This window comes from Burkholderia lata, assembly GCF_902499335.1.
In the GTDB taxonomy this organism is placed as follows: domain Bacteria; phylum Pseudomonadota; class Gammaproteobacteria; order Burkholderiales; family Burkholderiaceae; genus Burkholderia; species Burkholderia lata_B.
The window spans coordinates 225,666-282,307 of sequence record NZ_CABVQK010000012.1; the positions used below are offsets into that span (position 1 = coordinate 225,666).

At 66.4% G+C, this 56,642-nt stretch carries 51 protein-coding genes, 1 tRNA gene and 1 pseudogene (2 of these 53 cut by a window edge); 21 read left to right on the forward strand and 32 right to left on the reverse strand.

Going from position 1 to position 56,642, the window contains the following annotated elements; all coding sequences use genetic code 11:
* Positions 1–1,152: the 5' portion of an amidase gene (locus BCO18175_RS28220; protein ID WP_174986000.1), read on the reverse strand. 327 nt of this gene lie to the left of the window's left edge; only the first 1,152 of its 1,479 coding nucleotides appear in the window; its start codon is at positions 1,150–1,152; the stop codon falls past the left edge of the window.
* A gap of 81 nt (positions 1,153–1,233) precedes the next feature.
* Complete coding sequence (locus BCO18175_RS28225) at positions 1,234–1,926, reverse strand: dienelactone hydrolase family protein (protein WP_174985922.1); 693 nt, start codon at positions 1,924–1,926, stop codon at positions 1,234–1,236.
* Positions 1,927–2,148: 222 nt separating this feature from the next.
* On the opposite strand from BCO18175_RS28225, the gene BCO18175_RS28230 reads away from it, so the two are divergent.
* Complete coding sequence (locus tag BCO18175_RS28230) at positions 2,149–3,228, forward strand: NAD(P)H-dependent flavin oxidoreductase (protein ID WP_174985924.1); 1,080 nt, start codon at positions 2,149–2,151, stop codon at positions 3,226–3,228.
* Positions 3,229–3,644: 416 nt separating this feature from the next.
* Complete coding sequence (locus tag BCO18175_RS28235; protein ID WP_174918400.1) at positions 3,645–4,787, forward strand: branched-chain amino acid ABC transporter substrate-binding protein; 1,143 nt, start codon at positions 3,645–3,647, stop codon at positions 4,785–4,787.
* Positions 4,788–4,876: 89 nt separating this feature from the next.
* On the opposite strand, the gene BCO18175_RS28240 is transcribed toward BCO18175_RS28235, so the two are convergent.
* A complete protein-coding gene (locus BCO18175_RS28240; RefSeq protein ID WP_174985926.1) occupies positions 4,877–6,094 on the reverse strand; it encodes an MFS transporter in 1,218 nt (405 codons plus the stop codon).
* 249 nt (positions 6,095–6,343) lie between these two features.
* On the opposite strand from BCO18175_RS28240, the gene BCO18175_RS28245 reads away from it, so the two are divergent.
* The 3 genes from BCO18175_RS28245 (at position 6,344) to BCO18175_RS28255 (ending at position 9,062) form a co-directional block, all read left to right on the forward strand.
* Positions 6,344–7,003 carry a HugZ family protein gene (locus BCO18175_RS28245; protein WP_174985928.1) on the forward strand — a complete coding sequence of 220 codons (660 nt, stop codon included), beginning with the start codon at positions 6,344–6,346 and terminating at the stop codon, positions 7,001–7,003.
* A gap of 366 nt (positions 7,004–7,369) precedes the next feature.
* Entirely contained in the window at positions 7,370–7,663 is a 294-nt protein-coding gene (locus BCO18175_RS28250; protein ID WP_006491875.1) for an H-NS histone family protein, read from the forward strand.
* A 241-nt stretch (positions 7,664–7,904) separates the two neighbouring features.
* Positions 7,905–9,062: a cation diffusion facilitator family transporter gene (locus BCO18175_RS28255; protein ID WP_174985930.1), complete on the forward strand. Its 1,158-nt coding sequence runs from the start codon at positions 7,905–7,907 to the stop codon at positions 9,060–9,062.
* Positions 9,063–9,109: 47 nt separating this feature from the next.
* Here the strand turns inward: BCO18175_RS28255 and BCO18175_RS28260 are convergent, their stop codons facing one another.
* The 3 genes from BCO18175_RS28260 to BCO18175_RS28270 form a co-directional block, all read right to left on the reverse strand.
* Positions 9,110–9,580, reverse strand: coding sequence for an Lrp/AsnC family transcriptional regulator (locus BCO18175_RS28260; protein ID WP_011882933.1), 471 nt, complete (start codon positions 9,578–9,580; stop codon positions 9,110–9,112).
* 79 nt (positions 9,581–9,659) lie between these two features.
* Positions 9,660–10,319: an exonuclease gene (locus BCO18175_RS28265; RefSeq protein WP_174985931.1), complete on the reverse strand. Its 660-nt coding sequence runs from the start codon at positions 10,317–10,319 to the stop codon at positions 9,660–9,662.
* Entirely contained in the window at positions 10,316–10,960 is a 645-nt protein-coding gene (locus tag BCO18175_RS28270; protein WP_174985933.1) for an MBL fold metallo-hydrolase, read from the reverse strand. The genes BCO18175_RS28265 and BCO18175_RS28270 overlap by 4 nt, the downstream gene beginning before the upstream one ends.
* A gap of 656 nt (positions 10,961–11,616) precedes the next feature.
* On the opposite strand from BCO18175_RS28270, the gene BCO18175_RS28275 reads away from it, so the two are divergent.
* Positions 11,617–12,225, forward strand: a complete 609-nt coding sequence (locus BCO18175_RS28275) for a septal ring lytic transglycosylase RlpA family protein (protein WP_122944150.1) — start codon at positions 11,617–11,619, stop codon at positions 12,223–12,225.
* 108 nt (positions 12,226–12,333) lie between these two features.
* Here BCO18175_RS28275 and rsmI read toward each other — a convergent pair whose 3' ends face one another.
* Positions 12,334–13,215: a 16S rRNA (cytidine(1402)-2'-O)-methyltransferase gene (gene rsmI, locus BCO18175_RS28280; protein WP_174985935.1), complete on the reverse strand. Its 882-nt coding sequence runs from the start codon at positions 13,213–13,215 to the stop codon at positions 12,334–12,336.
* A gap of 46 nt (positions 13,216–13,261) precedes the next feature.
* On the opposite strand from rsmI, the gene BCO18175_RS28285 reads away from it, so the two are divergent.
* From BCO18175_RS28285 to BCO18175_RS28305, 5 genes are all read left to right on the forward strand, one after another.
* Entirely contained in the window at positions 13,262–13,690 is a 429-nt protein-coding gene (locus BCO18175_RS28285) for a YraN family protein (protein WP_174986002.1), read from the forward strand.
* A 126-nt stretch (positions 13,691–13,816) separates the two neighbouring features.
* Positions 13,817–14,401 (forward strand): SIS domain-containing protein, encoded by a 585-nt coding sequence (locus BCO18175_RS28290; RefSeq protein ID WP_069246887.1) that lies wholly within the window; start codon positions 13,817–13,819, stop codon positions 14,399–14,401.
* A gap of 17 nt (positions 14,402–14,418) precedes the next feature.
* A complete protein-coding gene (locus BCO18175_RS28295) occupies positions 14,419–15,219 on the forward strand; it encodes a BON domain-containing protein (protein WP_174973744.1) in 801 nt (266 codons plus the stop codon).
* A complete protein-coding gene (locus BCO18175_RS28300; protein WP_174985937.1) occupies positions 15,216–15,578 on the forward strand; it encodes a c-type cytochrome in 363 nt (120 codons plus the stop codon). The genes BCO18175_RS28295 and BCO18175_RS28300 overlap by 4 nt, the downstream gene beginning before the upstream one ends.
* 65 nt (positions 15,579–15,643) lie before the next feature.
* Positions 15,644–15,719 (forward strand) — tRNA-Ala (locus tag BCO18175_RS28305).
* A gap of 654 nt (positions 15,720–16,373) precedes the next feature.
* Here BCO18175_RS28305 and BCO18175_RS28310 read toward each other — a convergent pair.
* The 4 genes and pseudogenes from BCO18175_RS28310 to BCO18175_RS28325 all read right to left on the reverse strand — a co-directional run bounded on the left by BCO18175_RS28310 (position 16,374) and on the right by BCO18175_RS28325 (position 22,381).
* Positions 16,374–16,661, reverse strand: a complete 288-nt coding sequence (locus BCO18175_RS28310; protein WP_174985939.1) for a PAAR domain-containing protein — start codon at positions 16,659–16,661, stop codon at positions 16,374–16,376.
* 13 nt (positions 16,662–16,674) lie between these two features.
* Positions 16,675–17,634: a T6SS immunity protein Tli4 family protein gene (locus BCO18175_RS28315; protein ID WP_174985941.1), complete on the reverse strand. Its 960-nt coding sequence runs from the start codon at positions 17,632–17,634 to the stop codon at positions 16,675–16,677.
* Positions 17,635–17,711: 77 nt separating this feature from the next.
* Positions 17,712–19,658 (reverse strand): esterase/lipase family protein, encoded by a 1,947-nt coding sequence (locus BCO18175_RS28320; RefSeq protein WP_174985943.1) that lies wholly within the window; start codon positions 19,656–19,658, stop codon positions 17,712–17,714.
* Between the two features lie 32 nt (positions 19,659–19,690).
* Positions 19,691–22,381, reverse strand: a pseudogene (locus BCO18175_RS28325) (type VI secretion system Vgr family protein).
* A gap of 221 nt (positions 22,382–22,602) precedes the next feature.
* Here BCO18175_RS28325 and BCO18175_RS40895 point away from each other — a divergent pair.
* Complete coding sequence (locus tag BCO18175_RS40895) at positions 22,603–22,725, forward strand: hypothetical protein (protein ID WP_302480659.1); 123 nt, start codon at positions 22,603–22,605, stop codon at positions 22,723–22,725.
* Positions 22,726–23,052: 327 nt separating this feature from the next.
* On the opposite strand, the gene BCO18175_RS28330 is transcribed toward BCO18175_RS40895, so the two are convergent.
* From BCO18175_RS28330 to BCO18175_RS28340, 3 genes are all read right to left on the reverse strand, one after another.
* Positions 23,053–23,364 carry a hypothetical protein gene (locus BCO18175_RS28330; protein WP_174985945.1) on the reverse strand — a complete coding sequence of 104 codons (312 nt, stop codon included), beginning with the start codon at positions 23,362–23,364 and terminating at the stop codon, positions 23,053–23,055.
* 116 nt (positions 23,365–23,480) lie between these two features.
* Positions 23,481–24,878 (reverse strand): enolase C-terminal domain-like protein, encoded by a 1,398-nt coding sequence (locus tag BCO18175_RS28335; RefSeq protein WP_174985946.1) that lies wholly within the window; start codon positions 24,876–24,878, stop codon positions 23,481–23,483.
* A 62-nt stretch (positions 24,879–24,940) separates the two neighbouring features.
* Positions 24,941–26,281, reverse strand: coding sequence for an MFS transporter (locus BCO18175_RS28340; protein ID WP_174985948.1), 1,341 nt, complete (start codon positions 26,279–26,281; stop codon positions 24,941–24,943).
* A gap of 285 nt (positions 26,282–26,566) precedes the next feature.
* Here BCO18175_RS28340 and BCO18175_RS28345 point away from each other — a divergent pair, with 285 nt between their 5' ends.
* Positions 26,567–27,193, forward strand: a complete 627-nt coding sequence (locus tag BCO18175_RS28345; protein ID WP_174985950.1) for a DUF2239 family protein — start codon at positions 26,567–26,569, stop codon at positions 27,191–27,193.
* A gap of 17 nt (positions 27,194–27,210) precedes the next feature.
* Positions 27,211–28,542: a carotenoid oxygenase family protein gene (locus BCO18175_RS28350; protein ID WP_174985952.1), complete on the forward strand. Its 1,332-nt coding sequence runs from the start codon at positions 27,211–27,213 to the stop codon at positions 28,540–28,542.
* A 16-nt stretch (positions 28,543–28,558) separates the two neighbouring features.
* On the opposite strand, the gene BCO18175_RS28355 is transcribed toward BCO18175_RS28350, so the two are convergent.
* Genes BCO18175_RS28355 through BCO18175_RS28370 form a run of 4 tightly spaced genes read right to left on the reverse strand, consistent with a single transcriptional unit; the run spans position 28,559 to position 32,821 of the window.
* Positions 28,559–29,725 carry an ABC transporter permease gene (locus BCO18175_RS28355; RefSeq protein ID WP_174985953.1) on the reverse strand — a complete coding sequence of 389 codons (1,167 nt, stop codon included), beginning with the start codon at positions 29,723–29,725 and terminating at the stop codon, positions 28,559–28,561.
* A gap of 8 nt (positions 29,726–29,733) precedes the next feature.
* Entirely contained in the window at positions 29,734–30,888 is a 1,155-nt protein-coding gene (locus tag BCO18175_RS28360) for an ABC transporter permease (RefSeq protein WP_174985955.1), read from the reverse strand.
* A gap of 21 nt (positions 30,889–30,909) precedes the next feature.
* The gene (locus tag BCO18175_RS28365) at positions 30,910–31,608 is read right to left on the reverse strand and encodes an ABC transporter ATP-binding protein (RefSeq protein WP_027788609.1); all 699 of its coding nucleotides are present in this window, start codon (positions 31,606–31,608) and stop codon (positions 30,910–30,912) included.
* 7 nt (positions 31,609–31,615) lie between these two features.
* Positions 31,616–32,821: an efflux RND transporter periplasmic adaptor subunit gene (locus BCO18175_RS28370; RefSeq protein WP_174985957.1), complete on the reverse strand. Its 1,206-nt coding sequence runs from the start codon at positions 32,819–32,821 to the stop codon at positions 31,616–31,618.
* Positions 32,822–33,169: 348 nt separating this feature from the next.
* On the opposite strand from BCO18175_RS28370, the gene BCO18175_RS28375 reads away from it, so the two are divergent.
* A complete protein-coding gene (locus BCO18175_RS28375; RefSeq protein ID WP_085043413.1) occupies positions 33,170–33,403 on the forward strand; it encodes a hypothetical protein in 234 nt (77 codons plus the stop codon).
* Positions 33,404–33,480: 77 nt separating this feature from the next.
* On the opposite strand, the gene BCO18175_RS28380 is transcribed toward BCO18175_RS28375, so the two are convergent.
* Positions 33,481–34,245: a Mut7-C RNAse domain-containing protein gene (locus BCO18175_RS28380; protein WP_174985959.1), complete on the reverse strand. Its 765-nt coding sequence runs from the start codon at positions 34,243–34,245 to the stop codon at positions 33,481–33,483.
* A 96-nt stretch (positions 34,246–34,341) separates the two neighbouring features.
* On the opposite strand from BCO18175_RS28380, the gene BCO18175_RS28385 reads away from it, so the two are divergent.
* Positions 34,342–35,211, forward strand: a complete 870-nt coding sequence (locus tag BCO18175_RS28385; protein ID WP_039366834.1) for an NAD(P)-dependent oxidoreductase — start codon at positions 34,342–34,344, stop codon at positions 35,209–35,211.
* A 76-nt stretch (positions 35,212–35,287) separates the two neighbouring features.
* Positions 35,288–35,929: a LysE family translocator gene (locus BCO18175_RS28390; protein WP_174918420.1), complete on the forward strand. Its 642-nt coding sequence runs from the start codon at positions 35,288–35,290 to the stop codon at positions 35,927–35,929.
* An 86-nt stretch (positions 35,930–36,015) separates the two neighbouring features.
* On the opposite strand, the gene BCO18175_RS28395 is transcribed toward BCO18175_RS28390, so the two are convergent.
* The gene (locus BCO18175_RS28395) at positions 36,016–37,299 is read right to left on the reverse strand and encodes an MFS transporter (RefSeq protein ID WP_174985961.1); all 1,284 of its coding nucleotides are present in this window, start codon (positions 37,297–37,299) and stop codon (positions 36,016–36,018) included.
* 97 nt (positions 37,300–37,396) lie between these two features.
* Here BCO18175_RS28395 and BCO18175_RS28400 point away from each other — a divergent pair, with 97 nt between their 5' ends.
* On the forward strand, positions 37,397–38,326 hold the full coding sequence (locus tag BCO18175_RS28400; protein WP_174985963.1) for a LysR family transcriptional regulator: 930 nt from the start codon (positions 37,397–37,399) through the stop codon (positions 38,324–38,326).
* A gap of 184 nt (positions 38,327–38,510) precedes the next feature.
* Here the strand turns inward: BCO18175_RS28400 and BCO18175_RS28405 are convergent, their stop codons facing one another.
* From BCO18175_RS28405 to BCO18175_RS28435, 7 genes are all read right to left on the reverse strand, one after another.
* Positions 38,511–39,344: an OmpW/AlkL family protein gene (locus BCO18175_RS28405; RefSeq protein ID WP_174985965.1), complete on the reverse strand. Its 834-nt coding sequence runs from the start codon at positions 39,342–39,344 to the stop codon at positions 38,511–38,513.
* An 18-nt stretch (positions 39,345–39,362) separates the two neighbouring features.
* Positions 39,363–40,604 carry a DUF2957 domain-containing protein gene (locus BCO18175_RS28410; RefSeq protein ID WP_174985967.1) on the reverse strand — a complete coding sequence of 414 codons (1,242 nt, stop codon included), beginning with the start codon at positions 40,602–40,604 and terminating at the stop codon, positions 39,363–39,365.
* A gap of 142 nt (positions 40,605–40,746) precedes the next feature.
* Positions 40,747–42,177: a DUF2957 domain-containing protein gene (locus BCO18175_RS28415; RefSeq protein ID WP_174985969.1), complete on the reverse strand. Its 1,431-nt coding sequence runs from the start codon at positions 42,175–42,177 to the stop codon at positions 40,747–40,749.
* Positions 42,178–42,612: 435 nt separating this feature from the next.
* On the reverse strand, positions 42,613–43,563 hold the full coding sequence (gene argC / locus BCO18175_RS28420) for an N-acetyl-gamma-glutamyl-phosphate reductase (RefSeq protein ID WP_174985971.1): 951 nt from the start codon (positions 43,561–43,563) through the stop codon (positions 42,613–42,615).
* 152 nt (positions 43,564–43,715) lie between these two features.
* Positions 43,716–44,288 carry a flavodoxin family protein gene (locus BCO18175_RS28425; RefSeq protein WP_174985973.1) on the reverse strand — a complete coding sequence of 191 codons (573 nt, stop codon included), beginning with the start codon at positions 44,286–44,288 and terminating at the stop codon, positions 43,716–43,718.
* Between the two features lie 215 nt (positions 44,289–44,503).
* Complete coding sequence (locus BCO18175_RS28430; protein WP_174985975.1) at positions 44,504–45,097, reverse strand: YbhB/YbcL family Raf kinase inhibitor-like protein; 594 nt, start codon at positions 45,095–45,097, stop codon at positions 44,504–44,506.
* Positions 45,098–45,338: 241 nt separating this feature from the next.
* Positions 45,339–46,025 (reverse strand): orotate phosphoribosyltransferase, encoded by a 687-nt coding sequence (locus tag BCO18175_RS28435; RefSeq protein WP_011350651.1) that lies wholly within the window; start codon positions 46,023–46,025, stop codon positions 45,339–45,341.
* 460 nt (positions 46,026–46,485) lie between these two features.
* On the opposite strand from BCO18175_RS28435, the gene BCO18175_RS28440 reads away from it, so the two are divergent.
* Positions 46,486–48,756, forward strand: a complete 2,271-nt coding sequence (locus BCO18175_RS28440; RefSeq protein WP_174918429.1) for an NADP-dependent malic enzyme — start codon at positions 46,486–46,488, stop codon at positions 48,754–48,756.
* A 144-nt stretch (positions 48,757–48,900) separates the two neighbouring features.
* On the opposite strand, the gene BCO18175_RS28445 is transcribed toward BCO18175_RS28440, so the two are convergent.
* The gene (locus BCO18175_RS28445) at positions 48,901–52,491 is read right to left on the reverse strand and encodes an indolepyruvate ferredoxin oxidoreductase family protein (protein ID WP_174985977.1); all 3,591 of its coding nucleotides are present in this window, start codon (positions 52,489–52,491) and stop codon (positions 48,901–48,903) included.
* Between the two features lie 329 nt (positions 52,492–52,820).
* Between BCO18175_RS28445 and BCO18175_RS28450 the strand changes: the two genes are divergently transcribed.
* Complete coding sequence (locus tag BCO18175_RS28450; RefSeq protein ID WP_046547411.1) at positions 52,821–53,015, forward strand: hypothetical protein; 195 nt, start codon at positions 52,821–52,823, stop codon at positions 53,013–53,015.
* 130 nt (positions 53,016–53,145) lie between these two features.
* Here the strand turns inward: BCO18175_RS28450 and hppD are convergent, their stop codons facing one another.
* A complete protein-coding gene (gene hppD / locus BCO18175_RS28455; protein WP_085043426.1) occupies positions 53,146–54,243 on the reverse strand; it encodes a 4-hydroxyphenylpyruvate dioxygenase in 1,098 nt (365 codons plus the stop codon).
* A 212-nt stretch (positions 54,244–54,455) separates the two neighbouring features.
* Between hppD and BCO18175_RS28460 the strand changes: the two genes are divergently transcribed.
* Entirely contained in the window at positions 54,456–54,980 is a 525-nt protein-coding gene (locus tag BCO18175_RS28460) for an Lrp/AsnC family transcriptional regulator (RefSeq protein WP_011350656.1), read from the forward strand.
* 68 nt (positions 54,981–55,048) lie between these two features.
* Here BCO18175_RS28460 and BCO18175_RS28465 read toward each other — a convergent pair whose 3' ends face one another.
* The 3 genes from BCO18175_RS28465 to BCO18175_RS28475 all read right to left on the reverse strand — a co-directional run.
* A complete protein-coding gene (locus BCO18175_RS28465; protein ID WP_174973703.1) occupies positions 55,049–55,696 on the reverse strand; it encodes a GNAT family N-acetyltransferase in 648 nt (215 codons plus the stop codon).
* Positions 55,697–55,938: 242 nt separating this feature from the next.
* Entirely contained in the window at positions 55,939–56,544 is a 606-nt protein-coding gene (locus BCO18175_RS28470) for a TetR/AcrR family transcriptional regulator (protein ID WP_006482923.1), read from the reverse strand.
* A 16-nt stretch (positions 56,545–56,560) separates the two neighbouring features.
* A protein-coding gene (locus tag BCO18175_RS28475; RefSeq protein ID WP_174985979.1) for a DUF1835 domain-containing protein crosses the window boundary here: on the reverse strand, positions 56,561–56,642 show its 3' end. Its footprint extends 743 nt past the window's final position; the window shows 82 of its 825 coding nt (coding positions 744–825); its start codon lies off the right edge, out of view; its stop codon occupies positions 56,561–56,563.

Sequence of the window (56,642 nt, forward strand, 5' to 3'; positions counted from 1 at the left end):
CACCGGCGGGCCCGCGAGCGACGCGCACAGGATCGCGTCGTAGCGCGACACGAGGCCGGCCACCTGCACGGTGATCTGGCGCTGCCATTCGAGCACGTCCGGCAGGCGCGTGCGTGCGAGGCGCCGGCCGACCACGGCCATCGCCCACGTCGCGGCTTCGAATTCGCCGCGCTTCGGCGTGCGGCCGGTCAGCGCGCGCGCACCGAGCACCATCTCCTCGGCGATCGTCGCCCATAGCGTGAGGAAGGTTTCGGCCGCGCGCGCGTAGTTGACGTGCAGCGTCGCCGGCTCGACATGGTGGCCGAGCGATTCGAGCAGCGCGGCCGCATCGTCGAGCGCCGCGCGCGTGTCGTCGGCGAGTGCCGGCGCGAGCATCGGGTCGAGCACGAGGCCGATCCGCAGCGGGCCGGGTGGTGTGTCGAGCTCGCCGAGGAATGTGCCGGGTGCGCCGGCCGGCAAGGTCTGGCCGGTCGTCACGTCGAGCAGCAGCGCGCTGTCGCGTACACTGCGCGTGACCGCATGCTGGACGACCAGCTCGCCGTTCGACGGCAGGTCGACGAGTACCGGGTTGCGGCTCGGCTTCAGGCCGAACAGCCCGCAGCACGACGCCGGAATGCGGATCGAGCCGCCGCCGTCGGACGCATGCGCGATCGGTACGATGCCGGCCGCGACGGCCGCCGCTGCACCGCCGCTCGAACCGCCAGGCGTGTGGTCGAGATTCCACGGGTTGCGGCACGCGCCGAACAGTTCGGGTTCCGTGTACGGCATCTGGCCGATCTCCGACGTGTTGGTCTTGCCGAACACGTTGAGACCGGCTGCGCGGCTTCGCGCGATCACCGGCGAATCGTCGGTGGGCACGAAATACCGGTAGTGCCGGCTGCCCATCGACAGCGGCAGCCCGGCGACCGCCGCGCCGAGATCCTTCACGAGATAGGGAACGCCGGCGAACGGCGCGTCGGCACCGCTGTCGGGCATGGCGGCCGCACGCTGGCGGGCGGCTTCGTAGTCCTGCAGCACGATCGCGTTGATCGCGCTGTTGACCGCTTCGGCCTGGCCGATCGCGGCGTCGAGCAGTTCGCGCGGGCTCGCCTTGCGTTCACGCACCAGTGCGGCGAGGCCGATCGCGTCGTGCGCGAGATAGTCCGAGTGCATCGCAGTCACCCCCGTTGTGACTCGTGGCGATGACAGCAGCATAACGCGGGCCCGGTGCGCGGGGCCCGCGACCGGCCGATTTTAGAGGTGCTCGGCGAGGAAGGTCAGCGTGCGGCCGTGCGCGAGCGCCGATGCGCGCTGGTTGTACGACGCGCGGTCCGTGCAGTTGAAGCCGTGCTCGGCGCCCGGATACACGTGGAACGACGCATGGCCGTGGCCGGCGAACGCGGCCTTCACCTGGTCGACGGCCGTGAGCGGGATCCCGTGGTCGTTTTCCGCGTAGTGGAACAGGATCGGCTGCGTGACCTTGCCGGCGAGGTCGAGCGCGTTCTGGATGCCGCCGCCGTAGTAGGCCACTGCCGCGTCGATCTTGCCGGTCGCGGCTGCGCGGTACGCGAGCTGGCCGCCGAAGCAGTAGCCGATCGCGGCGATCTTGCCGGCCACTTCGGGGCGCGCCCGCAGTGCATCGGCTGCCGCGCCGATGTCCGCGACCGCGAGACCCACGTCGGTCTTTTTCATCAACTCGATGCCTTTGTCGCGATCCGCGCCTTCGTAGGTCAGCTCGACGCGCGGCTGCGTGCGCCAGAACACGTCCGGCGCGAGCGCGACGAAGCCGTCGGACGCGTACTGGTCGGCGACTGCGCGGATGTGCGAGTTCACGCCGAAGATCTCCTGGATGATGATGACGGCAGGGCCTTTGCCGCGCTTGGGCAGCGCGAGATAGCCGCCGAAGCTGTCGTTACCGGCGGGGATGTCGATCCATTGGGCAGTCACGTTCTGAACTCCTGGCGAACGGGGTGCGCGATGCGCGCCCCGGGGGGAAGAGGGCGGCCTAGTGTGCCACCGATCGTGTGACGGTGCAGCGCACGCGCCTGCTTCTCGCGCAGCGATCGTTTCGATCTCGATTATTCATTTTTCGGCGCTGCGGCGCTTCGATAGAGTCGAAGTGCCCGCCTTTACAAAGCGCTTTCGCGCATCGTCATCGAAGGATTCGCCATGTCTGCCCGTCTGTTTTCCACGCCCTTTTCCGAACGCTTCGGCCTGCGCCTGCCGCTCGTGCAGGCGCCGATGGTCGGCGCGACCACGACCGCGATGGTCGCCGCCGCGTCGAATGCCGGCGCGCTCGGCAGTCTCGGCGCAGCCGCGTTCGCGCCCGAGCGCCTCGCGACCGAAGTCGAAGCCATCCGCGCGGCGACCGATCGCCCGTTCGCGATCAACCTGTTCGTGCTGCCGGACGCCGCGCCCGACGCGGCGACCGTCGCCCGCGCGCTGACCGCGATCGACCCGCTGAATGCGGCGCTCGGTTTGCCGCCGGGCACCGCGCCCGCACGCTACGCGCCCGACTTCCGCGCACAGCTCGATGCGCTGGTGGCGTTGCGCGTGCCCGTTGCGAGCTTCACGTTCGGCGTGCTCGATGCAGCCGACGTCGCGCGCCTGAAGGCCGCCGGCACCTACGTGATCGGCACGGCGACGCACGTGGCCGAGGGGCTCGCATGGCAGGCGGCCGGCGCCGACGCGCTGTCCGCGCAAGGCGCCGAGGCGGGCGGCCATCGCGGCACGTTCATCGGTTCCGCCGACGATGCGCTGATCGGCACGCTCGCGCTCGTGCCGCAGCTGGTCGACGCGACCGGCCTGCCGGTGCTTGCCGCGGGCGGCATCATGGACGGCCGCGGGATCGCGGCCGCGCTTGCGCTCGGCGCGCAAGGCGCTCAGCTCGGCACCGCGTTCCTCACCTGCACGGAAAGCGCGATCGCGGCGGACTGGAAGGCGCGCCTGCTCGCGAGCGCCGATACGTCGACGCAGGTCACGCGCGCAATCACCGGCCGCCACGCGCGCGGGTTGCGCAACACTTTGATGGCCCGGCTCGGCGAACGCGTGGCCGACACTGCGCCGTACCCGGTGCAGAACGCGCTCACGCAGCCGCTGCGCCAGGCCGCCGCGCGCGCGAACGACGGCGACTACCTGTCGCTGTGGGCCGGGCAGGGCGCGCCGCTCGCGCGGCGGCGCGGCGATACACTGACGACGTCGCAGCTCGTTGCCGCACTCGATGCCGAATGGCGTGCGATAGCTGCCTGAATCGTTCATATCGGACGACGAAACGCGCGTTGTCACGCGCGTTTCATTCAATGATCACGGGCACAAAATACCGAATCGAAATGCCCCCGGAATGTTTTAAAACGACCTTTCGGCAAGCCGCCCGGAATTAGCGGAAACCCTTATCCGGCGGGGCTCGCAGCGATATTCGAGTAGTCATTCCAAAGTGCGCATATCAGTAGTGTTACCACTACCCCAAAAAAGTCCCACAAATTAATTTGATCACCTACACTTGCGCGCAAGTACGGACGGGCGGCTGCTAAAAGCGGCGGTTTACACGTGCTTGAGGCCAAGTGCATGAACGATGCAACCGGCGAATCGTCCAGTGATTGCAAACACAGGGATGGCAGCGGGGCACCGGGCGATGGCGTTTATTGGGACCGAAACTGGAGACTTACATGAATATCAAGATGCAAAAGCTGTTGCCGATCACCGCGGCCGCGATGCTGTGCGCTGCAGCTGCGGGCAACGCAGCGGCCGATCAAGTCGTCAAGATCGGCCACGTCGCGCCCTTGACGGGCGGCATTGCACACCTGGGCAAGGACAACGAAAACGGTGCACGTCTCGCAGTCGAGGAGATCAACGCCAAGGGTCTCACGGTCGGCGGCCAGAAAATCACGCTGCAACTCGACCCGCAGGATGACGCGGCCGACCCGCGGCAGGCCACGCAGGTTGCGCAGAAGCTCGTCGACGACAAGGTCGTCGCGGTGGTCGGCCACCTGAACTCGGGCACGTCGATCCCGGCCTCGAAGATCTACAGCGATGCGGGCATCGTGCAGATCTCGCCGTCGGCGACCAACCCGGCCTACACGCAGCAGGGCTTCAAGACCACGTACCGCGTGGTGGCCACCGATGCGCAGCAGGGCCCGGCACTCGCGAACTACGCGCACTCGAAGGGCATCAAGAGCGTGGCCGTGGTCGACGATTCGACCGCCTACGGCCAGGGTCTCGCGAACGAGTTCGAGAAGAAGGCCAAGGCGCTCGGCCTGAAGGTGGTGTCGCATGACGCGACGAACGACAAGGCGGTCGACTTCCGCGCGATTCTGACCAAGATCAAGGGCGAGAATCCGGACGCGATCATGTACGGCGGCATGGACGCCACCGGCGGCCCGTTCGCGAAACAGGCGAAGCAGCTGGGCCTGCGCGCGAAGATCTTCGCGGGCGACGGCGTGTGCACGGAAAAGCTGGCCGACCTGGCCGGCGACGCGACCGACAACGTGGTGTGCTCGGAAGCCGGTGCTTCGCTCGAGAAGATGTCGGGCGGCGCGGCGTTCAAGGCGAAGTACGAGAAGCGCTTCGGCCAGCCGATCCAGATCTACGCACCGTTCACGTATGACGCCGTGTACATCATCGTCGATGCGATGAAGCGCTCGAACTCGACGGATCCGGCGAAGATCCTCGCCGCGATGCCGGCGACGAACTACTCGGGCGTGATCGGCACGACGACCTTCGACTCGAAGGGCGACCTGCAGCACGGCGTGATCTCGCTGTACAACTACAAGAACGGCAAGAAGTCGCTGCTCGACGAAGTGAAGATGTAACCAGACAAGCGGTCAACAGAAGGGGTGAAAGCGCGCATGCGGCAACGCATGCGCGCTTTCTTTTTTTGGCCGGCGCCTGCCGCGCCCCGTCAGATCTTCAGCCGCGCGAGCACCTTCGGTGCGACGGCTGCGACGAGCGCCGCGCACAGCGCGACGACGGACAGCCCGATCGTCAGGTTCGAGGCTTGCGCGACGGCGCCGATCACGACCGGACCGAACAGCATGCCGAAATACGCGAGCCCGGCCACGTGCGCGAGCCCTTCGGCCGCATGGATGCCTTTCACGCGCGCGGCGGCCGCGAACAGTACCGGCATCATGTTCGCGAGGCCGAGGCCCATCAGCGTGAAGCCGGTCAGCACCGTTGCCGAATACGGCAGCAGCAGCGCGCCGATCATCCCAGCACAGGCGAGCGACGCGCTCGCGAACACGAGCTGCGGCGCGCCGAAGCGGGCGCGCACGGCGTCGCCCGCGAAGCGCGCGATGGCCATCCCGCCCGAGAACGCCGCATAGGCGGCGCTGGCGAGCGCGGGGCTCGCCGCGACGACGTCGCGCATGTAGACCGTCGCCCAGTCGTACATTGCGCCTTCGGCGATCAGCGCGACGAGCGCGATGCCGCCGAGCATCCACAAGGCCGGCGAGCGCCAGCGGTTGCCGCCGCCGTGCGCGTGTTCGTGGTGCGGCACATGCGGCAGCACGGCCGGGCTGGCGACCACGAGCACCGTCGCGCTGGTCGCTGCCGCGAGCGCGAGATGCACGGCCGGCGCCATGCCGGCCGACAGCAGCGCGCCGCCGGCGGCCGCGCCTGCCATCCCGCCGATGCTGAACATGCCGTGCAGCGACGACATGATCGGCCTGCCGATCGCGATTTCGACCGCGCTGGCCTCGGCGTTCATCGCGACGTCGAGCGTCGCCATCGAGAAGCCGAACAGCGCGAGCACGGCGAGCAGCATCGCGTAGTCGGGCACGACGAGGATCAGCGCCGCGCAGGCCGACATCACGAGCCCGCCCGCCAGGCACGCGGTGCGCGAGCCGACGCGCGCAATCCAGCGCGCGATGGTCAGCATCGCGGCGATCGACCCGACGGCGACCGCGAACAGCGCGATCGACAGCAGCCCGGGGCTCAGCGCGAACTTGTCGCGCACGGTCGGCACGTGGACGCCCCACGACGCGAACATCATGCCGGCGACGAAGAACAGCGCCATCGACGCCACGCGCGCGCGCTGGCGGGCCGGTAGCGACAGCACGCGATGCGCGTCGGGTGGCGCGGCGAACGGGGACGACGATTCGGGGGAGGAGGATTCGGACACGATAACGCTCATCAAAAGAAATGCACGGACGCACGCGGCGCCCGTCGGATCCGTCCGATTCTATCGAACCGCTTACGATCCTGCCGGGCGATGGCCGTTCGGCCGATGATCCGGCGATTACCCGGCGACCCGCGTTCGGCCGCATCGACTGCATAGGCCGTTCGACCGATACGCGGCGCACCGCGCCCGCGGGTAACATCGAAGCGCATGGCGTGCCCGGCACGCCGCCCTTCGACCGCAGGAGTCCTCTTGAACATCGATCCCGCTCTCGCCCTGCATCTGCTGCACCGCTGCGCGCTCGGCACGCTCGCCACCCATGCGCGCGATCCGCAGGGTTTCCCGTATCCGACGGTCGTCCCGTTTGCACCCGATGCAAGCCATCGTCCCGTGATCCTCGTCAGCGGCCTCGCGGAGCACACGCGCAATCTGGCCGCCGATCCGCGCGCGGGCTTCCTCGTCGTCGACGCGCCCGGCGGCGACGTGCTGAACGCCGAGCGCGCGACGCTGCTCGGCCGGTTCGTGTCGCTCGGCAGCGATCCGCACGTCACCGCGCGCTACTGTCGGTATGAGCCGGACGCCGCGCGCTATCTCGCGCTCGGCGATTTCACGTTCTGGGCGCTCGACGTCGAGCGGCTGCGCTATATCGGCGGCTTCGGGCGCATGGGCTGGGTCGACGGCACGCATCTCGATGCGCTGCCGCCGCTCGTGTTCGACGAGGAACAGGCGTTGTGGGACGCGTACGATGCCGGCGCTGCGCGCCGCGACGGGCTCGAATTGCTCGGCGTCGATCGCCACGGCGCCGACTGGCGACATGACGGCCGCCGCGTGCGCACGCCGTTTGATACGCCATTGGCCGATGCGGGCGCATTGCGCGAGCGGCTGATTGCGTGCGCACGGGATGTGACGTGACGTCGCGGATACCGTCTTGTCCGCGCTTTGCCCGTTTAGCGAGCCGCGCCATCCGATTTTCGTAAAGCTGTCGTCCTATGAAAGCTTTGATTTTTCTGAATGCAGGGTAATTGCGTATGTTGATAGACCTAATAGCCAATGGCTAATGTCCTAATCTCTGTGTAGGAACGTAAAAATTTGAGAAAAGGCCGCGACCGGTCAAAATGACACGAGTGAATTTCAATTCATCTCGGGATTTTCATGAATCTCGCTTCTATCAAATCTTTTTTGTGCTAATCTCTGCCTTCGAAAATCCGAGGCACATATATTTCAAGAATGGTGAGCTGGCTGCAGACCGGCGCCATTGGTCAGATAGAAAGGGAAACTATGTCTTCTTACAAGGACCTGCTGGCCCAGCGGGAGAAGCTGGAGAAGCAAATCGAAGAAGCGAAGTCGCGTGAATACGCTGAAGTGCTGAATGACGTGAAGCAGAAAATTGCCGACTACGGCTTTTCGCTCGCCGAACTCGGTCTCAGCCGCGCGAAGGCAGGTAAGGTTGGCCGTCCGCGTGCAGGCGTTGCCGCGAAATACCGCGATCCGGAAACGGGCGCGACGTGGTCGGGCCGCGGCAAGCCGCCGCGCTGGATCGCCGGCAAGAACCGCGAACAGTTTGCAATTTAAGTGTTTGTTTAAGTTGCCTGCGCTTCAAAAGAGCCGCGTGTCCGTTAAGGAGCGCGGCTTTTTTGTTTTCAGCGGTCGCCATGCACATCGCGCTGTCATGAAAATGTAATAATCCGGTGTGAATGGAAATGCGACCCGTTCGCATAAGCGATTGATTTAAATAAGAAATTTGTGGGTATTGGCGGGGTTCGCGGGGCGCCCTTGATAGAATTGGGTATCGCACACCGATATCCAATATTTCATGTCCACGTTTTCCGGCGACGCGCAGAGCGCAGATAAGCACGCGGTTGCACGCAAGAGCACGTTCGTCAGTATTGTGCTGAATGTCGTGCTTGCGACATTTCAGATCGTCGTCGGCACGATTGCGCATTCGCAGGCATTGATTGCTGACGGTGTGCATTCGATTTCCGATTTGATCTCGGATTTTGTCGTGCTGGTTGCGAATCGGCATAGCGGCGCATCGCCGGATGCCGACCACAATTACGGGCACAGCCGCTACGAGACCGTCGCATCGCTGTTTCTCGGCGCTATCCTGATTGCGGTCGGCGTCGGCATGCTCTGGCGGGCCGGCGACCGTCTCGTTAATCTCGAAAACATTCCGGCGGTACATTTTTCCGCACTGATCGTCGCGCTGACGGTGCTCGTGTCGAAAGAGGCGCTATTTCGCTACATGCTGCGCGAAGCGCGGCGCGTCCGCTCGGCGATGCTCGTCGCGAACGCCTGGCATGCGCGTTCGGATGCCGCCTCGTCGCTCGTCGTCGCGATCGGCATCGTCGGCAGCCTGGCCGGCGTGAAGCTGCTCGACCCGATCGCGGCGGCGATCGTCGGCTTCATGGTCGCGCGCATGGGCTGGACGTTCGGCTATGACGCGTTGCAGGACCTTTCCGATCGCGCGCTCGATACGACCGATACGGCCGAGATCCGCGCGCTGCTCGCGGCGACGCCCGGCGTGCGCGACGTGCACGACCTGCGCACGCGCAAGATGGGCGATGCCGCGCTCGTCGACGCGCACATCCTCGTCGACCCGAAAATCTCCGTCTCCGAAGGGCACTACATCGCCGAGACCGCGCGTGCGCGCGTGCTGACCGACCCGCGCGTACTCGACGCGCTGATCCACGTCGACCCCGAGAACGACGCGGCGCGCCGTCCGGCGCTCGCGCTGCCGCCGCGCGGCGAGATCGCGGCACGGCTCGAGGCCGCGCTCGCGCAGCGCGGGCTGCGTGCGGCGGCCATCAACCTGCATTACCTGAGTACGGGGCTCGAGATCGACGTGACGCTTGCCTGCGATCCGCACGACACCGATGCGGCGCTGGCCGGCCGTCTCGACGCCGACTCACTGAAGCGCGAGTTCGGCGCGCGCCGGATCGGCTTCACGCGCACGATGCCCGGGCAGGGGTGATCCGCGCGGGCACGCGCGACGGCAGACGGCCGGCGCGCGCCTCTCCGTTACAGCGGCAGTTGCGTGTCGAACTTGATCTCGCGCAGCACGACGCTCGTGCGCACCTGCGACACGGCAGGGATCTTGAAGATGCGTTCGTGCAGGAACACGTCGTAGGCCTTGATGTCCGGCGCGACGATCTTGAGGATGTAATCGGCTTCGCCGGTCGTGCTGTAGCACTCGGTGACTTCCGGGCAGGTCGAGATCTCGCGCTCGAACTGCTCGACGCCGCCTTCGTTGTGGCGGGTCAGGTGCACGTGCGCGAGCGCGCAGACGTGCAGGCCGAGCTTCTCGCGATCGAGCAGCGCCGTGTAGCGCTGGATCACGCCCGACTGTTCCATGTCCTTGATGCGGCGCCAGCACGGCGTGCTCGACAGGCCGACCTGGTCCGAGATTTCCTGGACCGAACGGCGCGCGTCGAGCTGCAACAGGCGAAGGATTTTTTGCGAAAAGGAATCGAGCGTCACCTGCGCCTCCATGCGGCAGCTACAACACGCTGAATGTTAGAGGGCCGGGAAAAGAAAGGCAATCTGGCGTCGCGTTGCTGAGCGAGATTCGCTAATTTGCTCGCGGATCCGTGGGGATTTGTCCCGCCTCCGCGCCTTCCGACCGATCGGTGTCCGACACGGCGAGCCCCGCGAGCGCGGCCTGCTGGCGGCGCAGGTCGGCGAGCATGTTGCAGAACAGCGCACCTTGCTCGATCGCGTCGTCGAGTGCGACGTGCGTGTGCGGATGGTCGTCGAACCAGTGCTTCGGGAAACGCGGCTTGATCGCCTTGCGGTACGGCAGGCCCGTCATCGCGAACGCGAGCGTCTTGATGTCGAGCGCCGACCATGAGAACGGGCAGCGTCCGGCGAAGCGCATCATGTACCAGAACATGAACGTGAAGTCGAAGCCGGCCGGCATCGCGACGAACACCGGCTTGCCGGGCAGCGCCTCGACCCAGTCGACGTACGCGACGAGCGCCGCCTCGGGCGCCTGCAGATCCTTCCGGCACGCGGCCCATGCTTCGGGCTCGGTCTTCCACCACGCTTCCTGCACCGGGTGCGCCTGCGCGCCCGGCAGCGTTTCGAGGTTGGCGGAGAACGTCGCGATCAGCTGCTTGTCCTCGGTGTAGGCGGCCGACGCGAAGCTCAGCATCGAGTGCGGGCCGGGAATCGGGCCGTCGGCCTCGACATCGGTGCTGACGTAGATTTCCGGGATGGCGGTCTGGTTCATCCGAATACCTTGTCGGACACGAACGGGTTCGTGCGGCGCTCGTCGCCGAACGTCGACACCGGGCCGTGGCCCGGCACGAACGTCACGTCGTCGCCGAGCGGCCACAGCTTCTCCTTGATCGACCGGACGAGATCCTCGTGATTGCCGCGCGGAAAATCGGTACGGCCGATCGAACCGGCGAACAGCACGTCGCCGACGATCGCGACGCGATGCGTGCGGCTGAAGAACACGACGTGGCCGGGCGTGTGGCCCGGGCAGTGATAGACCTCGAGCGTCTCGTCGCCGAACTGTACGGTGTCGCCGTCGTTCAGCCAGTGGTCCGGCTCGAAGGTGTCGGCGGCCGGAAAGCCGAAGCGTTCGCTTTGCATCGGCAGCTTCTCGATCCAGAAGCGCTCCTCTTCCTGCGGCCCCTCGATCGGCACGCCGTAGTGCGTCGCGAGCGTCTTCGCGCCCGCGCAGTGATCGATGTGCCCGTGCGTGAGCAGCACCTTCTCGACCTGCACGTTCTGTCGCGCGACTTCCTGTTCGATCCGGTCGAGATCGCCGCCCGGATCGACGACGGCGGCGCGGCCCGTCTTCTCGCAGACGAGCAGCGAGCAGTTCTGCTGGAACGGCGTGACCGGAATGAGCGTGACTTTCATGGAGGCACCGGCGGCTAAAAGGAGCGATTGTACCGGTCGCGCGGGCCGCTTGCCGGTCGCACGACGCGCGTCGCGATGCGCGCCTCCGGGCATTCCCGGAGCATGCCGATTGTTACAGCCATAGTGAGAATCAATGGTCCGAAGGGGGTGCTTTTCGGGTCGACGTTTTGGTTTATGTATAATGCGCCCCATTGAGCGTGAATTTCGCGCCATTCGCTGGTGTTTCGGCCCCGTTAAAAAGGGGCGTCGGAGGCACCGTCAAGCATCAGCCGCCGGGGAGTCCGGCGGTGTATCCAGCACCGAGTATTCGGTGCTCACGTCTTGTCCGGCCGGGTGCTGCGCGCCCGCCTGCGGCCCTGCTGCCGCGCCGCCGGATGAGGCCTGTGCCGCCGTTCCTGTGAGTCGGTCGTTTCGACGCGCGCGAACGTGAAGCCATGTTCGATGGCGGCATGTGGGGTCTGGTCAGGCTGTTGGGGACAGGTTGCGCCAGACGTGAAAACTAATCAGGACGGTTGCGGCATAGACGAAAGCCGCGCCCATGCAAGCCGCCTGCTCGCATCCGAGCGGGGCGTGCACGCATTTGCCGTCCGGGCCGCGTGTCTGCGTTGTGAAGCAGCGTTGTAAGGGAGCGGCCCGAACCAGAAGGCGACACGTCGATGAATTTACGTTTTCCGAGTCGATTCGGGACCATTGCATTGTTTTTTGCGCTGACGGGCTGTGCGGTACCACCCAGCCAGACCACCGGTAGCGCGAACCAGAAGAACGCCGTCGACAAGACGGCCGCCGCCGCGAAGGCGGATAGCGACAAGCAGCTGAATTTTGATTCCGCGCTGGCATCGATGCCGGCTGCCGACAGCAAGGACGCGAAGAAGTCGTCGCTGGCGGACGCCGAGCCGATCGACGGCAAGGATGTGTCCGATTTCCGCCAGACGGGCCGCGCATCGTGGTACGGGCGGGATTTCCACGGCCGCCGCACAGCGAACGGCGAGCGCTTCAACATGAACGCGCTCACCGCCGCGCACCGCACGCTGCCGCTGTCGTCGTACATCAAGGTGACGAATTCGTCGACCGGCAAGTGGGTCGTCGTGAAGGTCAACGATCGCGGGCCGTACAAGCGCGGCCGCGTGCTCGACCTGTCGTATGCGGCCGCGAAGCTGATCGGCCTCGTGCACGCCGGCACCGGCCGCGTGAAGATCGAAGGGCTGTCGCCGCAGGAAGCGCGTGAGGCGCGCGACGAAATGTTCGCGTCGATCTCGGCGAAGTAACGCAGCGGATCGACCGCTCATGCAAAAGGGCTGCCCGAGGGCAGCCCTTTGTCTTTCCTGCACTGCGCGACGCCGGCGCCGGTTTCCCGGTGCCGGCCGGCTCGCGCGTCAGCCTTCATCCTTCAGCGCAAGCGCGCGCGCATACAGCGTGTTGCGCGACGCGCCCGTCAGCGCGGCGGCGAGCTTCGCTGCGCTCTTCACCGGCACCTCTTCCAGCAGCAGCTTGAGCAGCGCGTCGTGCGCGGTGTCGTCGGCTTCGCCGCTCGTCGCCGGCGCGCCTTCGACGACCAGCACGAACTCGCCGCGCTGCCGGTTCGCATCGCCGGCGAGCCAGGTCTGTCCTTCGGCCAGGGTGCCCTGGAACAACTGCTCGTGTAGCTTGGTGAGCTCGCGCGCAATCAGCAGCCGGCGCGCGGGGCCGAACGCATCGGCGAGTGCGGCGACGGTTTCGGCGATCCGGTGCGGTGCCTCGTAGAACACCAGCGCATACGGGTGCGATACCAGCGCCTGCAGCGCGGTCGCGCGCTGCTTGGTCTTCGGCGGCAGGAAGCCCGCGAACGTGAACGCGCCGGCCCAGTCGCCGGCCACGCTCAGCGCGGTCACCGCCGCGCTCGCGCCCGGCAGCGGGATCACCGAGAAGCCGGCGGCGCGCACCGCGTCGACGAGCCGCGCGCCGGGGTCCGAGATGCCGGGCGTGCCGGCGTCCGACACGTAGGCCACGCGTTCGCCGCCGCGCAGCAGTTCGATCACACGCTGTGCGGCTTCGCGTTCGTTGTGCTCGTGCACGGCGACGAGCGGCTTCGAGATCCCGTAGCGGGCGAGCAGCTGGCCCGTGTTGCGGGTGTCTTCGGCCGCGATGCGGTCGGCGAGGCCGAGCACGTGCAGCGCGCGCAGCGTGATGTCGGCGGTGTTGCCGATCGGCGTGGCGACCACGTAGAGCGCGGCGTCCGGGTAGTGCTGCGTGTGCGCGAGTTCGAGGAGGGCAGTCATGGCAGGCAATGCACGCAATCGCGGCGCAAGCGGAACAAGGACGGCATTGTGCCACGCGGCGCCGGCCCTGCCGGGCGACGGGCGCGGTTTGGCGCGCGCGGGCGACAACTTTTCGGGCGCGGCGCGATCCAAACCGGTCGGCGCGGCGTTCGAGCAGCGTGCGCGGCAGTTTCTCGAGCGCCGCGGCCTCGCGTTCATTGCGGCGAACGTGACGATGCGCGGCGGCGAGCTCGATCTCGTGATGCGCGAGCCCGACGGCATGCTCGTGTTCGTCGAGGTGCGCGCGCGGCGCAGCGTCAGGCACGGCGGCGCGGCCGCGAGCGTCGGATGGCGCAAGCGGCGGCGCCTGGTGGCAGCCGCGCTCCAGTTCTGGGCGCGGTACGGCGCCGGTGCCGCGTGCCGCTTCGACGTCGTCGCGTTCGAGGCCGGGCGGCTCGTGTGGCTGCGCGACGCATTTCGTGCCGATGATGCGTAACCGCGAGCTGTGACGAGATGTAAAGAGTTCTTGCCGGACCCCCGGAGAGGGTGCCGGAGTACGGTAAACTCGCCGCACCCACGATGTCGCGCGATGCGTGCCACGCGCCCAGTTCACCAGGAATCGATGTCAGTCGAACGTATTCAGCAACATTTCCGCGATAGCGCCGCGCTTCACGCCGAAGCGGCCGACGCGCTGTCGCTGCCGATCGCAGCCGCGGTCGACGCGATGTTCGCCGCGCTGGCGAACGGCAACAAGATCGTCGCCTGCGGTGACGGCCCGTCGGCCGCCGCCGCGCACTACCTCGCCGTGTCGCTCGTCGGCGGCTTCGAGCGCGAGCGTCCGGGCCTGCCCGCGATTGCGCTGGCCACCGACGCGTCGCAGGGCGGCCTCGCGGGCGCGGTGTCCGCCGATCAACTGTTCGCTCAGCAGGTGCGCGTGCTCGGCCAGACCGGCGACATCCTGCTGGTGCTCGATCCGGCCGGCGCGTCGCCGCGCGTGCTGGCGGCAATCGACGAAGCGCACGAGCGCGAGATGACCGTCGTTGCGCTGACGGGGGGCGACGGCCATGCGGTCGCCGCCGCGCTGTCCGATACCGATATTCCGATCAGCGTGCCCGCCGTTCGTGCGGCGCGCATCCACGAAGTCCATCTGCTGACCATCCACTGCCTGTGCGACGGCATCGACGCGATGCTGCTGGGTGAGGATTGAACGAAGGAGAGCCGTCGATGAATCAAAGCCGCGTCAAACAGACGCTCGTCAGAACCACGCTGCTCGCCGCGCTGATGGCGGGCCTTGCCGTGTCGCTGCAAGGTTGTGTGCTCGGGGTCGTGGGCGCAGCGGCCGGCGGCGGCGCGCTGATCGCGACCGATCGCCGTACGCTCGGCGCGCAGACGGAGGATCGCGAGATCCAGGTCAAATCGCTCTCGCAGATCAACAGCGGGCTGCCCGACCAGTCGCACGTGAACGTGACGGTGTTCAACCGCCGCGTGCTGTTGACGGGCGAAGTGCCGAACGACGCATCGAAGCAGCGCGCCGAAGAAATCGTGCGCGCCATCAACAACGTGAACGGCATCGTCAACGAGCTGTCGGTCGAGCCGGCGTCGTCGCTGTCGTCGCGCGCGAACGACTCGTACCTCGAAGGGCGCGTGAAGTCCGAGCTGATCGCGACGAAGGGCATCTCGTCGAACTACTACAAGGTCGTCAGCGAGCGCGGCAACCTTTACCTGATGGGGCTCGTGACCGTCGACGAGGGCAATCGCGGCGCGGAAGCCGCCAGCCAGGTGCCGGGCGTCGAGAAGGTCGTGAAGGTGTTCCAGTACGTGAAGCCGCAGGACGCGCAGGCGCTGCAGAATGCATCGTCCGCGAGCGGCGCATCCGGCACGCAGGCTGCCGCCGCGCCGGCGGATACCGCGACGGTGGGCGCCGTGCCCGACGCGTCGGTGCAGTCCACGCCGCTGCAGCCGCCCGCACCGATCTCGAATTCGTCGAGCGTGCACCCGGGCAACGCGAAGGCCCCGTCGCAATGAAGAGCATGCAGATGAAGCAGATGAAACAGTGGATGGTGCAGAGTGCTGCGGCCGCGGCGCTCGTGATTGGCACGCTGGGCGCTGCACACGCGGATGTCGGCGACGGCCTGAAGGTCGCGCGCGGCAACGCGTGCATGGGCTGCCACGCGGTCGACCGCAAGCTCGTCGGCCCGTCGTTCAAGGATATCGCCGCCCGTTACAAGACCGATCCGCAGGCCGTGGCAAAGCTGTCGAAGAAGGTGAAGGAGGGCGGCTCGGGTGTCTGGGGCGCGATTCCGATGCCCGCGCACCCGCGCATGAGCGACGCCGACGCGCGTTCGGTGGTCGAATGGGTGCTGGCTGGCGCGCCGTCAAAGTAACGTTTCGGGGTGACTCAACCCCTATTGCCAAGCGCGGAAACGCGTGTGTATGATGGTTGACTGTTGGGGCGGTAGCTCAGCTGGGAGAGCGTCGCGTTCGCAATGCGAAGGTCGGGAGTTCGATCCTCCTCCGCTCCACCAACGAAATTCGAAGGGCTGATCGCTGAGACAGGAAAGTTGATTTTGCCTCGAGCGCAAAGATATGCTTCTCTGACAAAGTGCGATCTTATGTTTCAACAACAAAGCCGGCCTTGCGCCGGCTTTGTTGTTTGGGAACGACAATCCGTAGCTTGGCCGTGCCCGCGCACGAGTCGAGCTTAGGCGAATGTGTCGTCGAAATTGCGCGATCGATCGAAGTCCCTTTCGCACCTATGTCTGTTACTAATAGGTGGTGTGATCGACGCCGTTGGTCGAAGTCAACGACCCTCGGCCATGCATCCCTGCTTGCCTGAGCAAGGCATGGCATCATGCGGATACAGGCTGGATTTCGAACTGGCGCAGATCGACAGTGCCGGCCGCAGTCTTGCGCGGGCTGGCCATGGACATCGCCGCCGGAAGCATCAGAAGTGCCTCGAGAGGGCAGGCGCGGCTCCTATCCGCCGGAGCCGAGACCTTGCATCAGTGACAACCGCCGCCCAGCGCCTGCACGCAGTCCCGGAACGACTGGCAACCCGAGAGAGCCAACGTCCACACTAGCAGCAGCGCCATTCCCATCCATTTTCTGACCATCACACGACTCCCTAGCTGAAAAGATCGACATGTGCTGTCGACATCGGCAACTCGCCGCCGACGACGCTACACATCCACATACGACGTCTGCTGCGACGGCACTAGGTGTGGCGGAGGCGTACACAGGCAGACACAAAGATCATCGCTCAGCGCCGCCTGCCGGCCATCTGGGCCGGTGGTGGAGACGCGCGGACCTTCGCACTGGATATGTCCCATGGTCTTGCAGACGGGACACCAGACCGGATCGGTCTCGTACGCCTGCTCGCGGCCACCGAGCAGATCGTGCGCGTCGCCGCCCTGCACGATCCCGCCGACCGTCGTCAGGTCACCTTTCACAATATCGTAACGGCGCATCGTTCGGCTCCGGTCAGACCGCGCCCGGTCGCGCGCGCAGGCTGTTCACCAGCGTGTCCCACGTCTGCAGCGCCCCCGCCTCGTCGACCGGCGAGGTGGATCGGTCCGGCGGCAGATCGCTACGCGCGGGTGCGCCCAGCAGCAGTTCGACTGAGGTATGCGGCTGCGCCACCGTCGCGGGATTCCCCGGCGCGAGCAGGTAGAAGCGATACACCGTGACGTCGCCGTCCTTCAGCGCAAATAGCACTTCCTCGGCGTCCATGCCGGCCACCGTTCGCTTGCCTTGCCGCAGGATACGATAGCTGCCGGGCATGCGATCGAGTTTCGCACGCAACTCGGGTAGACTGCTGGTGAGCGGCTGAGCTTGATCTTCTTCCACGGCGTCGCGCAACTTGATCACCAGCAGCGCCGGCCGGCCGGGCATGAGCGCGAGCGACTGGCTCACTTCTTCAGTGTAGGTCGACGGACCGGTGACAATCCCGCCGTCGAAGCAGAAACCCGATTCCGTCGGCACGGTCCAGTTATCGCGTACCTTGATGCGGCGGTAGGTGTCGTTATAGATGCTTTCGGCCCGGCTCATCGCATCCGCCCCGATCCTGCCGGTCGTTTGGACGAGCGTACGGTTTGCAAACAGATAACCTTCCGTATCGAACGGTAAGGCTACTCCTTTCACCACTGCACCGTTGAAGAGGAAAACACGCGAGTGCTGCACTGGAGAAAACGCCATTTCCAGCCATGCGCGTCCCGTTTTCTCATCCAGGTTGACGGGATTCACCCGCTGTTTGGTGCGCAGTTCCTTCTCGCGCACCGCGACTTTGGCATCGTAGGTTTCTACCGACACGTCGTGCGTCGTGACGAGTTTTTGTCCGCGGTACAAGTAGCTTTCGTTCGAGATCTCGCTCGAAACGGGTCGATCGAACACGAGGCGACCGATGCACCACGGACGTACTTTGGACAGCAGAGGATTGTTCATCGTTTGTTCCACGGAAAACGCAAGAGAGCAGGCACACAGACCCGCCAGGAAAAAGAATATGCGAACGAAGCGCACCATCACGCATCTCCCGGCACATCGATGTCCTTCACGATCTGCACCACACTGTAGAGAAGCGCCCAGCGTGTCCAGGGATGCGCGTAACTCTTCATGTGCTCATACCCGGCCTGCACGAACGCCATCTGCACGCCGTTGGCCGGATCACCCGGCACATCCGGCTTCAGGCCACGCGCCTGCGCGTCCGCCGACCATGCCGGCACGGTACCGTCACCACGAATGATGCCGGTCTTGCTCGCCACGCGATCCCAGTCGGTCGTAGCGCTCACGTCGGGGATCTTGTTGGTCTTCTGCATCGTGAACGTGACGCTCAGGTTTCGCTCTTTCAGCCGCACGCGGAGTTGGCCCTTGCCCGAATCGTCCAGCAGCTCGGCGGCGCGGAGCTCGGATTCCTGCACATCGGCCGGTACGTCGCCGGTCCAGATGGCGTTGCCCCACGCCAGCAAGTTCTTCGTCAGCTCTCCTTGCTCGACGGTGGGCTTGTCCTTATCGGTGGCCTCGGTCGTCGTGCCGGACGCGGGAGATCGCGTATCCAATCCTCCGTTGCCATACGCTACATACGTGTTGCCATGGTACTTATTCTTCAACTGGCTTTGCCGTGTGACCACTAGCGTTATCGCGGCGATGTAATTGTCGACCAGCGCGCTGTCGCCGGTCGCGTCTCTGCCGAGTCGCTTCCTCACCACTTTGCCCGGATCGAGCTGAGCTGCCTTCGGCAGCAATCCGTACCAATCGCCATTGAGATACAGTTCGCGGAGCGCGTCGCCGTTCTTCGGAAACTGCATGAGCACCGTTCCGTCAGGTCGAGCGAAAATCCACCATGCCGTGCCGTTGTTATAGTCCGGCATCGGTGTCAGCTCCATCGGCCCCGGTGCGTTTGCCATCACTGCGATGAATTCGTCCGCATCGCGTCCGAGCAGGCTGCCGTTGATAAATCCGTTCATGCCGCCTTCGGGGCCGCCACCTGTCTTGTAACGCTTGGCTGCCAGCGGCGCCCCGGTGGCAGGCTGTGCGCCGTGAAATACCCCGTGGATCGAGTCTTCCGCGCCGTGGTTCAACACGGCAAAGCGAGCCACCAGACCACCCATCGAATGCGTCACGATGATGGCCTTGCCCGTGTCGTTCTCCTTGCAGATCTCGGTAATGCCCATGAGCCGTGTCTTCCCCTTGGTCTGCGGATCGGGACAATCGATACCATTGACCACATCGCGCCCCGAATCGTCGTTCGACTGCAGCCAGTTGTAGCCGATTGCGTAGACACGGTAGCGGAACTTGACGAACCGCCTGAACTCCGGGGACTCCGCGGTGATCGCCTCGCCTTTTCCGTACGCCCCGTATTGCGTCGGCGCAGTGTCCAGCACCGGATGCAGCGTCCACGTCTTGCCCTTTGGATCGGGCTCGCACCAGGCACCTTTCAACTCGCCGCACAGCATGGGGTTGTTCAATTGTTGCTCAAGCCACAGCAGCACGGGCTGGTAACTGGTTCGGTAGACCGAACCCCAGCCGCGCCGCTGCGCCTCCTTTTCGGTGATCGTCTTGCCATCGCCCACGTTGATCGGTCCGAGCGGCGTCACCGACACCTTGAGAGGATCGAAACGGATCTCGCGCGATGATGCGCTTTGAAACCACCCGAAGAGAACCGACAAGAATCCGCCGAGCATCGCACCGACCGTGTCCATGTTCGGCGCAAAGAAGGCCTCGTCGCCGGTGTCCTTGGTGACGATGGGCGAGCCCATGACGCCGGGGATGAAGATCACCGGGATGATGGGGCGCAGATCGTGCAACGTCTCCTTGGCGCGCGTATCGTCGGCCGGCGTTAGGGTGGCATGGGCATACGAGTCGCCCCCTTCATCGGTATGCGATGAAAGACGGACAACTTCGTGTTCGGCCTCGTCGTCGCCGGAACCTTGACCCGGGGTACCGGGACTGTCAGGCTGATTTTCGCTCATGGATGTTCGCAGGTAGAGGTTGTGTGTGCCGCCTAGGCTTTACTGGCGCCCGGTCGCAGCGCACGGATCATCACGGTTTCGATATCGTTGTTCTTCTGCTCGGTCGTATGGCCCAGTTCGTCGGTGACGCCGCTCAGGCGCGTGCCATCGCCGCGAACGATCTCGTACGGATGGTTCTTGAGTGGATCGCCCGTGATGCGGTCGCGCAAGATGTACTTGTCATTGAACGCCGGCTTCGGAAGGCTATTCATGTGCTCGGCCACCGAACTGGGTCCCTGCCGGCTGAACGACGCCGACTTGACGGTACGCGCACCGCGGGTGCCGTCCTCGATGCCTTCGGCGGTAATCCGGATATACGAGCCACCGCACTTGAGCATCAGTTCGGTCTTTGCGTCGATCACGATGCTGCCGTTGTTGCTCTTGAGCGTGAGGCCGAGTTCGGAAAGCAGGCGCAACTGGTCGCTGAGTGCCTGGATATCGACCGCGCCTTTTCCTGCGATCAGCTTCATGCCGGCGCGCTGGACGAAGATGCTGATTTTCTCCGCAACGCCCGCCACCAGCGATTTACCGACCGCCCAGTACGTGTCCTTGCCGCTCACCAAATTCAGGTGTTCGTCGGCCACCAGCTGCGCCGACGCGCGTGTGGTCAAGCCCATGCTTTCCTGACTCGATCCGAGCATGACGGGCTTGGCAAAGGCGTTTGCATTGCCGGTCCCGCCGCCGGCTGTGCTGCCGCCATTGGACACGCCCGCCTTGTTGTGCTGGGTCGCCTTCGCGAACGCGGCGAGGGCTTCACGTCCCGGCTTCAGGTCCTCGCCCCTGGCCGTCGCGCTGGCAGAGGACAGCGACTCGACCAGCAGATCGGCGCGTGCCAGGATCTCGCGTGGCTGGCTGGTATCAAGTGGCTGGCCATCGACGCTGGTGGAGTGGGTACTGAAGTACAGCCCCTCGCCTGCGTGAATCGCGCCGGCGTTATCGGTACGCAGCGTAAAACCGCTACCCACATAGGCGCCCCGGGTATTGCCGTTCTGGACGATCTGGTAACCGAGATGCAGGCCGCTCATGCCGTGGCTGCTCATCACGCGCATCCGCGGCTGGCCGGTCGAGTCGTCCATGACCTGTTGGTTGTAGCCACCGCCGCCGCCATACTCCCGTGACTGATAGCCAGACATCAGGCCGTTCGAATGCCACTGCGGCTTTGCCGTGCCGTTGTACACGCGGTGAAGCGCAATCGGGCGGTCGATGTCGTTGCCGATATGGCCGATCAGCAGTTCCTCACCCGCGCGCGGCATGTGGACACTGCCATAGCCCTCGCCGGTGTCGGACTGCGCGATGCGCACCCAGCACGACGCGCGGTCGTCACCTTCGTTGAGCCGATCCCAGATGAACAGCACCTTCACCCGGTTCAGTTCGTCGGTATAGCATTCCTGGCCTTTGGGGCCTGCCACGATCGCTGATTCCAGCTTCGCTTCGGGCTTGCGATGTTCGAACGGGCTGCGGTAGGGAACTGTCGTGCGCTGCGCCTCGATGGCGATCCGGTAAAACCCCGTCGATCCGTCAGCGTGGCTCACGCCGAACGTCTGGTCGGGGTCGTCGGCACGAGCCTGCGCCAGCGCATGACTCAGGCTGTGGGGAAAATTCGTTTCATGCCCGGAGAGCGGTAGGTTGTTCTCGATGGTCCACTCCACCTCGATGCTCGCGAATTCGTTCTGGTTCGCGGCGTCATGATCGTGCTCCGGATGTCCGGTCAGCGTGAAGCGCCGACCCGCATCGATGGCACGTAGACCGCCGATGCCATGAAAGCGTTTGGCCTGCGACTCCCACTCCTCCATGCGGATCTTCGACAAATGGTCGCCCCGATCCTGTTCCGGATACGTATAGCCACCGGTGTATTCATAGACTTCTGCTTGCGCGGGTAACGCACCCTGGTTGGCCATCGTCGGCACCGACGTCGCTTTCGGATTGAAGGGCGTCGAAGGATTTTTGTAGTCGAAGGTGCGCGTCGACAACAACACGGATTGCAGCGTCCGGGTCCCTGCCCATTGGGTCAGGGCATCGGCCTCGCTGTGTATGCCCGCACGATAGAACTCAACGGTGGCCGGCGACAACGGTTCGAGCGTGTCGAGGCGATCGGTGATCACCAGCGTATGCGATTTGCCATCGGTGGCCTGCTGCCAGACACCGTATAGACCTTCCGACTCCAAGAGCCGGTGCACGAAGTTCCAGTCGGCCTCGTCTTGCCGGCAATAGGAACGTGCCGGCAACGGCTTCGAGAGCGCAAAGCGGTACATGCCCTTCGCCTGCGGATGTTCATTGAATACGTCTGCAATGATTTCGTCCGCGGTCTTGTCCTGCCAGTGCCGCTGGTCGCGACGGAACCTCAGGAAGTGCATCCACGAGGAAAAACCGAGCTGATAGCTAGTAAGGCCACCGTCCGTTCCAAGCCGACGGGCCGTGTGCACATAGCCGTGATGTGAGCAATAGGAACCATCGGCCTACTGAATCCAGAGGGTCACGGCCTGGGAAATCAGCGTTTTGAGCTGAACATCGCTGGACGTGGAGACGCAGTCGAGCAGGAAGAGATAATCGCGGCCGATCCGTGAACGTCCGGTCACGCGGTGGGGCAGCAGGACATTCTGACCTGCCGGCGTGTCCAGTTTTAGAAGACGGTCCTGCTGCGATAATCCGCCGGTAATTGCCCCGATTATGTCACGCGTGCCCATACCGCCTCTCAGTGGTTTGTTTTTTACTTCCCGCGCGATTTTACGGTGAAAAACCCAGACGATTATTAGGAATTGAAAAAAATTCGGCGTGGTTAAGCGCGAAACGGATATTTGGGGGCAGACCGAGGCATAAACATCCGCGCAAACAAGCTCTGCTTGTGTGACGGATCTCGCACAATATCCAGTGCGTGGCGTATCTGAGTGTGCGGCGTCCTCATTGCATGGATGATTTTGCTGATCCGAACCACTGCCTCGAAAGTCTCCTGTACCAGACCACCTCCCCGATCTCGACGCAAGCGCTCGCCGACGCGCTGGCGTTCCGGGAGGGGCGCGAGTCGGCATGAGGTTGTTGCGGCAATAGCGCTGAGGTGAATTCGTATGCAGTGGTTCTGACACGTCGACCGTGGTAGCTGCCGCGCCACGTGCACAAAGTGCAGCGAAATCAGAGCAGCTAGGACAAAGTGCAGAGAGTAGCTTCCGTCTGTTCGGTGTCTGTTTTTCAGATGCTTTTGATTTCAGCGGTTGGAGTGCAAAGAGATGCGTCCCACTGCTCGCAAGGATTTGCTCCCTGTCCCAGCGAGATCGGGCCTTTTTGTTTTTGTTGGTCCGTGATGACAGGCCGGACCCAGGCGCCGCACTCGACGCGGCGGGGTGGGTCGACCGATGGCCGGTCAAGTCAGCAGTTCGTGCGCGAGCCTGAACGTCGGCACCGCCAACGCGGCGAACGCCACCGTAATGACCGCGAGAATCGCCGTTCTTTTCCGCAGCAGCACGGCGATGACTATCGACAGCACGGAGAATGCGCACGTCAGCAGGATGATCCACCAGAGCGCCGCGTAGCCGGCGCCACCTTCGAAGTTCGATACGTTCCGCGTGATCAGGGTCGCGACATAACCGGCGACGGTCACACTCGCGGGCAGACTCAGCACCGAATACAGGATGAGGACGACGATCTGTCGCGGTGTCGAATCGGGAGACGTCATGGCGAGCGCTTTTCTGTCGGATGGGTGGGCTGCCGAACCGTTCGCCGTGCAGGCCGATTCAGGCAGCCGGCAGGATGCGGACGTTTGCCGAGTTTGGCAACCACCCGCCGCCACCCTCACCCCCGCCCGAAACTCGGCCGCTTCGGATCGTACGTCCACCCCGGCACCAGATAGCGCATCGCGACCGCATCGTCGCGCGCGGTGCCGCCCACCGCGTTGTACAGCGCGTGCGCGGCCTCGACCTGCGCCATGTCGAGCTCGATCCCGAGCCCCGGCCGCTCCGGCACGGCCACTTGGCCGCCGACGATCTCGAGCGGCTCGCGCGTGAGCCGCGCATCGCCTTCCTGCCAGATCCAGTGAGTATCGATCGCGGTGATCGTGCCGGGCGCGGCCGCTGCCGCATGCGTGAACATCGCGAGCGACACGTCGAAATGGTTGTTCGAGTGCGAGCCCCACGTGAGCCCCCAGTCGCGGCACAGCTGCGCGAGCCGCACCGACCCCTGCATCGTCCAGAAATGCGGATCGGCGAGCGGGATGTCGACCGCCTGCAGCCGTACCGCATGATCCATCTGCCGCCAGTCGGTCGCGATCATGTTGGTCGCGGTCGGGATTCCCGTGGCACGGCGGAATTCGGCCATCACCTCGCGGCCCGAATAACCGCCTTCCGGCCCGCACGGATCCTCCGCATACGCGAGCAGGTGGCCTTGCCCGCGGCACAGCGCGACGGCCTCGTCGAGCGACCACGCGCCGTTCGGGTCGAGCGTCGCGCGCGCGTCCGGGAAGCGCGCCTTGATCGCGGCGATCGCTTCCATCTCGTCGGCGCCGGCCATCACGCCGCCCTTCAGCTTGAAATCGGCGAAGCCGTAGCGATCGACCGCGGCTTCGGCCTGTCGCGCGATCGCGGCCGGTGTGAGCGCTTCCTCGTTGCGCAGCCGGAACCACGGGGTGCGTGCCTGCGCTTCGTCGCGATATGGCAGGTCGGTGCGGCCGCGATCGCCGATATAGAACAGGTATGCGAGCATCGGCACCGCGTCACGCTGCTGGCCTTCGCCGAGCAGCGCCGCGACCGGCACGTCGAGGTGCTGGCCGAGCAGGTCGAGCAGCGCCGCCTCGATCGCGGTGATCACGTTGTCGAGCCGCAGGTTGATCTCGTGCGGCTGGCGCAGCACGGCCGCCTCGCCGGCCGACGTCACCTCGTGCCGGATCGTGCGGCCCGCACCCGGGCCCGCGCCGGACAGCGCCGCGCGCACCGCGTTGAGCGTCGCCTGGTAGCGTCCGATCGACTGGCCGACCACGAGATCCGTCATGCGCTCGAGCGCGTGGCGGATGCCTTCGCCGCCCGGCACTTCGCCGACGCCCGTGTGTCCGCTGCTGTCGTCGAGGATCACGAGGTTGCGCGTGAAGTACGGTGCGTGCGCGCCGCACAGGTTGAGCAGCATGCTGTCGCGGCCGGCGACGGGAATCACCTGCATGCGCGTGACGCGCGGGGTGCCGGCACGGCGGGATTCGGACATCGGTTCGCTCCTGGTTCCGGTGGTGCGCGGGCCGCCGGCTGCGCCGGCGCGGCCCGTGCCGTTCATTGAAGCTCGACGCGGCGGATGTCGCCGACGACGAACAGGTAGCAGATCACGGCGACGAGCGCGTGCGCGACGACATAGACGAGCGCGCCGTTGAACGAGCCGCTGCGGTCGACGATGTAGCCGATCGCGATCGGCGTCGTGATGCTGGAGAGGTTGCCGCACGTGTTGAGCAGCGCGCCGCTCAAGCCCGCGATCTGGCGCGGCGCGGTGTCGGCGTTGACGGCCCAGCCGAGCGCGCCGAGCCCCTTGCCGAAGAACGACAGCGCCATGAACAGCACGACGAGCACGTGCGAGTCGGTGTAGTTGCAGACGATCATCGACATCGACAGCAGCATGCCGAACACGATCGGCACCTTGCGCGCGACCGACAGCGAGCGGCCCTGCTTGAGCAGCCCGTCGGACACGACGCCGCCGAGAATCCCGCCGAGGAACCCGCACACGGCCGGGATCGACGCGACGAGCCCCGCGTTGAGGATCGACATCCCGCGCGCCTGCACGAGATAGACGGGAAACCACGTGATGAAGAAGTAGGTGAGCGCGTTGATGCAGTACTGCGCGACGTACACGCCGATCAGCATCCGGCTCTTCAGCAGCGCCTTCACGTGGCGCATCGACGGGCCGCCGTCGCGGCTGCCGGTCGCCTGGTCGATGTTGACGAGCGCACCGCCTTCGGCGAGGTAGTCGAGTTCCGCGCGGTTGATGTTCGGGTGGTCCTTCGGGTCGTACATCGTGCGGTTCCACACAAGGACGAACGCGAAGCCGAGCACGCCCATCACCGCGAACACCGACTGCCAGCCGAACGCGTGCACGAGCCAGCCCATCAGCGGCGCGAACACGACGGTCGCCGCGTACTGCGCGGCGTTGAAGATCGCGGATGCGGTGCCGCGTTCGGCGGCCGGGAACCACGCGGACACGATCCGGCTATTGGCCGGGAACGACGGCGCCTCGGCCGCGCCCACCAGGAAGCGCAGCCCGAACAGCAGCGCGAACGCGACCGCGCCGCCGAAGAAGCCGATCGAGCCCTGCAGCAGCGTGAACAGCGACCAGAAGAAGATGCTGAACGCGTAGACGATACGCGACCCGTAGCGGTCGAGCAGCCAGCCGCCCGGTAGTTGGGCGACCACGTACGACCAGCCGAACGCGGAGAAGATGAAGCCGATCTGCACGTGGCTCAGGTGCAGTGAGCGGGCGAGGCTCGGGCCCGCGATCGCGATAGCCGCGCGATCCGCGTAGTTGATCGTCGTGACCGCGAACAGGACGGCCAGCACCAGCCAGCGCACGCGTGTGCGCTGAGCTGTTGCCGACGCGGACGCCGGCAGCGCGTGAAGCGGATTCATGACTGTCTCCTCCGAAGGGCGGAAGGTGCCGTCGTGCGGCAGGCGCATCGGTGCGCGCCATTCGTGTGGGTGATGCCGGCCGGAGGGCGGGGCGTCCGGGTCATTCTGTCATGTCGAAAATTGCGCTTTCATGCCAATTGCTGACTTGATCGATTCACGATTTGAATCGATCGGCCGAGGGCCATGTTGATGTCATTGCCATATTTTTACCCGGATGTTATTGACATCCAATTTATACCCGGATAAAAATAGCGACATTCCGATTCCAGCCCGCGGGCGACCACGATGACCAACACCACACTCCTTCCTTCCTGCACGGCTTTCGACGGCCACCGGCGGCTCGCGTCGGGCCCGCTCGCGACGGTCGCGCTTGCGGTCCGGCAGGCTGCCGGCGATGCGATGCCCGGCGCGATCCTGATCTTCGACGATGCGACGGGCCGCTCGATCGACCTCGACCTGCGCGGCACGGCGGACGAAATCCGCGCGCGCTACGCGCCGCCGTCGGGCGATGCAGCCGGTGCCGCCGGCGAGCCGGCTGGCGCGGGCGAACAGCGCGGCCGCGGCCGGCCGAAGCTCGGTGTCGTGTCGCGCGAGGTCACGCTGCTGCCGCGTCACTGGGAATGGCTGGCCGCGCAGCCGGGCGGCGCGTCGGTCGCGTTGCGCAAGCTCGTCGAGGACGCACGGCGCACGCATGCGGCGGCCGATCGTCTCCGCGACGCGCAGGCGCGTGCGTACCACTTCATGTCGGCGATGGCGGGCGACCTGCCCGGCTTCGAGGAGGCCGCCCGCGCGCTGTATGCAAACGACCTGGCGCGGCTCGCCGAGCTGATCGCCGGCTGGCCGGACGACGTGCGCGACCATGCGCTCGCGCTGGTGCGCGGCGAGCTGCCACCGTCCACCGAAGACTGCTGAAAGGAGCATCGGACGCAATGACCGCATTCGATCTGAACCGCGGCGCGATCGCGCCGGTCGCCGACGAGGTCGATCTCGTCGACCTGCGCGTGACCGGCGCCATCCCGCACGAACTCGCCGGCACGTTGCTGCGCAACGGCCCGAATCCGCCGGGCGGCCGCTTCGAAGGGAGCGGCGTGCTGTCGTGGTGGCCGGAAGCCGCGATGCTGCACGCGATCGCGTTCGAAGGCGGCCGCGCGACCGGCTACCGGAACCGCTGGGCGCGCACGCAGCGCTGGGCCGCCGTGCATGCGCGTGAAGAGGCATCGCATCTGCCCGACACCAACCCGAACGTGAGCGTGCTGCAGCATGCGGGCGAATTGCTCGCGCTGTCGGAGGGCGGCGCGCCGTTCGCGATCACGGCCGCGCTCGATTCGCTCGGCGCGCCCGCGCGGCACGCAGGCCTCGGCGGCGGGATGACCGCCCATCCGAAGGTCGATCCGGTGACCGGCGAGCTGATCGCGTTTCGCGCGGACTGGCGTGCGCCGTGGCTGCGCTACGGCGTTGCCGACGCGCAGGGCGTGCAGCGCGTCGATATCGAGATCGACCTGAGCGCGCCGTCGATGATGCACGACCTCGCGATTACCGAAACCCGCAGCCTGCTGTTCGACCTGAACGTCGGCTACGACTTCTCGCTGCTGAAGCAGGGCCACCGGATGCCGCTGCGCTGGCACGACGACCGGCCCGCGCGCATCGGCGTGCTGCCGCGCCATGGCGGCGCCGTGCGCTGGTTCGACGTCGAGCCGTGCTTCATCATGCACGTCGTGAACGCGTACGACTGCGATGCGTCGTGCATCGTGCTCGATGCGGTGCGCTATTCGTCGTTCCTGCGGTTCGACGCGGGCACGGGCCGCTTCGCCGACAACCCGGTCGGCGAACTGTGGCGCTACGTGATCGATACGGCGAACGGGCTGATCGACGAAGGGCCGCTCGCCGACGGCGGCATCGAGCTGCCGCGCATCAACGAAAGCCGGACGGGGCGCCGCTACCGTTACCTGTATGCGGTCGAGCAGCCGAACCCCGTGGAAATGCGCGGCGTGATGCGCTTCGACCACGCGAGCGGCACGACGACGCGCTACGCGGTGCCGGCCGGCGACCAGAACAGCGAGCCGGTGTTCGTGCCGCGCCCGGGTGGCGTCGACGAGGACGACGGCTGGCTGCTGGTGATGGTCTACCGCGCGGCGACGGATACGAGCGACGTCGTGATCCTCGATGCGCGGGCGATCGACGCGGAGCCGGTCGCGACCGTACACCTGCCGCGTCGCGTGCCGGCCGGGTTCCACGGCGCGTGGGTGCCGCGCGAGCGCTGAGTGGCGGGGCGGCGCGTCACTGCGCGCGCAGCGCGTCGACGATCTTCAGCCGCGCGGCGCGCATCGCCGGCAGGAACCCGCCGACGAGCCCCATTACGAGCGAGAACAGCAGCGTCTTCACGACGATCGCGGGCGTCAGCACGAAGCGGAACGACAGGTCCGCGAAGGTCTGGAAGTTGGTCGTCGAGAACGACGCGAACTGCATCAGCGACGCGCACGCGAGCCCCGCGACGCCGCCGACGAAGCCGAGCAGCAGCGCTTCGAGCAGGAACGCGGCGAGCACGCTGGTGCGCTTGAAGCCGAGCGCGCGCAGCGTGCCGATCTCGGCGACGCGGTTCGCGACCGACGCATACATCGTGATCATCGCGCCGATCATCGCGGCGATCGAGAAGATCGTCGACAGCGTGACGCCGAGGATGTTGATGAACTTCGACAGCGCCCTTGACTGGTCGCCGTAGAAGGTCTGTTCGCGTTTCGCCTCGTCGGTGAGGCGCGGGTCGACGTCGATGTCGGCCTTGAAGCGCGCGAAGCCGTCGGCGCTCGGGATGCGCAGCACCATCGACGAATAGCTGGTGCGCCGGAACGACTGCATCAACTGGTCGACGTCGCCCCAGATCTCCGAATCGAAGCCGCTGCCGCCCGCGTCGAAGATGCCGACGATGGTCCAGTCGCGCTGCGCGAAGTGCAGGCTGTCGCCGAGTTGCGTGCCGCTGAACCCTTTCGCGATCGCGCTGCCGACGATGATTTCCGACGAGCCGGGCGTGAACATGCGGCCGGCGACGAGCTTCACGTGCGGGCGCAGCGCGAGGCCGGCCGGCGACACGCCGCGGATCACGACGTTCGACGGCTTGCCGGACGACGTCTTCACCAGCGAAATCAGCACGACCGCTTCCTTCGACACGAGCGGCCGGCCGTCAGGGCCGAGCGCGACGGCCGGGTGCATCTCGAGCGCGTTGGCCTGCTGGTGGTCGATCGAACTCTGGATCTCGGTTTCGGCGCCCTTGCGGATCACCACCGCGTTGTCGGGTTCGCCGGTCGACACGAGCGTCTTCGTGAGCCCCGCGTCGAGCATCTGCACGGTCGCGAACACGAAGATCACGAGCGCCATCCCGCCGGCGGTCAGCGCGGTGGTGAGCCGCCGGGTCCACAGGTTGCGCGCGATGTAGTTGAGCGGGATCGCCATGTGCAAACCTAACCGATTGCCCTGAGGCCTTCGACCACGCGCACGCGCGCCGCCTGCCACGCCGGCACGATCGCGGCCGCGAAGCCGACCGCGACCGAGCACGCGGCCTGCAGCACGACCGTCTCGGTCGACACCTTGAACACCGGGAAGATGCCGCCGGCCGCCTGCTTGAACAGGCTCGCGGCGGGCGGCGTCGCGAGGATTCCGAGCCCGCCGCCGGCCACCGCGATCACGACCGATTCGCCGAACACGATCAGCGCGAGGAAGCCGGGGCCGAAGCCGAGCGCCTTCAGCGTCGCGTATTCGGCCGTGCGTTCGCGCGCACTCATTGCCATCGCGTTGGCCATCACGGCCATGATGATCAGGATCACCACGTACGACACGAGACGGATCGCGGCGATGATCTGGTTCGACATCGCGACGAAGCCGAGCTGGAACGCCTGCTCGGTCTCGGTCAGCGTTTCGGCGAGCGAGTTCTTGAACACCGCGTCGACGTTGCGCGCGATCGACGCGCCGTCGTCGGGGTTCGCGACGCCGAGCACGAATACGCCGACCTGATCGGCCTGCTTCGGCGTGCGCTGGCGCACCGTCTCGTTCAGGTAGTCCCAGTGGAACACGAGCTGGCGCGTGATCGTCGAGTCGTCGCGGCCGTCGAAGATCCCGCGCACGACGAAATCCCAGGTGCCCGGATAGATCGTGCCCTTCAGCGGGATCACGTCGCCGATCTTGAAGCCGAACTGCGTCGCGAGCTGGCGCCCGACGAGGCAGCCGCGCCGGTCGCGGTTGTAATCGGCGCGCTGCTGGTCCGGGACGATGTATTCCGGGTACAGGTCGAGATAGTTGTCCGATACCGCGAAGCTCGCGAAGAAGTTCTTCGGATCGCGGTAGATGCCGCCGAACCAGTTCGAGCGGACCACGGCCGTCACGCCTTCGACGCCGCGGATCCGGTTCTCGTAGCTAACGGGCAGCGGAAACACGAGCGAGATCGCGTTGCGCGTGACGAGCCGCCCGCTGGATGCGGCGGCCGCGCCCGCGTACCACGCGTCGACCACGGTGTGCAGCAGCCCGAACGCGAGCACGGCGATGGTCAGCCCGAGCACGGTCAGCAGCGTGCGCAGCCGGTGCCGCAGCGCATTGCGCGCGATCAGCTTCAGCACGAACATCGCGCGCGCTCCCGCAGCCGGTCAGCCGGCGTGCCCATCGATCAGCTCCCCTTTTTCCAGATGCACGAGCGAGCGCGCGGCGCCGGCCGCGTGCGCATCGTGGGTCACCATGATGATCGTCTTGCCGAGCTCGGCGTTCATCCGCTGCAGCATCGCGAGCACGTCGGTGGCCGATGCGCGGTCGAGGTCGCCGGTCGGCTCGTCGGCGACGATCAGCACCGGATCGGTGATCAGTGCGCGCGCGATCGCGACGCGCTGCTGCTGGCCGCCCGACAGTTCGGAGGGGTAATGGCTCGTCCGGTCGCCGAGGTTCACCATGTCGAGCACGAGTTCGACGCGCTCGCGCCGCTCGCGGCGCGACAGGTGCGTGAGCATCAGCGGCAGCTCGACGTTCTCGAACGCGGTGAGCACCGGCATCAGGTTGTAGAACTGGAAGATGAAGCCGACGTTCGCCGCGCGCCATTCGGCCAGTTGCGCCTCCGCGAGCAGCGAGATGTCGAGCCCGCCCACGCGCAGCTCACCGCTGTCGGGCCGGTCGATGCCGGCCACGAGGTTCAGCAGCGTGCTCTTGCCGGAGCCGGACGGCCCCATCAGCGCGACGAAGTCGCCTTCGCCGATATCGAGCGTGATGTCGGTCAGCACGGGCACGATCTGGTTGCCGCGCCGGTACGACTTCGCGACGTGGCTGAGCTCGACGAGGGGCGGCGGAGCGTCGTTCACGCGTGCGCTACTTCTTCGCGACGGTCACTTTCGCGCCGTCCTTCAGCTTCGCGCCCGGCGCGAGCACGACCGTGTCGCCGGGCTTCACGCCGCGGATCGCGACGAGCTCGCCGATGCGCATGCCGGCCGTCACGGCCGTCGCGTGCACGATATCGTCCTTCACGATGAACACGACCGGCCGGCCGTCGCGCTCGACGACGGCGCTTGCCTGCACGGCCGTCACGGGCTGCCGGTCCTGCGCCGACACCGGCTTCGACAGGAACGCGATCTTCGCGCTCATGTCGGGCAGCACGCGGTCGTCGCGGTCGACGAAGCGCACCTTCACGAGCACGGTGGCCTTCGAGCGGTCGACGGTCGGCACGATGCGCGACACGCGGCCCGCGAAGCGCGTGTCGGGCAGCGCGTCGAGCTGGATCTCGCACGGCTGCTCGGCGCGGATCTTCGCGATGTTCGATTCGGCGACGTCGGCCTCGACCTCGAGCGTGTCCATGTCGGCGATCGTCACGACCGCGCCCTTGCTGTCCGATGCGGACGAGAACGGCGTGATGTTGTCGCCGACGTTCGCATGCTTCGCGAGCACGATGCCGTCGAACGGGGCGCGGATCACCGTCTGGTCGACCGCGACCTGCGCGGCCTGCGCATTGGCTTGCGCTGACGAGATCGCGGCCTGGTCGCTGCTGAGCGACGCGCGCGCCTTGTTCACGCGGGCCGTGTCGGTGTCGAGCTGCGCGGCCGGCACGGCACCGCGTGGCGCGAGCGCCGACGTGCGGCGCAGCGCGATCTCGGCGTCCTTCAGTTCGGCCTGCTCGACGCCGAGGTTCGCGCGGGCGACCTTCACCTGCGCGAGCGCCTGCGCCAGCGAGGCCTCGACGTCACGGCTTTCGAGGCGCGCGATGATCTCGTCCTTCTTCACGCGCGTGCCTTCTAGCACGCCGAGCCATTCGACGCGCCCCTGGCCCTTCGACGCGACCGCGGCTTTGCGCTGCGGCACGACGTAGCCGGTCGCATTGAGCTGCGTGTCGTTCTGGTACGGGTAGGCGGACGTGACGGCGGTGGTTTCGACGGCCGGCCGGCCGGTGAGCGCGAGGCCGGCGGCGATCGCGCCGATGACGACCGCGGCCGTGACCGCATAGCGCAGCCACCGGCGCCGGCGGGGCGCCGGTGCGAGCGGACGCCGGTCGATCTTCAGTTTGTCCAGATTGTGATCGGGCAATTTGAGCGCCTCGAGACGGCGGCGGTCTGGCGACCTGCCGCGATCCGGTTTCCGGGGAAAGGGACGGATGGACGCCAGTATAAGCGTCGCCCCGACGGCGCGCGAGCGCGTTGGCGGCGCCGCCGCGGCGGTGGCAGGCAAGGGCATGCGCGTGCTCCCCCGGGGAAACCCGAGGGGCGCAAGCAACGTGTCAACTTGCCGCGAACGCGGTGCGTTATGGAACCAGTGCGTCAGGTTTTGTCGCGGCGGAACGGCGAAAGCCGGCCTCGCTTCCTGGGGCTCCGATGCGAATGCCTCGCATCTTTACTTACCGGTACGTTTGATTTTTTCTCCGCTAAAGGAAGAACAATGAAGAAGACGCTCGCTTCGATCATCGCCGCAGCATTCGCGCTCGCATCGGTTTCGGCATTCGCACAGGCGTCCGCGCCGGCAGCCGACACGTCGGCAGCCGCTCCGGCACCGGCCAAGAAGGATCACAGCAAGCCGAAGCACCAGCTGAAGCAACACGGTTCGGCCAAGGGCAAGGCGAAGGCCGCAGCCGCATCGGCAGCCGGCACGAACGACGCAGGCGCAGCAAACTAAGCGCTTCGCCCGGGGCCGGCACCGCCGGCCGCCAGTCGCTAGACCCCGCATGTTCACGCATGCGGGGTTTTGTTTTTTCAGGCGTCGTGTTCGCCGGCGGGCGGTGGCAGCGGCGGCGCGCGCATCGCGTCGACCACCGTGCGCATGCGCCGCCAGTGCGAGCCTTCCCAGAACACGCGCCGGCACACGTCGCACGCGGCGAAGCGCCGGTGCCGCTGCCGGACGCCGGCCGGCACGCGTGGCGCGGCAGCCGCTGCGTCGAGCGGATGCAGCGGTGCATTGCAGCGCAGGCACAGCCGGAACGGCCGCATGTGCGGCGCGAGATCGAGCCGCTCGAACAGTTCGCGCAGCTGGTCGGCCGGCAGCAGCGCGTGCAGGTAGCAGCCGCGCTCGACCGCGCGCCGCTTGAGCAGCTCGCGGTCGCGAGTCAGCACGATCCGGCCCTCGCGCGCGGCGAGCGCCGCGAGCTCGTCGTCGCGGTAGTGGTTGTCGTAGCAGGTGTCGAAGCCCGCGAGGCGCAGCAGTTGCGCGAGGCCGCCGAGATGCGCGTCGGCGACGAAGCGCCATTGCGCCGGTGGCGGCGCGGTGGCGCCGCGCTCTGCCGGCTGCGCGCGCTCCGGGAAGGCTTCGACCCGGTCGCCGTCGTCGAGCGGCCGGTCGAGTGCGGCCGGCGCGTCGTTCACGCAGAGCCGGCCGATTTCGGTATGCGGGACGCCGAGCGCCTCGACCGCGTGCTTCACCGTCGCATCGCGCGCGCATGCGTGCCCGAACGCGCGGTCGCGCTGCGCGCGCGGGAGAAAGGCGTTCAGCTCGCCATGGAAGCGGAAGGTCGCGGTCGCCATGCGCGCAGTATCGCACCGCGCATGGCCGGCCGCCTGCCCAGCAGACGCGGCGCATCTGTGTTTAACTCCCCGCTTCACGGAGCGAAGGAGCGGGTAATGGATCTCGGATTTATCGGACTGGGTGAAATGGGGCAGGCAATCGCGACGAACCTGCTGAAGGCCGGGCACACCGTGCGGGTCTGGAACCGGTCGCGCGAGCGCGCCGAGCCGCTCGCCGCGGTCGGCGCGCAGATCGTCGATACGCCGGCCGACGCGTTTCGCGGCGACGCGGTGTTCTCGATGCTGGCCGACGACGCCGCGGCGCGCGCGATCTTCGACGATGCGCTGCTCGCCCAGGCGCCGCGCGGCCTAATCCACGTCAACATGGCGACGGTGTCGGTCGCGCTGGCCGAATCGCTTGCGCACGCGCATGCATCGCGCGGCATCCATTACGTCGCTGCGCCGGTGATGGGGCGGCCCGACGTCGCGGCCGCCGCGCGCCTGACGATCATGGCAGGCGGCCCGGCCGAGGCGATCGACCGCGTGCAGCCGCTGTTCGACGCGATCGGCCAGAAGACCTGGCGATTCGGTTCGCTGCCGCAGCACGCGAACGTCGCGAAGATCGCCGCGAACTTCACGCTCGCGTCGGCGATCGAGACGCTCGGCGAGGCGTCTGCATTGCTGGGCGCGCACGGCGTCGCGATGCGCGACTTCCTCGACGTGATCACCGGCAGCGTGTTTCCGGGGCCCGTCTACGAAGGCTATGGCTCGATGATCGCCGAGCGGCGCTACGAGCCCGCGCGCTTCAAGGCACGCCTCGGGTTGAAGGACGTTCGCCTGGCGCTGGAAGCCGGCGACGCCGTGTCGGTGCCGCTGCCGGTGGCGAGCGTCGTGCGCGACAACCTGCTCGATGCGCTTGCACACGGCGGCGGCGAGCAGGATTTCGCGGTGCTCGGCGAAGTCGCGCTGCGCCGCGCGGGCCGCTGATCCCGCGCGCGACAGAAGGCCGGCGCACCGGCATAATCGGCGTTTCGTTTTCCCTTACATCGAGGCAGAGGCGGGCATGAACTTGCATACGTGGTGGCTTTTCGTGGCGACGGTGTTCGTCGTGTCGGCGATTCCGGGCCCGAACATGCTGCTGGTGATGACGCACGGCGCGCGGCACGGGCTGCGGCGTTCGACGTGGACGATGGCCGGCTGCCTCACGGCGCTGGTGCTGATGCTGTCGGTGTCGGCGGCGGGCCTCGGCGCGGTGCTCGAGGCATGGCCGGCGATGTTCAACACGTTGCGCTTCGCGGGTGCGGCCTACCTGATCTACCTGGGCGTGAAGGCGTGGCGCGCACGTGTCGACGACGAGCAGTCTGCCTCCGACGTCGAAACCATCTCGCGCCAGGCCGCGCCGGCATCGCGCGGGACGCTGTTCCGCAACGGCTTCCTGGTCGCCGGCAGCAACCCGAAGGCGATCCTGTTCGCGGCCGCGCTGCTGCCGCAGTTCATCAACGCGGCCGAGCCGACGCTGCCGCAGTTCGGCATTCTCGTCGTCACGTTCGCGGTGATCGAGGTGAGCTGGTATCTGGTCTACGCGTCGTTCGGTACGCGCATCGGCGCGACGTTGAAGAGCCAGAGCGTGGCGAAGATCTTCAACCGGCTGACGGGCGGGCTGTTCGTCGGCTTCGGCGCGATGATGGCGTTGGTCCGTCACTGATTTCGTACCGACGCCGGTGCGCCGAACGCCCCGTCCCTCGCAAGAGGGCGGGGCGTTCGGCTTTTTGGGGCCTGCTTCACGCTCGCTCATGCACGCGGACGAGTCAACGCTGCTGCATCGGCCCCGCGTCCGGTCGTGAGCCCGAAGAAGGTGGCTGCACCGGCGAATGCGAACCCGACGCCGCACACCGCGCTCCACCCGCTCCAGGCCCACGCGCTGCCTGCGAGCACTGCGCCGAGCGCGCCGCCGATGAAGAACAGCCCGACGAACAGCCCGTTCAGGCGGCCGCGCGCGGCCGGGTTCAGCAGGTTGATCTCGCGGCGGCCGATCGTCTGGTCGACGATGACGCCCGCGTCGAGCAGCGCTGCGCCACCGGCCAGCAGCGCGAGCGCGAGGCCGCGATGCGTGTGTGCGTCGAAGCCGAACCAGCCGGCGCCCGCGACCCCGAGCACGACGAGCGCCACGAGCATCGTGCCGTGCGCGATTCGCTGCGCGGCCGGGCCGTGGCCGCGGTCGCCGGCGCGGCCCGCGAGCGGCGTGACGATCGCACCGCTGGCGCCGGCGAACGCGAACAGCGCGATTCCGTGCAGGTCGAGGCCGAATGGCGGCTGCGCGAGCCGCAGCCCGACCGCGGTCCAGAATGCGCTGAACGCGGCCATCGCGAGTGCGGCCGACAGCGCATGCCGGCGCAGCACCGGCTCGTCGGCGAGCAGGCGCCCCATCGACGCGAGCAACGCGCGGTAGCCGGCCGTGATCGACGGCGTGCGCGACGGCAGGCGCAGCGCGAGCACGACGGCGATCGCGGCGTTCGCGACCGCGGCCAGCACGTAGAACCCGCGCCAGCCGGCCGAGCCCGCGATCAGGCTCGCGAGCGGCCGCGACAGCAGGATGCCGAGCATCAGCCCGCTCATCACGTTGCCGACCGCGCGGCCGCGCTGCGCCTCGGGTGCAATTGACGCGGCCATCGGCACGAGCATCTGGATCACGCTCGATGCGGCGCCGGCCACGAGCGTCGCCAGCAGGAACACGGTGCCCGACCGCGTGAACGCCGGCAGCGCGAGCGCGGCCGCACACACGGCCAGCGTCGCGACGATCAGGCGACGATTCTCGAGCAGGTCGACCAGCGGGACGAGCAGCACGAGCCCGGCGGCGTAGCCGAGCTGCGGCAGCATCGCGACGAGGCCGGCCAGGCCGGGCGGCAGGTGCAGGTCGGCGCTGATCGGGCCCGTCAGCGGTTGCGCGGCGAACAGATCCATCACGATCACGCCGACCGTCGCGGCGAAGAACAGCGTCATGCCCGCGCTCAGCGCGGGCGGCGTGCCGGCGCGCGTGCGAACGTCGGCGGGGCAGGGATTGGCGGGGCAGTTCATCGGAAGCCTGGCGAGTGGGTCGAAGGAATCCCCATCCTAGGTGCCTGATGTTTATGCGACAATTGAAATATCTCTAACATGATTATGCGAGTTTGTTTTGAATACGCGTGATCTCCAGGCGTTCGTCGCGGTGGTCGACAGCGGGTCGATGGTTGCCGCGGCCGCGAAGCTCCATCTGACGCAGCCGGGCCTGACGCGGCGCGTGCAGAACCTCGAAACGCTGCTCGGCCTGCCGCTGCTCGAACGGCAAAGCAAGCCGCTGAAGCCGACCGCCGCCGGGCGCGACGTCTACGCGCTCGCGCGCAACGTGCTGGGCGCGGTCGATGAGCTGATGGCGGCGGGCACGCCGGACAGCGAGCCGTCCGGCGAGCTGCGCATCGGCGTGCCGCCGTTCCTGTCCGAGCTGGCGCTCGAGCAGCCGATCGACCGGCTGCGCGACGCGTTCCCGCGGCTCACGTTGCGCGTGACGGCCGGCTGGTCGCCGGCGCTGATGCAGGGCGTCGAGCGCGGCACGCTCGACGTCGCAACCGTGATGGTGCCGGCCAGTTCGGCACTGCCCGACACGTTCACGTCGACGCTGCTCGGCACGCAGCCGACGGTGCTCGTCGCCGCGCGCGACTTTCCGCTGCCGGACGGTCCGCTGTCGATCGACACGCTGTCGGGTTTTCCGTGGGTGCTGAGCCAGGACGGCTGCGGGATGCGTTCGGCGCTGAGCCGCATGCTTGGCGCGGCGGGGCTGCCGTTCGACGTCGCGGTCGAGGCGTTCGGCTCGGAGCTGCAGCTGTCGCTCGTCGCGCGCGGCGCGGGCATCGGCATTGCCACGCCGAACGCGCTGGCGCGCAGCGCGCATCGCGATGCGCTGAGGGTGGTGGAAACGGTGGGGCTGGAGACGCGGATCAACGTGTGGATCGTGCACGGCGCGCTGCCGGGCCGCCTGGTGCGGCCCGTCGCGCTGCTGCGCGATGCGCTGGGCGAAGTGCTCGACCGGGTAAACAGGGTGGGGTCAGATGCAATGAAGGCGGTCTAGAGGCAGCATTCGAGGGAAAATCCTTATTTTCTCTACGGAAATGTTGCATTGCGGAAACCGATTCGCTATAGTTGCACCTGTCTCCTCCATGTCTCCTCTGATATGGATTCAGCCCGCCTCTTAGGCGGGCTTTTTTTTGCCTGCGATTTTGTCGCGGCTTTCCATTCGTCGTCCGTCGCCGCGCTTAGAACTTGTACGTCATCCCGACGTAGCTGATGATCGGGTCGGCCTTCAGGTCCGATTTCGACTCCGAGAGCACCGTGCCGTCGGCCGCCTTGATCGTCACCGTCGACGTCGTCTTCAGCGGGATGTACGTCACCGACGCGATCAGCCCGAAATGCTCGGTCATGTTGTACTGCAGGCCCGCGTTGAACACCGGCTGCCATGACGACGACGCCTTCGCCTCCACCGATGTCGTACCCGGCTTGCCCGCGCCCGCCGCGAGAATCGCGCCGAGGTTGTCCTGCGTCTGCTTGATGAAGTTCGTGTTGAGCTGCAGGTCGCTGAACCAGTTGTACGACACGCCGAGGCCGAGGAACGGCCGGAACTTCGCGGTTGCCGCGCCGAAGTAGTACTGCAGCAGCATCGCCGGGCTCCACTGCCGCACGCTCTTCACGATCGGGTTGACCGACGCGAGCCCGATGTTCTGCGTGCCGAGCGCGCCGGCAGGGCCGGGCGGCCTGATCGTGCCCTGGCCCGACACCTTGAACACCGGCGGCACGCCGGCCACCGACGTGACCGCGATGTGGTCGGTCAGGAAGTGGCTGACCGTCAGGCCGACGGTGTCGGCGCCGCTCGTGCGCAGCCCGGTGCCCGGCGACGTGAACGACGACGGCAGCCGCAGCGGCGTGTTGATCGGCGTCGGCGCGACGTTGGTCGTCATCGGCGTGCTGCTCTGCTGCGGCATCACGTGGAACCAGCCCAGCGTGACGACGTTGCTTCCGGCGCTCTGCGCGTGCGCCGCGAGCGGCGCCAGCACGGCGGCGCCGGCCGCCGCACAGAGAAGGGTTTTCTTCATCACGGCTTCCCCCTCCGCTTACTGGACGAACGCGCCGATCGTGAAATACGGCGTCGATCCGGCGTTGTCGAGGAAACCGAACACGCCACCCGTGAAGATGAACTTGCCGGTCGGCGTCGAGCTGCTGGCACCCGTGTGGATCGTCGTGACCGTGCCCGGCACCTTCTGCGTGTAGTCGAGGTCGAGCGCGGTCGCGAGCGAAGCCTGCGACGCGTTGAACGGATCGAGCAGCGTCGCCTGGTTGTTCGTCAGCGCGGTGGTGCGATAGTCGAACTGGCTGTCGACGCCGATGTACTCGCCGTTCTGCGAGCCGGCCGCGATCGTCGTCTGCGGCGCGAGGATCGAGATGCTCGATTCGTCGTCGGCGGTGAGGCCCGGCACGCCGTTGCTGTCGGGCGTCGGGTTCGGGTTCGCGACGCCCGTGCGCACGAGGATCGGCACGAGCTGGTTGCGCAGCTTGCCGACGATCATGAAGCCCTTGCCCTGCGGCGTCGCCGACAGCGTCGGTTTCAGCTGGCTCGCGTAGTTGTTCGACTGGAATGCGCCGCTGCCGTCCGCCGACTGCACGAAGTTCGTGCCGCGCTGCGTGCACGCGCCGCCGGCGAACTGGCCGGTCGTGTCGCACTTGGTCCAGGTGCCGTCGGCGTTGATCGTCACCTTCGCGTCGATCGATGCCGGCGCGAAGTTCTGCGACGGCACTTCACCGAAGCCCACGTGGCTGTATGTGCCCGCAACCTTCGTGATGTCGGTTTCGATCGACGAGAAGCCGATGAACGGGTAGTACGGGAATTTCGTGTCGGGCACCGCGGCCTGGCCGAGCACGCCGTTGAACTGGATTTCCTTGCCGGGAATCGTGCCGCCCGCTACGCCGAAGCCGACGAAGATGCGTGCCGGCCGCGACGCGTCGAGGCTCGCGCCGTTCAGGCGGAACGCGCACTGGTTCAGCTTGTTGGTCGGCAGCAGTGTTTCCTGCGTGAGCGTGCCGCTGTCGACGGTGCCCGCGCGGGTCGGCACGACGGTGCCGGTCGTTTGCGGCACGGCCGATTCGACGTACGTGACCTGCCAGGTCATCTTGGTCGTGTCGAGCTGGACCTTCGCGAGTTCGCCGCTGCCCGCGCCACCCGTAAACACGGTGGTGTAGTCGAGCGAGGTAGGACAGAGCCGGTCTTCGACGAGCGGGGGCGGGTTGTCGCTGCCGCCGCCGCAGGCGGAAAGAAGGGGGGCGGCAAGGGCCGCCGCCAGAATGAGGTTGCGCTTCATGTTGCTCCTCCAGATTTGTCTTGTGCGGCGGCCAGCTCCCTGTCGGCCGCTTCTGTTGGTTGTGCTCGTCCTGCCTGCGCCGTGCCGCGCGCCTCGTGCGTTACGCGACGGCGGCCAGCCCGCCGTCGCGTCCTCGTTCGCTCTACTTGCTGATCTGCGCGCCCACGCCGAAGTACGGTGTCGACGACGTGCTCGCGTTCGCCGACGTCGACGTGACGCCGCCGTTCACCGTGCCCTGGATCAGCGCCGCGTACAGCCCGCCCGTCGCGATCACCACGCCCGATGCGGACGGGTAGCTCGCACCGCTCGGCGGTGCCGTCGTCGCGTTCAGCAGGCCCGGCGTCGCCTGGCCGTAGTCGAGCGTGAAGCCGTCTTCCTCGGCCTGCGTGCTCGGATTGATGAACGACGCGTTGCTGCCGCGGATCAGCGCAGCCGTGTACTTGAAGTTCGAGTCCGCGCCCGCGTAGCCGCCGTCGATCGCTCCCGACGTGATCGCCGTCGCCGAGCCGAGCACCGCGATGCCCGATTCGTCGTCGACCTGCGCATCGGTGTGCAGCGGCGCCGTGCCGAGGTTCACGTTGCCCGTCCGCACGATCACCGGCACCGTCGCGCCGTTGAGCTGGCCGATCACCATGTGCGCGGTCGCCGATTTGCCGGTCGCGCCGATGATCGGCAACTGCGTTTGCGGCAGCGTCTGCGGTGCCTTCGTGCTGTCGAAGTAGCCGCCGTTCGCGGTGTTCGCGGCCCACGGATTGCCGGTCGTCTGGCAGCCGCCCGCGCTTGTCGACGTGCACGCACCGTTCCCGTCGAACGTCTCGCTCGAGTTCGTGCCCTTCGTCGCGTAGTTGCCCGACGGCACGAGGTGGTAGATCAGCGCGTTGTACGTACCCGGCAGCTTCGTGATGTCGGTCGTCGTGTTCGCGAAGCCGAGGAACGGATAGAAGTCGAAGTGGCGCTTCGGCACCTGGCCGACGTTCTGGTAGAGCGGAATGCCGGCGAGCGCGATCGTCAGCCCGTCGTACTGGACCGTCGCACCCGGAATGCCGCCGCCCGCGACGCCCATGCCGACCAGCAGCATCGGCGGGTTCGCCTGGTTGAAGTCGGCGGCCGTCGAATAGGTCGAGCCGTCCGGCGCCTTGCCCGTGCCCGGCGTGAGGACGAACGCGCAGCGCGTCTGCTCCGCGGTCGGCAGCGTGCCGGTCGGCGGGTGCATGACCGCGCCGGTGATCGTCGTGCCTGCGCGGCTCGGCGTGACCGTGCCGGTCGCGAGCGGAATCGGCGATTCGAGCCACTTGAGCGTGTAGGTCATCGCCACGGCGTCGATGTTGACGCTGACGATCTCGCCGCTACCGGCGCCGCCGAGGTATGTGCTCTTCACGATGTCGGCGTTGGCCGGGCACAGCGAACCGTTGACGGGCTGTGACGGCGGCGGCCCTTGCGTGCCGCAGCTTGATCCGGAACATTGGGGCGCATTGATCGGCGCGGGTGCGCCGCCGTCCCCCCCACCACATGCAACCAGGAAAGGGGCAATGGCAAAGGCCGTTGCCACCCCCTTCGATAAGGCGTGCGACATGCCGCTGTCTCCAATCGTTTAATTGTGCGAGCTAATGTCGCCGCCTTGATTTTTGCTGTCAATTGATGAACCCGTCTAAAAAAGGCGATTGAAACGGGTGTCGTGTATTTAATCGTTGTCCGGCACGGCATTCGGTAAGAATTAAAACGCGCGACGGGCTGCGGGAAGTGGCCGGAGTGGGGAATGCGCGACGCTGGACAGGCTGGGGAAGAGCCTTCCTGCGTATAACGGCAGCGTTTAAAGCGGCGGTATCCGGTTTATCCCTATTCGGGATTGACTGGATGAAGGTGGGGTGGGATTAATTCACTGGTAATCGCGCAATTGAAAGCTTGTAAATATTTGTAAATGCGCAGTTCGGAATTTTTTATATATTGCCTGATACGAGTAAATAAAAAGCCGGCCAGTGGCCGGCTTTGCATTGCATGCGATGTTGAATCAGCGTTTGAGACCGGCGTCCTCGGCCGCGCCGATGCTCAGGTTCATGCACTGGATCGCGGCGCCCGATGCGCCCTTGCCGAGGTTGTCGAGGCGCGCGACCGTGACGAAGCGCTCTTCGTTGCCGAACACGAACAGGTCGACCCGGTTCGTGTCGTTGTTCGCCTGCACGTCGAAGAAGCCGCCATCGAGGTTCGCGTCCGCATCGAACGGCGCGACGCGCACGAATGCTTCGTCCGCGTAGTACTCGGCGAACACGCGCTGCACGTCCTGCGGCGTCGTGCGCTTCGCGAACTGCTCGGGCGTGAAGTAGGTCGTCACCGCGAGACCCTTCAGGAACGGACCGACGATCGGCGTGAAGATCGGCGGGTTCGCGAGGCCCGTGTGCGCGGCCATTTCCGGCAGGTGCTTGTGCGTGAGGCCGAGCGCGTACGGGCGCGGGCTTGCGAGCTTGCCGCCCGGCGCCGCGTTTTCGTAGTCGGCGATCATCGACTTGCCGCCGCCGCTGTAGCCGGTGATCGAGTAGCTGTGCGCGGCGAACGTCGGTGCGACGATGCCCGCATCGACGAGCGGACGCATCGCGAGCACGAACGCCGACGCGTGGCAGCCCGGCACGGCGATGCGCTTCGACGTGTGAATCTTCTCGCGCTGCGCGCGGGTCAGTTCCGGCAGGCCGTACGCCCAGTCGGCGCTGGTGCGGAACGCGGTGCTCGCGTCGATCAGCGTCGTGTTCGGATTCTCGACAAGCGACGCCGATTCGCGCGATGCAACGTCCGGCAGGCACAGGAACGTGACGTCCGACGCGTTGATCAGGCGGCGGCGCTCTTCGACGTCCTTGCGCTTCGCTTCATCGATGCGCAGGATCTCGATGTCGCTGCGTGCCGACAGGTATTCGAAGATCTTGAGGCCGGTCGTGCCTTCCTGGCCGTCGACAAAAACTTTGGTGCTCATTTCGCTCTCACTGAATGAAACGGGGGCCCGCGCCCTGAACCCACCATTTTAAGACGTCATGCGGCGGGCCTGCACCGCGCGGGGCGAAAAAAAGACGGCCGGCGGGCCGTCTTGTGTCCCTTTGACGCCCGCAGGCGCGCGCCAGGACGTGCTCAGCCGCGGCCGGCGACCCAGCGGGCGGTCGCTTCGGCCACGCGCCGGCCGAATGCCTTGCCGGTCTCGAGGTCGCCCGGCAGCGGGCCTTCGTCGGGCGTCGAATCCGCCGGCGACTGCGCGAGCAGGCCCGTCGAGCCGCCCAGGTAGTTGATGTCGTTGCGCGTGGCCGCCTTCGAGTTGGCCGGCATCAGGCTCGTACCGACCCACACCATCCCATGCTGCATCGACAGCGTGACGAAATATTGAATCGTCGAGAACTTGTCGCCGTTCATCGTCGCGGAGTTCGTGAAGCCCGCGGCGATCTTGTCCTTCCATTTCTGCGTGAACCACGCTTTCGACGTTGCATCGGCAAACTGCTTGAACTGCGCCGACGGGCCGTCCATGTAGGTCGGCGCGCCGAAGACGATCGCGTCCGCCGCGTCGAGCGCGGCCCAGCCCGCGTCGTCGACGTCGCCGACGGGGAGCAGGCGCACGGTCGCGCCGGCATCCTGCGCGCCCGCGTGCACGGCCTCGGCCAGTTTCTGCGTGTGACCGTAGCCGCTGTGATAGACGATGACGATGTTCGACATGAAGCGTTCTCCGGAAAGGAACGGGAATGGCGGCCGCAGCTGCGCGCCGCATCACGCGTCGCCGGCGGGCGGCGCGACGGATGCGCGGCGTGGCGCCGCGACCGGTGACGAAGAGTCTAGCAAGCCGAAATGACGGGAAAACACGCTGGCGTGGAGTACGCAATTTCGCCGCGGCAGGCAATCGACGCGTGGCGGCGCGCGATGCCCGACGCCCGTTATTGCCCGTAGTTGACCGTGAGTTGCGCGGTGCCGATCGCCAGCGTGCCGATCTCATGCTCGAACATCGGTGCGGGGCGGCCCTGCGCGACGCGCAGGTCGTCGCCCTTGAGCGCGTAGACGGTGATCACGTAGCGGTGCGGCTTGCCGGGCGGCGGGCACGGGCCGCCGTAGCCGTCGATCCCGAAGTCGTTGCGCGCTTCGCTCGCACCAATGCGCCGCAGGAAGCCGGACGCGCTCGCGTCGGCGGGCAGGCTCATGACCGTCGCCGGAATGCCCGCCACGGCCCAGTGCCACCAGCCGTGCCCCGGCGCGTCGGGATCGAAGATCGTGACCGCGTAGCCGTGCGTGCCGGGCGGCGGGTTGTGCCAGGTGAGTTGCGGCGAGTGGTTGCCGCCCTTGCAGTCGCCGCGGTCGAACACGTTCGCGGCGCGGACGCGCCCGCCCGGGCTCAGGTCGTCACTCGTCACGGTGAACGCGCCTTCCGCATGCGCGGGCAGGGCAGTGAGGGCGACGGCGTAAAGGAGGGCGGCGAGGAATGGCGACGGGCGACCCGATGGCGCAGGCGGAGTGATCCGGCGATCCACACGCATATGGCGCTTCTCCCGTCACGTGGGCCGGACCGATGCGCCCGGCGTTGTTGGCGTAGTGCGTTGCCTGCGCAGCTGATGGCAGCGATGGATCAAGTCTAGCATTAGGGTTCGATGAGCGATGCACGCCGCGACCCGTGGTCGCGATCGATTCCTGCGCGAACCGATGGACGAAAAAAAAGCCGCCCGCGATGAAGCGGGCGGCTTTTTGAGCCAGGACGCCGGCCAGCGGGCCGGCGCGGCGTCAGTCCTTCGGGGACGTCGCGCCGCCGTGCGCAGCCGACCACTCGGCCGGTGCGTGCAGGAATTTCTCGACTTCGTCGAGCGTCTTCGTCTCGAAGTAGCCCGACGCCTTCGCGACGCGCAGCACGTCCCACCACGTGGCGAGCGCGTGCAGGTCGACGTCGATGTCCTTCAGGACCGACACGCTTTCCTTGAAGATGTTGTAGTGGAACAGCACGAAGCAGTGGTTCACCGTCGCGCCTGCGGTACGCAGCGCGTTGACGAAGTTGATCTTGCTGCGGCTGTCGGTCGTCAGGTCTTCCACGAGCAGCACGCGCGAGCCTTCTTCCAGGTGGCCTTCGATCTGCGCGTTGCGGCCGAAACCCTTCGGCTTTTTGCGCACGTACTGCATCGGCACCATCATCCGGTCCGCGATCCATGCCGCGAACGGGATGCCGGCCGTTTCGCCGCCCGCCACCGCGTCGATCTGCTCGAAGCCGATGTCGCGCGTGATCGTCGTTTCAGCCATTTCCATCAGCGCGCGGCGCACGCGCGGATACGAAATCAGCTTGCGGCAGTCGATATAGACGGGGCTTGCCCAGCCGGACGTGAAGATGAACGGTTTTTCTGCGTTGAAGTGCACTGCCTGTACTTCGAGCAGGATTTTGGCGGTCGTATCCGAGATCGACTGACGATCGTAGCCTGTCATGGGCATTCCTTGGGTGATGAGCGAAGAGCGGGCGCGGGCCCGGTGGCGCAGCAAGGGGAACCTGCCCGGGGGGCCGGGGCGCGATCGGAGGGCCAATCGCATCGCTGCGCGCGTAGCCCGCTATTTTACCCGATTCAGGCCGGTTTTCGGCGGAATTCGCGCGGGTTCACCGCGCGGCTCACCACCGGCGAAACAAGCGGGGCCGGACCGCTCGCGTGTTGATGCAGAGGATGCGGCGCTGCACCAACATGCGTCATGCGTGGGGTGTACACTAGGCGACCCTTAGAAATCGTTCAGTACTTTGTACTTTCCTCTTGCCACCCGCCAAGGTTCGATGGCGTGCCGATCCGGCGCGTCGCGTGCCGTCTCGCAGTCGATCACCCTCTCGATTCAAGCAGACGCGGCCGAAGGTGCTGTGTACTGAACCGTCAACATTTCGCATGTCTCTCGCAGGTCAATCATGGACGAACAACTGAAGCAGGCCGCACTCGCTTATCACCTGAACCCGAAACCCGGCAAGATTTCGGTCACCCCGACCAAGCCGCTGTCGAACCAGCTCGATCTGTCGCTCGCGTATTCGCCGGGCGTTGCCGCCGCGTGCGAAGCGATCCACGCCGATCCGCTCGACGCGCAGAAGTATACGTCGCGCGGCAACCTCGTCGGCGTCATCACGAACGGCACCGCCGTGCTCGGCCTCGGCAACATCGGCCCGCTCGCCGCGAAGCCGGTGATGGAAGGCAAGGGCTGCCTCTTCAAGAAATTCGCGGGCATCGACGTGTTCGACATCGAACTGTCGGAGTCCGACCCCGACAAGCTCGTCGAGGCGATCGCGATGCTCGAGCCGACGCTCGGCGGCATCAACCTCGAGGACATCAAGGCGCCGGAATGCTTCTACATCGAGCAGAAGCTGCGCGAGCGCATGAAGATCCCGGTCTTCCACGATGACCAGCACGGCACCGCGATCATCGCGTCGGCCGCGATCCTGAACGGCCTGAAGGTCGTCGGCAAGAAGCTGTCCGAAGTGAAGCTCGTGTGCTCGGGCGCGGGCGCAGCTGCGATCGCGTGTCTGGACCTGCTGGTGAACCTCGGCCTGACGAAGTCGAACATCCTCGTCGCCGATTCGAAGGGCGTGATCTACGAAGGGCGCGGCAACCTCGATCCGTCGAAGCAGCGTTATGCGGCGACCACCGATGCACGCACGCTCGCCGACGCGATCGTCGGCGCGGACGTGTTCCTCGGCTGCTCGAGCGCCGGCGTGCTGAAGCAGGACATGGTCAAGACGATGGGCGACCGCCCGCTGATCCTGGCGCTCGCGAACCCGGAACCGGAAATCCGCCCGGAAGACGCGAAGGCCGTGCGCCCGGACGCGATCGTCGCGACCGGCCGTTCGGACTACCCGAACCAGGTCAACAACGTGCTGTGCTTCCCGTTCATCTTCCGCGGCGCGCTCGACGTCGGCGCGACGACGATCACGGAAGAAATGAAGCTCGCGTGCGTGCGCGCGATCGCCGAGCTGGCGCAGGAAACCGACCAGAGCGAAGAAGTCGCGAAGGCGTATGAAGGCCACTCGCTCGAATTCGGGCCGGACTACCTGATTCCGAAGCCGTTCGATCCGCGCCTGATCATCAAGATCGCGCCGGCTGTCGCACAAGCCGCGATGGATTCGGGCGTCGCAACCCGTCCGATCCAGGACATGGACGCGTACCGTGAGCAGCTCGGCGCGACCGTCTACCGCACCGGCATGGTGATGCGCCCGGTGTTCGCGACCGCGAAGCAGAAGCAGGCCCGCATCGTGTTCGCCGAGGGCGAGGACGAGCGCGTGCTGCGCGCCGCGCAGTTCGTGCTGCAGGAAAAGATCGCGAAGCCGATCATCGTCGGCCGTCCGTCGGTCGTCGACATGCGCTTGCAGAAGATCGGCTCCAAGCTGAAGGCCGGCATCGATTTCGAAATCGTCGATCCGGAAGACGATGCGCGCTACCACCGCTACTGGCAGGCGTATCAGGAAATCGGCGCGCGTGACGGCGTGACGCCGGAAGTCGCGAAGGCCGCGATGCGCAAGTTCAACACGCTGATCGGCGCGATGCTCGTGCACCTGGGCGATGCCGACGGCATGATCTGCGGGATGATCGACACGTTCCACAGCCACCTGAAGTTCATCGAGCAGGTGCTGGGCCGTGCGAAGGGCGCCGAGCACTTCGCGGCGATGAACCTGCTGATGCTGCCGGGCCGCAACCTGTTCGTGTGCGATACGTACGTGAACGAGCTGCCGAGCGCCGAACAGCTCGCCGACATGACGATCCAGGCCGCGGCCGAGATCGAGCGCTTCGGCATTGCGCCGAAGGCTGCGCTGCTGTCGAACTCGAACTTCGGCAGCGCGCCGTCGGCGTCGTCGCGCCGGATGGGCGAGGCTCGCAAGCTGATCGTCGAACGCGCACCGAACCTGGAAGTCGACGGCGAAATGCACGGCGACGCGGCGCTGTCGGAAATGATCCGCAAGCAGGCATTCCCCGGCACGACGCTGTCGGGTGAAGCGAACCTGCTGATCATGCCGAACGTCGAAGCGGCGAACATCGCGTACAACCTGCTGAAGATGGTCGGCGGCGAAGGCGTGACGGTCGGCCCGTTCCTGCTCGGCGCGGCGAAGCCGGTCCACATCCTGACGCCGGCTGCGACCGTGCGCCGGATCATCAACATGACGGCCGTTGCCGCCGCGAACGTGAACACGAAGTAAGTCCACGCCCGCGTGTGCCGCGCTTCGGGCGCGGCGCAATGAAAAACGCCACGGAACCTGCGTTCCGTGGCGTTTTTTTTATCGTGAAGCGCTGGCGGCACGGGGCGGGCGTCCGAACCGCGAACGCCGGTCGTGTGCCGTGACTTACGCGACCTGCTGGTGCGACTGGCCGCCGGCCGGCGCCCGCCACTTCGCGAGCAGCGTGTTCCACTTCTGGCGTACCGCGCGCAGGTTGTTCTCCTTCACGTGGCCGTAGCCGCGAATGCCGTCCGGCAGCGCCGCGAGCTCGAGGGCGAGCGGGCGGTTGGCCGCGTTCAGCCTGGCGAGCACCTCGGCGATCAGCGCTTCGTACTCGCCGATCAGCGCGCGCTCGGTGCGGCGCTCCTCGGTACGGCCGAACGGGTCGAGCCCCGTGCCGCGCAGGAACTTCGCCTTCGAAAGCAGCCGGAACGCCGACATCATCCACGGGCCGTACGCCTTCTTCACGAGATGGCCGTGTGCATCCGTCTTTGCGAACAGCGGCGGCGCGAGGTGGAATTTCAGCTTCCAGTCGCCTTCGAACTGCGCAGTCAGACGGGCGAGGAACGCCGGATCGGACTGCAGCCGCGCGACCTCGTATTCGTCCTTGTACGCCATCAGCTTGAACAGGTTGCGCGCGACCGCTTCGGTCAGCTGCTCCTGCACCGTGTCGCCGTCTGCCAGCGTACGCTCGGCCGCCCGCACCTTGTCGACGAACGCTGCATAGCGCGACGCGTACGCGGCGTTCTGGTACGCGGTGAGGAATTCCACGCGCTTCGCGATCAGCGCGTCGACCGCCTTCTTCGTGTGCAGCGCGATCACCGTGGCGCCTTGCGCGGCGCGGGTGTCGCCGGCCGCGGCCTGCTTCACGCTCGCCAGGTCGTGCGCGGCGCGGCGGCCCCAGTCGAATGCCGCACGGTTCTTCTCGACCGATACCGCATTCAGCTCGATCGCACGGACGAGCGACGCGAGCGTGAGCGGCAGCCAGCCTTTCTGCCACGCGTAGCCGAGCACGAACGGGTTCGTGTAGATCGCGTCGCCGAGCAGCGCGACCGCGAAGCGGTTCGCGTCGATGAAGTCGACGTCAACGCCTGCCGCCGCGCGGATGTCGTTCTCGGCGGACAGGCCGGGGAACGCCCAGTTCGGGTTCTTGATGAACTCGGCGGTCGGCGTCTGCGCGCTGTTGACGACCACGCGGGTCGTGTCGTGCCGCATCCGCGACGTGCACTCGTCGCCGGCCGTGACGATCGCGTCGCAGCCGATCACGAGGTCGGCTTCGCCCATCGCGATCCGCGTTGCGTGGATGTCGGTCGGTGCGTGCGAGATCTGCACGTGGCTCATCACGGCGCCGCCTTTCTGCGCGAGGCCGGTGACGTCGAGCACGGTCACGCCCTTGTTTTCCAGGTGCGCGGCCATCCCGAGCAGCGCGCCGATCGTGACGACGCCCGTGCCGCCGACGCCCGTGACGAGCACGCCGTATGCGCGGTCGATGTCCGGCAGCGTCGGCTCGGGGATCGGCGGCAGTGCGTTGCCGTCGACCGACACGGCCTTCGGCTTCTTCAGCTGGCCGCCCTCGACCGTGACGAAGCTCGGGCAGAAGCCCTTCACGCACGAGAAGTCCTTGTTGCAGCTCGACTGGTTGATCTGGCGCTTCGTGCCGAATTCGGTTTCCAGCGGCTCGACCGACAGGCAGTTCGACTGCACGGAGCAGTCGCCACAGCCTTCGCACACCGCGTCGTTGATCACGACGCGCTTCGCCGGGTCCGGATACGTGCCGCGTTTGCGGCGGCGGCGTTTCTCGGTCGCGCAGGTCTGGTCGTAGATCAGGATCGTCGTGCCTTCGATCTCGCGCAGCTCGCGCTGCACGTCGTCGAGCTGGTCGCGGTGATGGATCGGCACGCCCGGCGCGAGCAGCGCCTTCTGGCTGTCGTACTTCTCCGGCTCGTCGGTGACGATCACGATCTTCTTCGCGCCTTCGGACGCGAGCTGATGCGTGATCTGCGGCACCGTCAGCACACCGTCCACCGGCTGGCCGCCCGTCATCGCGACCGCGTCGTTGTACAGGATCTTGTAGGTGATGTTCGCCTTCGACGAGATCGCCGCGCGCACGGCCAGCAGGCCCGAGTGGAAGTAGGTGCCGTCGCCGAGGTTCGCGAACACGTGCTTCTCGTCCGTGAACGGCGCCTGGCCGATCCACGGCACGCCTTCGCCGCCCATCTGGCTGAAGGTGCTCGTGCTGCGGTCCATCCACACGGTCATGTAGTGGCAGCCGATGCCGGCGATCGCGCGTGAGCCTTCCGGCACGTTGGTCGACGTGTTGTGCGGGCAGCCCGAGCAGAACCACGGCTTGCGCTCGGTCTGCACGTGCGGCTTCGCGAGTGCCATTTCCTTCGCGTTGATCACGGCGAGCCGTGCGGCGATGCGCGCGCGCACGTCGGACGGCAGCTCGAACTTCTCGAGGCGCGTCGCGATCGCCTTCGCGATGATCGCCGGCGACAACTCGTAGTGCGCGGGCAGCAGCCAGTTGCCCATCGGCACCGACCATTCGCCGCCGGCGCCGTCCTTCTCGTCGAACTTGCCGAACACGCGCGGCCGCTGGCCGTCGGGCCAGTTGTACAGCTCTTCCTTGATCGCGTATTCGAGGATCTGGCGCTTTTCCTCGACGACGAGGATTTCGTCGAGGCCGCGCGCGAACGCCTGTGCGCCCTGCGCTTCGAGCGGCCACACGCAGCCGACCTTGTAGAGCCGGATGCCGATCCGTGCGCAGGTTTCGTCGTCGAGGCCGAGGTCGGTCAGCGCCTGGCGCACGTCGAGGTAAGCCTTGCCGCCCGTCATGATCCCGAAGCGCGCGCTCGGCGAATCGATCTCGATGCGGTCGAGCTTGTTCGCGCGCACGTAGGCGAGCGCCGCGTACCACTTGTAGTCGAGCAGCCGTGCTTCCTGCACGAGCGGCGGGTCGGGCCAGCGGATGTTCAGCCCGCCTTCCGGCACGATGAAGTCGGTCGGCAGCACGATCTCGGTGCGATGCGGGTCGATGTCGACCGACGCCGACGATTCGACCACGTCCGTCACGCACTTGAGCGCGACCCACAGGCCCGAGTAGCGGCTCATGGCCCAGCCGTGCAGGCCGAAATCGAGATATTCCTGCACGTTGGACGGGAACAGCACGGGCAGCCCGCAGGCCTTGAAGATGTGTTCGGACTGGTGTGCGAGCGTCGACGATTTCGCCGCGTGGTCGTCACCGGCGAGCACCAGCACGCCGCCGTGCTGCGACGAGCCGGCCGAGTTCGCGTGCTTGAATACGTCACCCGTGCGGTCGACGCCCGGGCCCTTGCCGTACCACATGCCGAACACGCCGTCGTGCTTCGCGCCGGGGTACAGGTTCACCTGTTGCGAGCCCCACACGGCGGTGGCGGCGAGATCTTCGTTGAGGCCAGGCTGGAAGACGATCTGGTGGGCTGCCAGGTGCTGCTTGGCTTTCCAGAGCGATAGATCGAGGCCGCCGAGCGGCGAACCGCGATAGCCGGAGATGAAGCCGGCCGTATTGAGACCGGCGGCGCGATCGCGTTCCTGCTGGAGCATCGGCAGGCGCACGAGGGCCTGGATGCCGCTCATGTACGCGCGACCGCGTTCCAGTGTGTATTTGTCATCAAGCGTGACGGACTTCAGCGCGGCTTCTAGCGACGCGCGTTGGCCTGCGTCTAGCGGGGCATTCATTAACTGTCTCCTCCACCCAGTTTGGGATCACCAAAACTCGACTGCTTCGGGCATCTTGTGGACGCGTCGGCAGTGGCCGGCATATTGGCCGGTTTTAAGCGATGGTAGCACTGGGGCAAACCCGCCGCCCATCGGTTGGAACGCGGGGGGAATGCGGCGGCGCATCAAAAAAAGGGGCTGAATCATGAGTTACATCATGTAAAAGCATGTAAAGCTGGCCCCATCTGCATGCAAACGCCGTTAATCTTGTCGGCCTGCTGGTGGTGCCCGGCCGCGTTGGTTCGTTTCGACGCAATCGGAGAGGCGCCGGCAGTTTTACAGGAGGTGCAATGAACACACGTCATATCCAGAGTTTCCTGATCGTGTCCGCCGCGTTTTTCTCGATGACGGGCCCGGTGCATGCGCGAGGCGCGAGCGCACTGGCGGCAGCCGGCGCGCAGATGCAGCAGATCGTGCCGGCCCAGGACGCCGTCGCGCAGCCGTCGGCCGAGCGCGCCGTCGAGTCGAAGGCGAACGCGCGTTGATCCGGTCGCGCGGCCTGCGGGCCGCGCCGGAATGCAAAAAGGGCGGGAATCCTGGGATTCCCGCCCTTTTTCTTTGTGCCGCCGGATCGTGCGGGCTGTCGGGGCCCCGGGCAGCCGCCCGCCGGATGCGTCAGGCCTTGTCCTGCACGACGCCGCGGCGGATCTGGTCGAGCTCGATCGATTCGAACAGCGCCTTGAAGTTGCCTTCGCCGAAGCCCTGGTTGCCCTTGCGCTGGATGATCTCGAAGAAGATCGGCCCGATCTGGTTCTCCGTGAAGATCTGCAGCAGCAGGTCGTCGCGCGCGCCGTCGATCAGGATCTTGCGCTTCTTCAGTTCTTCCAGCGATTCGCCGTGGTTCGGCACGCGGCGGTCGACCAGCTCGTAATACGTGTCGATCGTGTCGAGCAGCTTCACTTCCTTGCTGCGCAGGCCGTCGACCGCCTGGTAGATGTCGGTGGCGCCGAGCGCGATGTGCTGGATGCCTTCGCCGTGGTACGCGTCGAGGTATTCCTGGATCTGGCCGGCCGTATCCGAGCCTTCCTCGTTGATCGGGATGCGGATCTTGCCGCACGGCGACGTCATCGCCTTCGACTTCACGCCCGTCACCTTGCCTTCGATGTCGAAGTAGCGCACTTCGCGGAAGTTGAACAGGCGTTCGTAGAACTCGGCCCATTCCTGCATGCGGCCGCGATGCACGTTGTGCGTCAGGTGGTCGATGTAGGTGAGGCCGTGGCCGACCGGGTTCGGGTTCGCGCCGGCGATCGGCTCGAAGTCGACGTCATAGATGCTGATGTCGCCGATTGCGCCCGGTTGCGCGCCGTTCTTGCCGCGCCAGCGGTCGACGAAGTAGATCAGCGAATCGCCGATGCCCTTGATCGCCGGGATGTTCAGCTCCATCGGGCCCGTCTTGTTGTCGAAGCCCCATGCACCGAGGTCGAGCGCGCGCTTGTACGCCTTCGCGGCGTCCTGCACGCGGAACGCGATCGCGCAGATCGACGGGCCGTGCAGGCGCGCGAAGCGTTGTGCGAACGAATCCGGTTCGGCGTTGATGATGAAGTTGATGTCGCCCTGGCGGTACACCGTCACGTCCTTGTGGCGGTGGCGCGCGATCGCGGTGAAACCCATCCGTTCGAACAGTTGTCCGAGCGCTTTCGGGTCCGGTGCCGTGTATTCGATGAATTCGAAGCCGTCGGTGCCGACGGGGTTGTCCCAGTTCGGGATCTGCATGGCGTGTCTCCTGTGGGGGCGATCGACCGGGGCGACGTGCGCATGCCCGGCCTGGTTCGATGTCGAACGTGGCACACGAGGCGGCGTGTGCGACGAATCGGTACTTGCGACAGAGTGTAGCGGGCAGCCGCGAGCGTAAACTTGCGAACTTAATTGCCTGAACCTACGATGGCGCAATTTCCAGTCTCTAACTATTCATTGGAGGGCAGAAGATGGCGCAAGCCGAATTGGATGCCATCGACCGGCGAATTCTCGCGATTCTTCAGGAGAACGGGCGCCTGTCGAACCAGGAGATCGCCGAGCGCGTGAACCTGTCGCCGAGCCCGTGCCTGCGGCGGATCCGGCGGCTCGAGGAGATCGGCGTGATCACCGGCTATGTCGCGCTGCTGAATCCGCAGAAGCTCGGGCTCGACCTGCTCGCGTACGTGAGCGTGCGGCTCGAGAAGCGCGGCGGCCTGGCGCCGGTGCGGGCCGACGAAACGTCGGCGCGTGCGGGCGCGACTCATGCGGAGCTGTTTCGCGCGGCCGTGCAGACCTGGCCGGAAGTGGTCGCGTGCCACGCGATGACGGGGGATATGGATTACCTGTTGCGCGTGCAGGTCGAGGACATGGCGCATTTCTCCCGCTTCGTGCAGGAGCATCTGCTGCATCACCCGTCGGTGATCGACGTGAAGACGAGCTTTTCGCTCGAATGCTTCAAGGAGACGACGGCGTTGCCGATTCGTTCGGTGCGCTAGCGCGCGGCGGGGAAGGGAGGAGGCCGGGCGCGCCGCGGGCGCGGCCCGGCTGGCCGACAGGGTCGACGTTACGCCGTCAGCGCGGCGGGCATCAGCGATTCGATGAACTTCGTCGTGCGGCGCGCCTGGCGCTTCATCGCGTAGTCGAACACCGCGGCCTGTTCCTGCAGCATCTCGGCGATGATCGTCGAGTGGTCGGCCGGCGGCAGCGACAGGTACGCATCGGCTTCGCCGTACGCGTACTCGATCCGCATCCCGGATTTCTTCGCGATGTGCATCATCGTCGCGTTACGCGACAGGCAGTGCATGTACAGCATCGTCACGTGCGTGTTGCGGCTGCGGATCGCCGCGCGCTCGAACAGCTTCGAGCCGACGCCGCGGCCGCGTGCGCTTTCGAGCACCGACACGCCGAATTCGGCCGTGCGCTTGTCGCCCTCGGCCGGCAGGTAGGCCAGGTGGCCGACGCCGATCAGTTCGAGGTCGTGGTCGAACACGCCGAACACGGTGTCGCGGCCGAAGTCGATCGTGCGGACATAGTTCTCGATCACGTGGTCGGGCACCATCTGGCCGAAGCGCAGCAGGCGGTCCTCTTCGTCGAGCGAGAGAAAGTGGGTGAGCATTTGCTCACGGTCTTTGGAAGCCAGTTCCCTGACGAGAACCGGCGCAGTACCGGCGTTGCCGACGACATCGGCAGTGCCGTTGAATTGCGTGTTCATCGTGGGTTCCTCAGTGTGACCGTACAGCGGGTTGTGCAACGCAACAGCATTTTACCCGACCGTCGGCCCTCGGATTGGGGAAAACCCGTATTTAACGATGTTTAAGCTGGAGGATGAATTCTAAATCTGCTTAGTTAAATCCGTATCTATTTGATTTTTAACGGATTTAAAATTCATCATATGAAGCGTGCGACGGACGGGCGCAGTGTGCCCGTCGCGCAACGCTTGCTGCTGCGCGTCAATCAGGCCGCGGTCGACAGCCCGCGCTCGATCAGGTCGATCACCTGCTCGGCGAAGTCGCGGTAGCCGAGGCGGCCGCCCGGCTTCAACCACGTGAACGTCCAGTTGATCATCCCGAACACCATCATCGTCACGGATGTCTGGTTTTCCTTCGAGATGCGGTCGGGGTACGCGCGTGCGAGCTGCCGCGTGAACGCCGCGACGATGTCGCGCTGGCGGTCGAGCACGATTTCGCGCTGCGCGTCTTCGAGATACTTCACGTCGTTGAGCAGCGCGACGTGACGGCTGTGCGACGTCTCGTACTCGGCGAGGAATGCGCGCACGAGCTCGGCGAACGCGTCGCGCTCGCTGAGGCCGCGCCGCTGGCTCGCCCCTTCGACCTCGGCGATGATCAGCATCAGCCGTTTCGTGTAGCGGTCGAGCAGGTCGAACAGGATCGCTTCCTTGCTCTCGTAATAGTGATAGAGGCGTGCCTTCGACGTACCGCTCGCGGTCGCGAGATCGGACATCGACGTGCTCGGGTAGCTCGTCTGCGCGAATTTCTCGGCGGCCAGATCGAGGATCTGCTCGCGCTGGGATTCGTGGTCGGGCGCTCGGGTACGGGCCATGGTCGAATGCGGAAGATTAGCTGTGCGTGGCGGCCGCGCGGGCCGCGCGCACCTGCGTGGAAGAGAGGGCGTCGGGCGCGTCGTCCTGCAGCTCGAGC

Bases quoted from the DNA above. Each gene is read 5' to 3' on its own strand.
- BCO18175_RS28465 (WP_174973703.1), bottom strand. From the start codon at position 55,696: ATGAACACGCAATTCAACGGCACTGCCGATGTCGTCGGCAACGCCGGT.
- BCO18175_RS28410 (WP_174985967.1), bottom strand. From the start codon at position 40,604: ATGAAGCGCAACCTCATTCTGGCGGCGGCCCTTGCCGCCCCCCTTCTT.
- BCO18175_RS28340 (WP_174985948.1), bottom strand. From the start codon at position 26,281: ATGAATCCGCTTCACGCGCTGCCGGCGTCCGCGTCGGCAACAGCTCAG.
- BCO18175_RS28250 (WP_006491875.1), top strand. From the start codon at position 7,370: ATGTCTTCTTACAAGGACCTGCTGGCCCAGCGGGAGAAGCTGGAGAAG.
- argC (WP_174985971.1), bottom strand. From the start codon at position 43,563: ATGAGCACCAAAGTTTTTGTCGACGGCCAGGAAGGCACGACCGGCCTC.
- BCO18175_RS28295 (WP_174973744.1), top strand. From the start codon at position 14,419: ATGAATCAAAGCCGCGTCAAACAGACGCTCGTCAGAACCACGCTGCTC.
- BCO18175_RS28375 (WP_085043413.1), top strand. From the start codon at position 33,170: ATGAAGAAGACGCTCGCTTCGATCATCGCCGCAGCATTCGCGCTCGCA.
- BCO18175_RS28380 (WP_174985959.1), bottom strand. From the start codon at position 34,245: ATGGCGACCGCGACCTTCCGCTTCCATGGCGAGCTGAACGCCTTTCTC.
- BCO18175_RS28450 (WP_046547411.1), top strand. From the start codon at position 52,821: ATGAACACACGTCATATCCAGAGTTTCCTGATCGTGTCCGCCGCGTTT.
- hppD (WP_085043426.1), bottom strand. From the start codon at position 54,243: ATGCAGATCCCGAACTGGGACAACCCCGTCGGCACCGACGGCTTCGAA.
- BCO18175_RS28440 (WP_174918429.1), top strand. From the start codon at position 46,486: ATGGACGAACAACTGAAGCAGGCCGCACTCGCTTATCACCTGAACCCG.
- BCO18175_RS28435 (WP_011350651.1), bottom strand. From the start codon at position 46,025: ATGACAGGCTACGATCGTCAGTCGATCTCGGATACGACCGCCAAAATC.
- rsmI (WP_174985935.1), bottom strand. From the start codon at position 13,215: ATGACTGCCCTCCTCGAACTCGCGCACACGCAGCACTACCCGGACGCC.
- BCO18175_RS28385 (WP_039366834.1), top strand. From the start codon at position 34,342: ATGGATCTCGGATTTATCGGACTGGGTGAAATGGGGCAGGCAATCGCG.
- BCO18175_RS28345 (WP_174985950.1), top strand. From the start codon at position 26,567: ATGACCAACACCACACTCCTTCCTTCCTGCACGGCTTTCGACGGCCAC.
- BCO18175_RS28335 (WP_174985946.1), bottom strand. From the start codon at position 24,878: ATGTCCGAATCCCGCCGTGCCGGCACCCCGCGCGTCACGCGCATGCAG.
- BCO18175_RS28290 (WP_069246887.1), top strand. From the start codon at position 13,817: ATGTCAGTCGAACGTATTCAGCAACATTTCCGCGATAGCGCCGCGCTT.
- BCO18175_RS28270 (WP_174985933.1), bottom strand. From the start codon at position 10,960: ATGAAAGTCACGCTCATTCCGGTCACGCCGTTCCAGCAGAACTGCTCG.
- BCO18175_RS28360 (WP_174985955.1), bottom strand. From the start codon at position 30,888: ATGTTCGTGCTGAAGCTGATCGCGCGCAATGCGCTGCGGCACCGGCTG.
- BCO18175_RS28470 (WP_006482923.1), bottom strand. From the start codon at position 56,544: ATGGCCCGTACCCGAGCGCCCGACCACGAATCCCAGCGCGAGCAGATC.
- BCO18175_RS28315 (WP_174985941.1), bottom strand. From the start codon at position 17,634: ATGAACAATCCTCTGCTGTCCAAAGTACGTCCGTGGTGCATCGGTCGC.
- BCO18175_RS28415 (WP_174985969.1), bottom strand. From the start codon at position 42,177: ATGTCGCACGCCTTATCGAAGGGGGTGGCAACGGCCTTTGCCATTGCC.
- BCO18175_RS28390 (WP_174918420.1), top strand. From the start codon at position 35,288: ATGAACTTGCATACGTGGTGGCTTTTCGTGGCGACGGTGTTCGTCGTG.
- BCO18175_RS28355 (WP_174985953.1), bottom strand. From the start codon at position 29,725: ATGGCGATCCCGCTCAACTACATCGCGCGCAACCTGTGGACCCGGCGG.
- BCO18175_RS28460 (WP_011350656.1), top strand. From the start codon at position 54,456: ATGGCGCAAGCCGAATTGGATGCCATCGACCGGCGAATTCTCGCGATT.
- BCO18175_RS28265 (WP_174985931.1), bottom strand. From the start codon at position 10,319: ATGAACCAGACCGCCATCCCGGAAATCTACGTCAGCACCGATGTCGAG.
- BCO18175_RS28430 (WP_174985975.1), bottom strand. From the start codon at position 45,097: ATGCGTGTGGATCGCCGGATCACTCCGCCTGCGCCATCGGGTCGCCCG.
- BCO18175_RS28310 (WP_174985939.1), bottom strand. From the start codon at position 16,661: ATGCGCCGTTACGATATTGTGAAAGGTGACCTGACGACGGTCGGCGGG.
- BCO18175_RS28350 (WP_174985952.1), top strand. From the start codon at position 27,211: ATGACCGCATTCGATCTGAACCGCGGCGCGATCGCGCCGGTCGCCGAC.
- BCO18175_RS28320 (WP_174985943.1), bottom strand. From the start codon at position 19,658: ATGAGCGAAAATCAGCCTGACAGTCCCGGTACCCCGGGTCAAGGTTCC.
- BCO18175_RS28275 (WP_122944150.1), top strand. From the start codon at position 11,617: ATGAATTTACGTTTTCCGAGTCGATTCGGGACCATTGCATTGTTTTTT.
- BCO18175_RS28300 (WP_174985937.1), top strand. From the start codon at position 15,216: ATGAAGAGCATGCAGATGAAGCAGATGAAACAGTGGATGGTGCAGAGT.
- BCO18175_RS28405 (WP_174985965.1), bottom strand. From the start codon at position 39,344: ATGAAGAAAACCCTTCTCTGTGCGGCGGCCGGCGCCGCCGTGCTGGCG.
- BCO18175_RS28255 (WP_174985930.1), top strand. From the start codon at position 7,905: ATGTCCACGTTTTCCGGCGACGCGCAGAGCGCAGATAAGCACGCGGTT.
- BCO18175_RS28260 (WP_011882933.1), bottom strand. From the start codon at position 9,580: ATGGAGGCGCAGGTGACGCTCGATTCCTTTTCGCAAAAAATCCTTCGC.
- BCO18175_RS28330 (WP_174985945.1), bottom strand. From the start codon at position 23,364: ATGACGTCTCCCGATTCGACACCGCGACAGATCGTCGTCCTCATCCTG.
- BCO18175_RS28230 (WP_174985924.1), top strand. From the start codon at position 2,149: ATGTCTGCCCGTCTGTTTTCCACGCCCTTTTCCGAACGCTTCGGCCTG.
- BCO18175_RS28425 (WP_174985973.1), bottom strand. From the start codon at position 44,288: ATGTCGAACATCGTCATCGTCTATCACAGCGGCTACGGTCACACGCAG.
- BCO18175_RS28235 (WP_174918400.1), top strand. From the start codon at position 3,645: ATGAATATCAAGATGCAAAAGCTGTTGCCGATCACCGCGGCCGCGATG.
- BCO18175_RS28445 (WP_174985977.1), bottom strand. From the start codon at position 52,491: ATGAATGCCCCGCTAGACGCAGGCCAACGCGCGTCGCTAGAAGCCGCG.
- BCO18175_RS28395 (WP_174985961.1), bottom strand. From the start codon at position 37,299: ATGAACTGCCCCGCCAATCCCTGCCCCGCCGACGTTCGCACGCGCGCC.
- BCO18175_RS40895 (WP_302480659.1), top strand. From the start codon at position 22,603: ATGGATGATTTTGCTGATCCGAACCACTGCCTCGAAAGTCTCCTGTAC.